Annotated in this window: 54 protein-coding genes (1 of these 54 only partly in view); 12 read left to right on the top strand and 42 right to left on the bottom strand. The window is 47.4% G+C overall.

Features of this window, described 5'->3' with window-relative positions:
* Window positions 1-215: TonB family protein (locus tag P8H32_RS07340; RefSeq protein ID WP_301088986.1), on the top strand; the 215-nt coding region annotated here is incomplete at its 5' end.
* A 375-nt stretch (window positions 216-590) separates the two neighbouring features.
* Here P8H32_RS07340 and P8H32_RS07335 read toward each other — a convergent pair.
* The 3 genes from P8H32_RS07335 to P8H32_RS07325 form a co-directional block, all read right to left on the bottom strand.
* A complete protein-coding gene (locus P8H32_RS07335) occupies window positions 591-1,208 on the bottom strand; it encodes a hypothetical protein (RefSeq protein WP_297292793.1) in 618 nt (205 codons plus the stop codon).
* Complete coding sequence (locus tag P8H32_RS07330; protein WP_297292792.1) at window positions 1,208-1,573, bottom strand: response regulator; 366 nt, start codon at window positions 1,571-1,573, stop codon at window positions 1,208-1,210. Before P8H32_RS07330 ends, P8H32_RS07335 begins: the two co-directional genes overlap by 1 nt.
* Window positions 1,574-1,707: 134 nt before the next feature.
* Window positions 1,708-2,409 carry a cyclic nucleotide-binding domain-containing protein gene (locus P8H32_RS07325; RefSeq protein ID WP_297292791.1) on the bottom strand — a complete coding sequence of 234 codons (702 nt, stop codon included), beginning with the start codon at window positions 2,407-2,409 and terminating at the stop codon, window positions 1,708-1,710.
* Between the two features lie 328 nt (window positions 2,410-2,737).
* Here P8H32_RS07325 and P8H32_RS07320 point away from each other — a divergent pair, with 328 nt between their 5' ends.
* A complete protein-coding gene (locus P8H32_RS07320) occupies window positions 2,738-4,018 on the top strand; it encodes a TonB family protein (RefSeq protein WP_297292790.1) in 1,281 nt (426 codons plus the stop codon).
* A gap of 7 nt (window positions 4,019-4,025) precedes the next feature.
* On the opposite strand, the gene P8H32_RS07315 is transcribed toward P8H32_RS07320, so the two are convergent.
* The 3 genes from P8H32_RS07315 to P8H32_RS07305 all read right to left on the bottom strand — a co-directional run bounded on the left by P8H32_RS07315 (window position 4,026) and on the right by P8H32_RS07305 (window position 7,120).
* Window positions 4,026-4,589: a hypothetical protein gene (locus P8H32_RS07315; RefSeq protein ID WP_297292789.1), complete on the bottom strand. Its 564-nt coding sequence runs from the start codon at window positions 4,587-4,589 to the stop codon at window positions 4,026-4,028.
* A gap of 266 nt (window positions 4,590-4,855) precedes the next feature.
* Complete coding sequence (locus P8H32_RS07310) at window positions 4,856-5,116, bottom strand: DUF4404 family protein (protein WP_297292788.1); 261 nt, start codon at window positions 5,114-5,116, stop codon at window positions 4,856-4,858.
* A gap of 132 nt (window positions 5,117-5,248) precedes the next feature.
* Window positions 5,249-7,120, bottom strand: coding sequence for an autotransporter domain-containing protein (locus tag P8H32_RS07305; RefSeq protein ID WP_301088983.1), 1,872 nt, complete (start codon window positions 7,118-7,120; stop codon window positions 5,249-5,251).
* A 242-nt stretch (window positions 7,121-7,362) separates the two neighbouring features.
* Between P8H32_RS07305 and P8H32_RS07300 the strand changes: the two genes are divergently transcribed.
* Entirely contained in the window at window positions 7,363-7,701 is a 339-nt protein-coding gene (locus P8H32_RS07300; protein WP_297292786.1) for a hypothetical protein, read from the top strand.
* A gap of 54 nt (window positions 7,702-7,755) precedes the next feature.
* Here P8H32_RS07300 and P8H32_RS07295 read toward each other — a convergent pair whose 3' ends face one another.
* Window positions 7,756-7,983, bottom strand: a complete 228-nt coding sequence (locus tag P8H32_RS07295) for a hypothetical protein (RefSeq protein WP_297292785.1) — start codon at window positions 7,981-7,983, stop codon at window positions 7,756-7,758.
* Between the two features lie 610 nt (window positions 7,984-8,593).
* On the opposite strand from P8H32_RS07295, the gene P8H32_RS07290 reads away from it, so the two are divergent.
* On the top strand, window positions 8,594-10,222 hold the full coding sequence (locus tag P8H32_RS07290; protein ID WP_301088981.1) for a sulfatase-like hydrolase/transferase: 1,629 nt from the start codon (window positions 8,594-8,596) through the stop codon (window positions 10,220-10,222).
* Between the two features lie 94 nt (window positions 10,223-10,316).
* Entirely contained in the window at window positions 10,317-10,988 is a 672-nt protein-coding gene (locus P8H32_RS07285) for a nitroreductase (RefSeq protein WP_297292783.1), read from the top strand.
* A gap of 49 nt (window positions 10,989-11,037) precedes the next feature.
* On the opposite strand, the gene P8H32_RS07280 is transcribed toward P8H32_RS07285, so the two are convergent.
* The 5 genes from P8H32_RS07280 to P8H32_RS07260 form a co-directional block, all read right to left on the bottom strand.
* Window positions 11,038-11,679 (bottom strand): DUF3047 domain-containing protein, encoded by a 642-nt coding sequence (locus tag P8H32_RS07280; protein WP_301088979.1) that lies wholly within the window; start codon window positions 11,677-11,679, stop codon window positions 11,038-11,040.
* Between the two features lie 132 nt (window positions 11,680-11,811).
* Window positions 11,812-12,585, bottom strand: a complete 774-nt coding sequence (locus P8H32_RS07275) for a class I SAM-dependent methyltransferase (protein WP_297292781.1) — start codon at window positions 12,583-12,585, stop codon at window positions 11,812-11,814.
* A gap of 7 nt (window positions 12,586-12,592) precedes the next feature.
* Window positions 12,593-13,516 carry a hypothetical protein gene (locus tag P8H32_RS07270; protein WP_297292780.1) on the bottom strand — a complete coding sequence of 308 codons (924 nt, stop codon included), beginning with the start codon at window positions 13,514-13,516 and terminating at the stop codon, window positions 12,593-12,595.
* A gap of 42 nt (window positions 13,517-13,558) precedes the next feature.
* Complete coding sequence (locus P8H32_RS07265) at window positions 13,559-14,824, bottom strand: hypothetical protein (RefSeq protein WP_297292779.1); 1,266 nt, start codon at window positions 14,822-14,824, stop codon at window positions 13,559-13,561.
* Between the two features lie 38 nt (window positions 14,825-14,862).
* Window positions 14,863-15,126, bottom strand: coding sequence for a PilZ domain-containing protein (locus tag P8H32_RS07260; protein WP_297292778.1), 264 nt, complete (start codon window positions 15,124-15,126; stop codon window positions 14,863-14,865).
* A 229-nt stretch (window positions 15,127-15,355) separates the two neighbouring features.
* Between P8H32_RS07260 and P8H32_RS07255 the strand changes: the two genes are divergently transcribed.
* Entirely contained in the window at window positions 15,356-15,691 is a 336-nt protein-coding gene (locus P8H32_RS07255; protein WP_297292777.1) for a DUF6164 family protein, read from the top strand.
* 21 nt (window positions 15,692-15,712) lie between these two features.
* Here P8H32_RS07255 and P8H32_RS07250 read toward each other — a convergent pair whose 3' ends face one another.
* The 13 genes from P8H32_RS07250 to P8H32_RS07190 all read right to left on the bottom strand — a co-directional run bounded on the left by P8H32_RS07250 (window position 15,713) and on the right by P8H32_RS07190 (window position 29,038).
* Window positions 15,713-16,312, bottom strand: a complete 600-nt coding sequence (locus tag P8H32_RS07250) for a Yip1 family protein (RefSeq protein ID WP_301088976.1) — start codon at window positions 16,310-16,312, stop codon at window positions 15,713-15,715.
* Window positions 16,313-16,371: 59 nt separating this feature from the next.
* Window positions 16,372-17,082, bottom strand: a complete 711-nt coding sequence (locus tag P8H32_RS07245; RefSeq protein ID WP_301088974.1) for a sulfite exporter TauE/SafE family protein — start codon at window positions 17,080-17,082, stop codon at window positions 16,372-16,374.
* Window positions 17,075-17,278 carry a cbb3-type cytochrome oxidase assembly protein CcoS gene (gene ccoS, locus P8H32_RS07240; RefSeq protein WP_301088971.1) on the bottom strand — a complete coding sequence of 68 codons (204 nt, stop codon included), beginning with the start codon at window positions 17,276-17,278 and terminating at the stop codon, window positions 17,075-17,077. The genes P8H32_RS07245 and ccoS overlap by 8 nt, the downstream gene beginning before the upstream one ends.
* The gene (locus P8H32_RS07235; protein ID WP_297292773.1) at window positions 17,271-19,769 is read right to left on the bottom strand and encodes a heavy metal translocating P-type ATPase; all 2,499 of its coding nucleotides are present in this window, start codon (window positions 19,767-19,769) and stop codon (window positions 17,271-17,273) included. The genes ccoS and P8H32_RS07235 overlap by 8 nt, the downstream gene beginning before the upstream one ends.
* Entirely contained in the window at window positions 19,769-20,305 is a 537-nt protein-coding gene (locus P8H32_RS07230) for a FixH family protein (protein WP_297292772.1), read from the bottom strand. Before P8H32_RS07230 ends, P8H32_RS07235 begins: the two co-directional genes overlap by 1 nt.
* Window positions 20,306-20,307: 2 nt before the next feature.
* Window positions 20,308-21,807 carry a cytochrome c oxidase accessory protein CcoG gene (gene ccoG / locus P8H32_RS07225; protein WP_297292771.1) on the bottom strand — a complete coding sequence of 500 codons (1,500 nt, stop codon included), beginning with the start codon at window positions 21,805-21,807 and terminating at the stop codon, window positions 20,308-20,310.
* A gap of 25 nt (window positions 21,808-21,832) precedes the next feature.
* The gene (gene ccoP / locus P8H32_RS07220; RefSeq protein WP_297292770.1) at window positions 21,833-22,729 is read right to left on the bottom strand and encodes a cytochrome-c oxidase, cbb3-type subunit III; all 897 of its coding nucleotides are present in this window, start codon (window positions 22,727-22,729) and stop codon (window positions 21,833-21,835) included.
* Window positions 22,730-22,785: 56 nt separating this feature from the next.
* Window positions 22,786-22,926: a cbb3-type cytochrome c oxidase subunit 3 gene (locus P8H32_RS07215; RefSeq protein ID WP_297292769.1), complete on the bottom strand. Its 141-nt coding sequence runs from the start codon at window positions 22,924-22,926 to the stop codon at window positions 22,786-22,788.
* Between the two features lie 10 nt (window positions 22,927-22,936).
* A complete protein-coding gene (gene ccoO, locus P8H32_RS07210) occupies window positions 22,937-23,548 on the bottom strand; it encodes a cytochrome-c oxidase, cbb3-type subunit II (RefSeq protein WP_297292768.1) in 612 nt (203 codons plus the stop codon).
* Window positions 23,549-23,562: 14 nt separating this feature from the next.
* The gene (gene ccoN, locus P8H32_RS07205) at window positions 23,563-25,005 is read right to left on the bottom strand and encodes a cytochrome-c oxidase, cbb3-type subunit I (protein WP_301088968.1); all 1,443 of its coding nucleotides are present in this window, start codon (window positions 25,003-25,005) and stop codon (window positions 23,563-23,565) included.
* Between the two features lie 279 nt (window positions 25,006-25,284).
* On the bottom strand, window positions 25,285-26,046 hold the full coding sequence (gene fnr / locus P8H32_RS07200) for a fumarate/nitrate reduction transcriptional regulator Fnr (protein WP_301088966.1): 762 nt from the start codon (window positions 26,044-26,046) through the stop codon (window positions 25,285-25,287).
* Between the two features lie 49 nt (window positions 26,047-26,095).
* Window positions 26,096-27,562 carry an oxygen-independent coproporphyrinogen III oxidase gene (gene hemN, locus P8H32_RS07195; RefSeq protein ID WP_301088964.1) on the bottom strand — a complete coding sequence of 489 codons (1,467 nt, stop codon included), beginning with the start codon at window positions 27,560-27,562 and terminating at the stop codon, window positions 26,096-26,098.
* A gap of 123 nt (window positions 27,563-27,685) precedes the next feature.
* The gene (locus P8H32_RS07190; RefSeq protein ID WP_297292764.1) at window positions 27,686-29,038 is read right to left on the bottom strand and encodes a DEAD/DEAH box helicase; all 1,353 of its coding nucleotides are present in this window, start codon (window positions 29,036-29,038) and stop codon (window positions 27,686-27,688) included.
* Window positions 29,039-29,421: 383 nt separating this feature from the next.
* On the opposite strand from P8H32_RS07190, the gene P8H32_RS07185 reads away from it, so the two are divergent.
* Window positions 29,422-29,874: a c-type cytochrome gene (locus tag P8H32_RS07185; protein ID WP_297292762.1), complete on the top strand. Its 453-nt coding sequence runs from the start codon at window positions 29,422-29,424 to the stop codon at window positions 29,872-29,874.
* Between the two features lie 27 nt (window positions 29,875-29,901).
* Here the strand turns inward: P8H32_RS07185 and P8H32_RS07180 are convergent, their stop codons facing one another.
* The 3 genes from P8H32_RS07180 to P8H32_RS07170 form a co-directional block, all read right to left on the bottom strand.
* Complete coding sequence (locus tag P8H32_RS07180) at window positions 29,902-30,528, bottom strand: HPP family protein (RefSeq protein WP_301088962.1); 627 nt, start codon at window positions 30,526-30,528, stop codon at window positions 29,902-29,904.
* Between the two features lie 113 nt (window positions 30,529-30,641).
* A complete protein-coding gene (locus P8H32_RS07175; RefSeq protein ID WP_301088960.1) occupies window positions 30,642-31,061 on the bottom strand; it encodes a globin in 420 nt (139 codons plus the stop codon).
* Window positions 31,062-31,265: 204 nt separating this feature from the next.
* Window positions 31,266-32,441, bottom strand: a complete 1,176-nt coding sequence (locus P8H32_RS07170) for an alanine--glyoxylate aminotransferase family protein (protein ID WP_301088958.1) — start codon at window positions 32,439-32,441, stop codon at window positions 31,266-31,268.
* 242 nt (window positions 32,442-32,683) lie between these two features.
* Between P8H32_RS07170 and P8H32_RS07165 the strand changes: the two genes are divergently transcribed.
* Entirely contained in the window at window positions 32,684-34,894 is a 2,211-nt protein-coding gene (locus tag P8H32_RS07165; RefSeq protein ID WP_301088956.1) for a DUF1631 domain-containing protein, read from the top strand.
* A gap of 96 nt (window positions 34,895-34,990) precedes the next feature.
* On the top strand, window positions 34,991-35,929 hold the full coding sequence (locus P8H32_RS07160) for a cation diffusion facilitator family transporter (RefSeq protein ID WP_297292757.1): 939 nt from the start codon (window positions 34,991-34,993) through the stop codon (window positions 35,927-35,929).
* 136 nt (window positions 35,930-36,065) lie between these two features.
* On the opposite strand, the gene P8H32_RS07155 is transcribed toward P8H32_RS07160, so the two are convergent.
* Window positions 36,066-36,581: a DUF3806 domain-containing protein gene (locus P8H32_RS07155; RefSeq protein ID WP_301088953.1), complete on the bottom strand. Its 516-nt coding sequence runs from the start codon at window positions 36,579-36,581 to the stop codon at window positions 36,066-36,068.
* A 195-nt stretch (window positions 36,582-36,776) separates the two neighbouring features.
* On the opposite strand from P8H32_RS07155, the gene dapA reads away from it, so the two are divergent.
* The 3 genes from dapA to P8H32_RS07140 are packed head-to-tail and all read left to right on the top strand — an operon-like array spanning window position 36,777 to window position 39,507.
* Window positions 36,777-37,655, top strand: coding sequence for a 4-hydroxy-tetrahydrodipicolinate synthase (dapA, locus tag P8H32_RS07150; protein ID WP_301088951.1), 879 nt, complete (start codon window positions 36,777-36,779; stop codon window positions 37,653-37,655).
* Window positions 37,652-38,740, top strand: coding sequence for an outer membrane protein assembly factor BamC (gene bamC / locus P8H32_RS07145; protein WP_301088950.1), 1,089 nt, complete (start codon window positions 37,652-37,654; stop codon window positions 38,738-38,740). Before dapA ends, bamC begins: the two co-directional genes overlap by 4 nt.
* Before the next feature lie 5 nt (window positions 38,741-38,745).
* A complete protein-coding gene (locus P8H32_RS07140; protein ID WP_297292753.1) occupies window positions 38,746-39,507 on the top strand; it encodes an MBL fold metallo-hydrolase in 762 nt (253 codons plus the stop codon).
* 149 nt (window positions 39,508-39,656) lie between these two features.
* On the opposite strand, the gene P8H32_RS07135 is transcribed toward P8H32_RS07140, so the two are convergent.
* The 13 genes from P8H32_RS07135 to ftsW all read right to left on the bottom strand — a co-directional run.
* Window positions 39,657-40,760 (bottom strand): phosphoribosylaminoimidazolesuccinocarboxamide synthase, encoded by a 1,104-nt coding sequence (locus P8H32_RS07135; protein WP_301088948.1) that lies wholly within the window; start codon window positions 40,758-40,760, stop codon window positions 39,657-39,659.
* Window positions 40,761-40,835: 75 nt separating this feature from the next.
* Complete coding sequence (gene mutT, locus P8H32_RS07130; RefSeq protein WP_297290982.1) at window positions 40,836-41,258, bottom strand: 8-oxo-dGTP diphosphatase MutT; 423 nt, start codon at window positions 41,256-41,258, stop codon at window positions 40,836-40,838.
* Complete coding sequence (gene argJ / locus P8H32_RS07125; RefSeq protein ID WP_301088946.1) at window positions 41,258-42,478, bottom strand: bifunctional glutamate N-acetyltransferase/amino-acid acetyltransferase ArgJ; 1,221 nt, start codon at window positions 42,476-42,478, stop codon at window positions 41,258-41,260. The genes mutT and argJ overlap by 1 nt, the downstream gene beginning before the upstream one ends.
* Window positions 42,479-42,503: 25 nt before the next feature.
* Entirely contained in the window at window positions 42,504-45,224 is a 2,721-nt protein-coding gene (secA, locus tag P8H32_RS07120) for a preprotein translocase subunit SecA (RefSeq protein WP_297290980.1), read from the bottom strand.
* A gap of 150 nt (window positions 45,225-45,374) precedes the next feature.
* Window positions 45,375-46,301, bottom strand: coding sequence for a M23 family metallopeptidase (locus P8H32_RS07115; RefSeq protein WP_297290979.1), 927 nt, complete (start codon window positions 46,299-46,301; stop codon window positions 45,375-45,377).
* 162 nt (window positions 46,302-46,463) lie between these two features.
* Window positions 46,464-47,375, bottom strand: coding sequence for a UDP-3-O-acyl-N-acetylglucosamine deacetylase (lpxC, locus tag P8H32_RS07110; protein WP_297290978.1), 912 nt, complete (start codon window positions 47,373-47,375; stop codon window positions 46,464-46,466).
* A 236-nt stretch (window positions 47,376-47,611) separates the two neighbouring features.
* Window positions 47,612-48,763 carry a cell division protein FtsZ gene (ftsZ, locus tag P8H32_RS07105; protein ID WP_297290977.1) on the bottom strand — a complete coding sequence of 384 codons (1,152 nt, stop codon included), beginning with the start codon at window positions 48,761-48,763 and terminating at the stop codon, window positions 47,612-47,614.
* 92 nt (window positions 48,764-48,855) lie between these two features.
* On the bottom strand, window positions 48,856-50,091 hold the full coding sequence (gene ftsA, locus P8H32_RS07100; RefSeq protein WP_297290976.1) for a cell division protein FtsA: 1,236 nt from the start codon (window positions 50,089-50,091) through the stop codon (window positions 48,856-48,858).
* A gap of 37 nt (window positions 50,092-50,128) precedes the next feature.
* Window positions 50,129-50,962: a cell division protein FtsQ/DivIB gene (locus P8H32_RS07095; RefSeq protein WP_297290975.1), complete on the bottom strand. Its 834-nt coding sequence runs from the start codon at window positions 50,960-50,962 to the stop codon at window positions 50,129-50,131.
* A gap of 6 nt (window positions 50,963-50,968) precedes the next feature.
* Window positions 50,969-51,901, bottom strand: a complete 933-nt coding sequence (locus tag P8H32_RS07090) for a D-alanine--D-alanine ligase (RefSeq protein WP_301088924.1) — start codon at window positions 51,899-51,901, stop codon at window positions 50,969-50,971.
* Complete coding sequence (gene murC / locus P8H32_RS07085) at window positions 51,898-53,337, bottom strand: UDP-N-acetylmuramate--L-alanine ligase (RefSeq protein WP_297290973.1); 1,440 nt, start codon at window positions 53,335-53,337, stop codon at window positions 51,898-51,900. The genes P8H32_RS07090 and murC overlap by 4 nt, the downstream gene beginning before the upstream one ends.
* Window positions 53,330-54,418 (bottom strand): undecaprenyldiphospho-muramoylpentapeptide beta-N-acetylglucosaminyltransferase, encoded by a 1,089-nt coding sequence (gene murG / locus P8H32_RS07080; protein ID WP_297290972.1) that lies wholly within the window; start codon window positions 54,416-54,418, stop codon window positions 53,330-53,332. The genes murC and murG overlap by 8 nt, the downstream gene beginning before the upstream one ends.
* On the bottom strand, window positions 54,411-55,523 hold the 3' portion of the coding sequence (ftsW, locus tag P8H32_RS07075) for a putative lipid II flippase FtsW (protein WP_297290971.1). It continues 159 nt past the right edge of the window; 1,113 of the gene's 1,272 nt are visible here — the last part of the coding sequence; the start codon falls outside the window, past its right edge; it ends in the stop codon at window positions 54,411-54,413. Before ftsW ends, murG begins: the two co-directional genes overlap by 8 nt.

The following is a 55,523-nucleotide window of genomic DNA, read 5'->3' as shown; positions in this document are numbered from 1 at the left end:
GGATGGTGGTTTCAATACTGCCCAATGGCGATGTCTATCAGGTAAAAATCCTCCAATCCTCTGGCCACAAAATTCTTGACCAGGCAGCCCTGAAAATCGTGCACTTAGCCGCCCCCTATGACCCTTTCCCCCAAGCCATGCGACGCAATGTCGATGTACTGGAAATCATCCGCACCTGGCGCTTCCACAAAGACAAGCTTTCCTCCAGCACTTAACTCCCTCTACTATGAACCAACGTCATTTCTGCGCAGATGCTGGGTCTTTAATAGTTGTGTGATGTGTGATTTATCATGTGGGGTAGAGGGTGGTTGAACGGTCCCGCTGAGGAGCCGGGGGTAGGGTTGCGAAATGGTCTTGCGGCCCTCCGGGCTGCCCTCAATCGGCTTTGAGCCTTAAAACGCTTCGCTGTCTCAAAACACTCAATCGGCGCTAGCCCTGACTATTTCGCAACCCTACCCCCGACTCCTCAGCTACCTTCACGCTTTCTCTGTAGTTTCACTCTGTAGTTTCAGTTAGACCCTGGCTTCTTTCAAGGCTAAACCTTTTAACCTCTAACCCTTAGAGATGTGAGCCAAGGTATTGGGTGGGGATCAGGCTAATAACTCATCAAGGCGCTGGGCCATTGCCTCAATAGCCTGATCGGGGAACAGCAATAATAAATCGCCATTAAATGCACGGCCTTCAAGGTGGTAATTAATCTCTACCACCAGAATATTTTTCCAGCTGGAAACGACAGACTCGCAGACCACCTTGAGTGATTCATGCCTGACTAATTTAGGCGCTTCAGATTGAAAGCCCAAACCCCAATGCTCTGATAAAGCATCCAAACAGGTTTGCGCCATATTACAACAGGTTTCAGTAATAAGAGCATCGGTATTGGCCAGTTCAGGCATTAGCTCTTTTAAATCACTCAGGCTGTCTTCAGATAACATCACCAGGGCCAAACCCGATAACTCACTGCCATCTTGCCGGGATGTAAATAATTGACTGGCAGCATATATGCCTGCGGACGAACTAAAACTCTTTAGGGATTGCGACAGTTGCTCGGCCTTGATGATATTAATGGCCGGAATAGGCAAGGTAACAAATACCCCTAACTTGCGCGCCAGGGTATCGCCAACCTGACCTACAGCAACATTACAAATTTCCTGCAAACAATCTCGTTGATCTTCCGAGTATTGAAGGCTATCGCTCGAGGCAGCTGACATTAAAATAAACCAAACTGTTGCAGCACCGCCAGAAGCTTTTCACTATTGATTGGCTTACGAATAAATTCCAAAGCCCCCAACCTGGTCACCCTGTCCCGGGCCTCTGGCTGTATATCTGCCGAAATAACAATCACCATACATTTAAGACCTTCAGCCTTAATGGTTTCCAACACACCATAACCATCCATTTCCGGCATAGTCAGGTCCAGGAAGACCATCTCACCTCTACCCTCGCGAATAGCTTCAACGCCCTCTACACCATTAGTGGCAAAGGTAATATCCACATCCCACGCAGGAGGCAGTGAACGTACCACCTGCTTGCGAGCCATATTAGAGTCATCACATATCAATAGCGGTATGCTCATGAAGATCCTCTATCCATTTGATTTAATACCGGTTGCCCAATGTCAGTTAATAACAGTTCGCATCCTTCTTCCCCAGAATTACAGTATAGACCGGTGCTGGAATTTACCTAGCCAGAATGGTGATTTTTAACAACTTAACTATGAGCCGGGCTGACGACAATAACATCCTGCATGGCCACCCCCTCGCTATTCCAACTATTCAGTACAGAAGCTAAATACTGTGCCTGGCTAAACAAGGATTGCAACTCTGCTTCCACGCCTTTTTCACCGGTGTAAGTGGGTACTTGCATCAGTTCGGCTACCAGCGGATGCTTAGGGTAATCCATACGATTCATTTCCAACCGCCAGCGAATGCTATGCACCATAGTACGGTAAAACACGATCTTGGTTTGGAGGTCAATCACGCCGTAGTTGGTAAGGTCACCAAAAGGCTTAAAGTCAGTGGCAAATAACAGGCACTTTTTGTTTTTCTTGTTCTTCCTATTGTTGCTACCGCTGCCCTGTTCCGCTGCCACTGTGGCTTTGCGCTCATGATTACAGAGTAAAGCAAGGTCACCAAATAACTCACCCGGGGTAATACTATTCAACGGCCCTGTCTGTTCTGCTTCATCCAGATAGACCGAGAGACGGCCTTTGATCAAAAAATACAGCCAGGAGCCACGATCGCCTCGGCGCATAATTGTCTCGCCTGCCTCAAGCTCCACTAAACAGGAGTATCTTAGTAAAACAGCAAGCTGCTCCTGCCCTCGGGCCTGCAACTCTTTGAAAAAGGGGATATTGCCCAATAAAGCACTGATCTCATTGTTCTGGTATGCAGATAATTCCTTGATTTTCATTAGCTAATTTTGCCTGTACTGCGTAATCAGACGCTTTAAAAAGCGATGCCTAAAACTGTATCTAAAACTATACCTAAAAATAAGGTATAGCTTTTTTCCTGAGAAAAGCGATATGGATTAGCAGAAGTGTTAATCAGGCCCGATATTATTTCGCCAAGTGATTAAGAATAATACAAATATGGCCGATAGCAGACCTAACGATTAGCTTTACTTTCAACAATCCTGAACTACATTGAAATGATATTTCAATGGAATAAAACTGCTGTCTCATCAACAAATTGCAGCCGCAAACAGGATGAATAACACCACCTAAAAACGCATCAAATATATGACAAAAATTTTTGCACAGCTAGCAACTGCTTTTTTAAGACCCTTTTATAAAGCTGCTTTTTTATCCCTGGTATGCGTCTTGATACCCTTATCAGCACCCTTATCAGCACAGGCACAAGACGTTGCTTTTGAAGAGCTCCCGCTCAACGGTCTGGCGGCTTATGTACAGCTGCGTAAAGAGTATTATATCGGTGGCCTGTATCTGGAAAGCATGAGCCAGGACGCGCAATCAACCTTTAATTTCTCCGGTAGAAAACGCATGCAAATGCGCATTACCATTGATAAGTGGTCGCCGCGCCGTTTTGCCCAACAGTGGAACCAGTTAATCCTGATTAATAATGACCAGGAATCTCTTGAGGAATTTTCCGATCAAATTTTGGCCTTTATCGATATGCCAAAAGATAACTTGATTGCTGGTGATGTGATTACTATCGACCTGGACCCGGAGCGCGGTACCACGGTTTATCTGGATGGCACCAAAGTCTTTACTGAGCGCAACAATGCCTTCTTTGATATTTTGTTAAATACCTGGATTGGCCAAAGACCCCCTTCATCAGACTTTAAAAACCATATCCTGACCCTGCCTACTGACCGGGAAGGTACTGACCTACTGACGCGCTATGAAAACCATAGCACGGACAAATCCCGGGAGAAAAAAGTCGCCAGCTGGATTAAACCCAGCAAGAGTAAAACCAAAGCAACAGCTGCAGCTGCCACCACCGTTGCTATGGCGCCACCAAGCTCAGATACTACTGTCACTGCCAAACGGTCAAAGCAGACCGCCCCCGCGGTCGATATCGCCAAGCCTGAGGCCATTGTCCAGCCTGCTGTTGCTGCCCCTGCACCCACCATAGAATTCAGCAAACCCGAATTAACCAGTACCGCTGCTGCCAAACCTAAAGCACCTCCATCGGCCCCCAGCAAAGAAGAGGTCACAGCCAAACCAGCCTCTACCAAACCCGCGGTATCAGAAGAACAAGCCACACAGGCCAGGTTGATGAAGGTATATCGCTCTAATCTGCTAAAGCTGACTTATCTTAATACCCAATACCCCAAGCGCGCCATGGACTTTAAGCAAGAAGGTCTTGTGGTGGTGAAAATAACGGTAAACAGGGACGGCAAGCTGATAGACGTGACTGAGGCGACCAAATCCAAACATAAACTGCTGAATAATGCCGCCCGCAAGGCTGTAAAGAAAACCGCACCTTATCCGGAAGTGCCCAAAAATCTCAAAGGTGAAACGATTGAAGTTAGCATGCCCTTTAACTTCAAGCTGTAGTAAAGCCCTACTGAATAGCCGGTAACTTCTGTGAAATCACCTGCTGAATACCACTACGCTCCAGAGCTGAGCGGCTACCTAACTTATCTAAACGGATACTGTGTAAATGCAAAGCCGGTACTTTGCTTTCAATTTCCCGCAGGTCACCCTTCATCAAAATCGGCAAGAAGGGCTTATCCGCTGGACGACGTTTGTTGATAGCTCTCAAGCCCGCCTGCAGGGGCACAGCACGATATTTCTTCTTACCGTCGCTCTTAAAGGGGATGGTTAAGTGTAAACCCTGCCTGCCAATCAACTCACCGGGCACAATCGTTAAACCGGTCATTTGAATCGCATCTTCAGGCACACTCTGGAAGGTATCGTGATAGGCATAAGGGTCAGGTAAAATAACCATCTTTCTACCCTCGTCTTCAGGGAAAAAGATATTGTAGTTACTGTAGAGTTGCTCAACGGAACCGGAATAAACACAGAGCTTATTCTCGAAACGCTTTACAAATTCTGTTGCCATCTGGCGGTGCTGGAACTCGTCCATATCCCAGATCAAATCGTTGTTGGCCTGCTCAGTACTCATTAGCTATTCCTCATTAGCGCTTTCCGCTAAATCATTGCCGTAAAAGCCCTTATAGTATTTTCTGGGAGTAAGTATATTAGAGAGAGGAATCCTTAACAGATATACAGTTAACACTTTTGAAGCGACAAATTGATGACATATTAGATAAGTGTAATCACTGTTTTTCCAAGTCACTGAAATTATTAATTATTCATACTGATAGCTAAATTATGGTTACTTAAGAGACTTAGACTGTTTTTATCTAAGCCTTCAATAGGCGTAATAAGCTACACCCCCATGCTGGTCAGAGTCACCATAATATTATTTAAGATGCCCGCCACTGTTGGGTGGTCACGCTCAAAGCCGGACACCATCTCATCAACCTGCTCCACCAGGCTGTGGGGCTCATTCATCAATGGTGCTGTTAATTGCTGCTCGATATCAACGATCAGGTTATTTAACTGCTGCTTGTCAGCATCCGGTGCCTGCATGCCGTCTATCGCTTGATTCAGCTGGTCTAAATACTCGCGTAATTGCTGTTGGTCCATAGCGTCCTCCTCAGTCACCTTTTTTAAGCATAGCAGTTGAGCCCATTTTCCATAGCGACCAGATCAATTAATCGCACGGTAAAAAAAAGGCCCTGCTAGTAAGCAGAGCCATTAAACGACCTGAATAGCAAATTACATAGGCATAGAATAGCTAAAAATCAGCTGCTCATAACCATCACCTCGATCACTATAATTCACACTAAGGTTAAGGCTGGCCTCATCAAATACAGTGATTGAACCACCTACCGCAGCCGTGATGTAGGAATCATCCTGGGCTTGGAAGCCAGGCAGCGAATAGGCGCCAAAGTTAAGGTTGGTATTGGTGATAGAAATGGTTTGATCTTCATTTTCCTGCTCTTGGGCACCGAATATTTCACCAAACACGCGGATATTATCGGTTAACTGGCCAGCAGCCACCGCACCATAACGCCAGACCATACTTTTACGACGTTGCTCACCCCAGGAGTAATTAGAAATTTCACCACCCGATTCGCTATAGCTATCCACTGTGGTATTGATGTACTGCACACCCAAAGCCGGAGCTAAATGCCAAGTATCCGACGACAATATGTCGTAGCCCACCAGACTATCAATGGTCCAGGCATGGCCATCAGTATCACCTTCTGCGGTAATAGTGTTGCTACCTAATTGGATATTCCTTTTAAGGCCATCATAGCTTAAGACCGATAGCGCAGCGGTGGTATCAATAAACAGATTTCCTTTGCGGTAACCTACCAAGGCACTTAAACCCCATGAGTCAGACTCAAGGTCAGCACCTGATACATCCAATTCTTGTTGACCAAAGGTTAACGCAGCACCATAAATCAGCGTTTCGCTAGCAACAAAGGTTCTACCCACAGTAATGGCTGTATTCTCAGCTTCGGGTTGTATACCGTTTTCATAGTCATCCGAAGCCATATCCCCTGCTACAAATAAACGGCCCTCAGGCTTAGACCAGCGAGAACGGCGCAACTCATCAGAAGTCACGGTTGTTTGTGTTCGTGCAGCAGTTAATGCCAGTTCAGGTAATAGGCCAATAGTTTGCGGGGCCTGAATAATATCATTGAGGTAATCACCAAAGATTTCACTGGCATGTTCTGTAGGATGTAAAGCATCGTTAAATATCAGGGCCCTTGGGTCGGGGGCTGAGCCATCAATGCCATAGACCGGGTGCTCAACACAATCAGCCCCTACATCGTCATAACACATCGATAATTGATCCAACGGTGGCACACCACCTGGCAACAAGCCGTTAGCAAAGCCGTAAGCATCGGGATTGGCAAAGATATAATCAACAAAGCCTTCGATATCGACAGGGATAATATTAACGCCTGATAAGCCAAGAGCCGACTTAATAGCCACTGCGCCATTGTAGCCTGCAGTCAAGTCTGTACCACCGGCAATCGCCCCAGCGCTACCACCCAATTCCGCAGCCTGTAGCCCTGGGGTTTTCCCTAGGTCAGGCACATTAGCTACCATCACATACTGGGCACCAGCGTTACCCAAGGCACCAATGGCCGCAATAAAATTATCAGCCCTGGCACTTACCGACCCCGGGATATCCAACCCGGCATCAGGGCCAGTTAGCAAAAGGTCCTGAAGGTCATTACCACCACCATCGATCAAAATTAACGTGCCACTTGGTACTACCCCGCCAACATTAGTTAAGTAAGCATTGGCTGTACCAGCGGGTGTAGCAATACCGGTACCCGCAACTGACTGCAAAATATTAGCCGTTCGAAAGCCTCCCACACCATAATTGGTGCCACCTTCAATCGCTGGGGTTAACGTCAAACCCAGTCCCGCCGCCAAAAAATCAGGTGCTATAGGAGCAAACACCCCCGGGCTGGTTTGGTTAGTAAAACGAGATCCATTACCGAAGTTTCCGGTATCCATCAAACTGTCACCAAAAACAACCAATTCAGTAAAATTCGACTGGGCACTTACAGACATCGACAAGGACGCCAAAGCCGCAATAGACAAAGCCACACTTTTCTTAAACATTTCCCCCTCCTGAGCTATCGCTCGATTATTATATTTTCTTCTCCAGGTTTTACGGTAAACCAAACTTTGTACATAAAATGATCTACCTGCTTTTAGCGTAGTTGAAAATCAAGTAAGCAACAACCAACACTATCGCTTATCAGTGACAAATCCTGTCATTTGGGATATAAACTTTTATCAGGCAATATTTAACGTAATGCTTAATAACCCTGCTTAATCAATTAAGGAATAAGGCAAGCTGAATGTGCTCAGCAGAAAACAACAAAGGTAGCTATGCCAAGGTCAGTGAAAAAAGCCTGAGACAGCAAATAGATGTAGTTGCGGAATTTCATGCCTATAAAATCCACCCACAGCGCATTGCCTATCGCACCGGTATCGAGATGGATTTAGTCACGGAACTGATTAGTGGTGACTGCCACCAGCGTCTGTTCAAGAGTTTGGTGGCCCGCCACCGCAAGTCACGCCGTGATCAGCGATTACAAAAGGCCTTCCGCAAAAAAGGCATCGCCCAGGCTGAGCTGCAAGATAAGATTGAACAAGAGTATGAGGCCTCAATCAGAATGAAGGCCGAAATGACTTAGAGCATAAAAAAGGCGCCCACCAGGAGCGCCTTTAATATCAACAATAACCGCTAATTACTCAGCAGCATCACCCTCTTCGGCAGCCGTTTCTTCAGCGGGGGCTTCTTCAACTTCTGGCTCTGGTGCAGGGGCTGGTGCAGTCACTTTGATTAGCTCTTCAGCTAACAGGATTTTTACTTTGTCGTCGCCATTAACAGGCTTTTTATCACTACCCACTACTGCATAACGGCCATCGCGACGTTGTGAAATAGTGTACTCGGAGGTTTTTTTAACTACTTTCATGATTTTTCCTTTCTACATTAAATTGAAACACATTGCATATTGAGCCCTTTTCAGAGCCGCGCAATAAGACCATAAGTGCGCCTAAAGCGCAACAAGATGATGACCAGGAAGGTTTATGACAGGCAATAAAAAAGGGCGGGCACAAGGCCCGCCCCAAAAATGCACGTAGATAAATCTTACGTGCTCTCCCTCGAGATTCTGCGACAAGGCCATACGTCTGGCACATGGCTGTCGACTTAATACTTACGACTACAACGCCTGCTACAGCTTCTACTACAACGAATATTTTGACCGGCTACAACGTGAAACTCTGCTCTGCACAGAGGACGCAATCACCAAAAGAAATGTATGTAGCGCACCACTAATCAACTTAATCAACCCGATCACTTAGTGCACTTCTAAAAAGTTGGTCTACCTTAGTATAGAAGAGTTTTAGAAACTGCCAAGTAAATAAGAAAAAAGAATATAAGGTTTTAGTTATAGGAAAGGGTCACAGAGAAAATTGCCAGATATTACAATTAAATTGCCACATATAACAACTGGTAACCCCCCTCTTCCAGTAAACTTCCCCATACTTTTTACCCTACCTGGAAGCTATTGAATAAAAATAATGAAGAAAGTAATCATTGGCCTGTTTAGCCTAAGCGTAGTTGGCGGTTATCTGTTTTCACAGTATTGGTATTACCTGCCGGGGATTGTCTCTGAATTTATTAGCCCTATTGGAGAAAACCAGCCAGTGTCCTGGGAGCAAGCACCCGGCAAGTCACCGTCAGAAGGTGACGACGTTGATAAGCTTCCCAATATCGTACTGATTGTTGTTGATGATCTTGGCTTCAATGATATTACCTACTATGGCGGTGGTATAGGCGATGGCAGCGTACCGACACCACAGATTGATTCGATTGCGAAGCAGGGGATTCAATTCACCAACGGTTACAGCGGCAACGCAACCTGTGCTCCCTCTCGTGCAGCATTACTCACCGGCCGTTATCCCACCCGAGCCGGATTTGAATTTACACCTGCCTCGGCACCGTTTATGAAGCTGACGGCCGGTGACGCCTTTATAGAAGAAAATCTGGAGAACTATCCATCCTACAACTCTCTGGGCTTGCCAGGCAGTGAGCTGACCTTAGCTGAAGCACTCAAAGAAAAAAATTATCACTCTATAGCGCTAGGGAAATGGCATCTTGGCTCTGATGAAGGTATGACACCGAATGATCAGGGGTTTGATGAGTTTCTGGGTTTCCACGCGGGTGCAGCATTGTTTATGGAGCAGGATGATCCAAATGTCGTTAACTCAAAGCAGGACTTTGATCCGATTGACAAGTTTCTTTGGCCAAATCTTAGTTACGCTGTGAGATTTAATAAAAGTGATCGATTTAAACCTGACTCACACCTAACAGATTACATTAGTCGCGAGGCGACCAGGGCGATTGCAGCAAATCGTGATAGACCATTTTTTATGTATCTGGCTTACAACGCGCCGCATACACCACTGCAGTCTGAAAAGCACGACTATGACGCCTTAAACCATATTGAAGACCATACTGAGCGGACTTATGCCGGGATGATACGCGGCCTCGACCGCGGCATTGGTCAGGTGTTAGCCTCGCTTGAGGAGAATGGCCTCTCGGACAATACGGTGGTTATTTTTACATCCGACAATGGCGGAGCTGGCTACGTCGGTCTTCCCGATCTAAATAAACCTTACCGGGGTTGGAAAATGACCTTTTTTGAGGGCGGGATTCATACACCGTATTTTATCAAGTGGCCAAAAAAGATAGCAGCTGGCAGCCAATATGACTCGCCGGTGGCACATATTGATATTTTTTCAACAGTGCTTGCCGCAGCCGGCATTGCGCTACCTGATGATCGCATCATCGACGGTAAGGACATTCTTAAAGTGGCGCTTGACCCGCAACAGCCGTCATTAGACAGGCCGCTCTTCTGGAGGAGTGGGGGTTATAAAAGCGTGCTACAAGATGGCTGGAAACTGCAACTACTTGAACAAAGCGGTAAAACCTGGCTTTTTAATCTGAATGAGGATCCAACCGAACAGCGAGATCTTTCTGTATTAAATCCTGAGAAACTAAACCAGCTTCGCAAGGTGCTCTATTCAATCGATGATCAAATGATCGAATCTCTATGGCCCCCGTTAGTGGAAGGTGCAAATGTAATCGATTATACGATAGACAAAATTCCTGATGGGGAATACGAAACGGTAATCTGGGAAAATTGAAGATGGTAACGAATTAACTCTAATAAACCAGATAACTTATAAGTTATGATAAAAACACTACCACAATCAAAAACCGCTATTTTAAGGATGATTCATGAATTTCACCCAATTTTCCCAGTCGCGAAAAAGTACTCGCGGCTTCCAGGATAAACCTGTCCCAAAAGAGCTCGTTGATGAGATTATCAATACCGCTAAGTGGGCGCCAACTTCCTACAACACCCAAACCTGGCATATCCATGCCGTAGCTGGTGAAGTGTTGGACAAAATTCGTGAAGGCAATACCAACAACACCCTGGCAGGAAAGCCCCATGTCCGGGATTTTCCCTACAAGGAAGACTACGAGGGAGGGCATCGGAAAAATCAAGTTGATGTCGCTATTCAGCTATTCGAGGCAATGGGTATTGAGCGCGACGACAAAGAAAAGCGCATGGATTGGATGCTAAGGGGTTTTCGCCAATTTGATGCCCCAGTCTCACTGGTTCTCACCTATGATAAGTATCTCGAGCCGGCAGCGATTACTCAGTTTGGCCTGGGGTCACTGGCTTACGGTATTGTTCTTGCCGCTTGGGAGCGAGGCATAGGTTGCGTCATTAATGGTCAAGGTATTATGCAGTCTGATGTTGTCCGCGAACATGCCAAAATTCCCGATGACCAGAATATTATGATCTGTATTGCAATGGGTTACCCCGATGAAAGTTTCGCCGCCAACCACGTGCGTTCAACACGCGCTGAAAATGATAGCTTTGTGAAATACCATGGTTTTTAGCTTGATTTGATGTGACTCGTTGGCGGTAGCAGCCTGATACTACAACGACCTACTGGCTAAAAAAAATATCACCAAAATAGGCGGTGGCGCTGCCACCGCTATTATCTGTATCGGACATAATGGCCACCCCGTGAGCCGCCTCGATTCGTTCACCGAAAACCCGGTAAAAATCATCCGCCACATTAACTCGCTCAGTATGCCACTGACCCAAGCCATCTCTCCCCGCCCTCACCGGAATCATTGCCGCCTTGGTAGTAAAAGGATTGGCCCAAAACGGTTCACTCTCTTTATTGTTTGACCAAACATAATTCAGCGCCTTGGTCTGCCAGGGGAAAAAGCCTTGTTTGACCACCACATAAACCCGGGCAGGAAAGTCATCTCCATCTTTGATGCGCTGATCAGGGATCGACAAGGTGTTCTCAACCCGCCACTGCCAGCTTAAAAAAGGCGTTAGCAACAGGTTGATATCCATCTCTCGATACAGGGCCGATGCATTTCTGGCACTCTTTGCCCTGAGCACCGGCCGGTTATCCAGAGTCACGACTTGATACTCCGTTCTGCCGACAAAGCCTTTTTGTTTAAAGGCTTTAATACCCTGGCCATCAACCGCGAAATTCGCCACCCACAACCGCTCCTCAGCAGCCAGGGTGAGCGGGCATATCAAGAGCAATAAACAGAGTATTTGAGCCATTATTTCATCTCTCTGATATTCTTATTCAGCAGGTACTGCCGGGCATCTACCCCCCCCACCCCGTCATTCCCGCCCCCGACTAAAACCTCGAGGGCAAGCTACGGTGGGAACCCAGTAAGTTTTGTCTTCAAGCTATTTGCCATAAGCCCTTAAGCTATAGATATCGAAGCGTATGGCTTTTCCTTCAACAGAAAAATTAGGCTTTATGCCCGCAAGGTACTCTGCTTTTTTAGGGCGTTTTACTATAACACGGTGCCTTGCTGTTACCAGCGCCTGGTCCAGCAAGCTGGCGCTATCCGGGTCGGCACCCACCACATGATGAAAGGCCTGCATCTCTTTTTTTACCAGCGCGGATTTTTTCGAGGCGGGAAACATAGGGTCAATCACAATAGCATCCGGCGCTGTTGCTTCAGTCAGTGTTTGCATATAAGTGATGGCGTCCATTGTTTCCAGTTTCATCCGCGCCATAATGGCCAACAACTCGCTGTCATCGGAATAACGAGCACGCTCCAGCCCATCATTTAATACCGCAGCTACAATGGGTGAACGTTCACAAAGCGTCACGGGATAACCCCAACTGGCCAGCACAAAACTATCTCGGCCCAAACCTGCCGTTGCGTCCAATACGCTTGGGCGATTCTTTTTATCACCGGCTACCGCTTTTACAATTAATTCACCGCCACCTTGCTGGCGACGATGGGCCGACCCGCCACCGGCAAAGTCAACAACCACCGGACCGGCAGCCTTTCGCCCGGTTTGGGCAATCGCCAAACCTTTTTCGGTATAACGTAATACATAGGGGAAATGTTCAGCGGTAGTCTTATCGACCAGAGGCAATTGCAGTTGGTCAGCAAGCTGTCGGGAATATTCCGCACCGCCCTGAACCGCTAACTCTCCAATAGACACGGGCTGACTAAGGCCTTAATGAAGCGCCGCTTAATAGCGACAAATCATTTTCAGCAATTAATGTTTCCAAATGGCGGCAGTTATTTTCCAGCGCTTCCATATATAAATTGCGGCCACCAAAGTGCGGGGCTACATAATGATACAAACCCTTAAAATGGCCATCCAACCTTTGGGTAATGGTACTTTTAATAAAGCTTGGGGTTTTTAACAACAGGTCTTCAGCGGAAGCATAAACCACCTGTTCAGTACCATCGTCTAATTGCTGACGGGTCATACCGCCTAGCTGGAATTCCGGATATAAATGGTCGCGGCATTTTTCCAAATAGGCAGGGTCTGCCATCTGCGCAATCACATCAGCGGTGCCGGCCATGCTACCAACAACGCGCTGCTTGTCATTGTCCAATTCAATTTGATCCGGGCTAAACTCATAGCCGGTAAAGTGCACCAGCTTGCCGGTTAGCTCCACAATATCCCCGCGATTGACGCTGGGCAAATACTCCGCCATAAACTGCGCACTGCGGCTAACATGAACCTTGGTATATTCTGCGCCGTGCTGAATACCTGTTTCGCCTTTGCGGCGGATATAACCTGAGTCATGAAATAAAACGACAATCAAACCGATAAGAGCAAGCTCTGGCCCCAACTGATCAACTTCGGGCTGACTGGCATCATAGCCATCAATAAGCCTGGCCATGGCCAGGCTTACGTCCAATACATGTTGGATATCGTGGTAACCGGTATCACAGGCAAAAAAGCCTTCAAGCTCACCGCGATACAAGGCAGCAAAATCTTTATATAGGCGTTCAATTAAACTGAAGTCAAAACCGGGATAACGGCGTTGGAATATAGCCAACACAGCATTACTGACCATCGCGGGGTCAGTTACATCAATTGAACCGCTAACATCCATCGTTAGACGAGATTGAGGCATACCGTTAGGTTCCTGATTTAGCTATTTATTGATTGGCCATGGTTAGTCTTCAAATACAGCAATAGAAGCACTCGGTTTAGAACGCAAACCCTGGAAGGCTTTCTTTCTTTGCTGTCTGCTTCCATCCGCCTTGCGACGGGCATGTTTACCAGGTAATTCACTGTCGTGTAATCCGAGCATAACGGGCCTGTTAGCGGTGCGAATATTGATTCTTAGATTATAGACGTTGCGCGTGCGGCCATGTTTATCTGTAATCCGAAAACGCCGCACCGTCTGGCCACCGCAAGCCCCGGATTCACCGGATAAAAAGCAGTGAATACTCTCAATGGTTTCATCCGACAGGCTTACCCCTTTTAATCCCGCCATTTGCTTAACGGCTCGCTCAACAAAGCGCTGGCTATCAGCCGCTATCAAATAAGCTTCTTCGCGGCTGGAGGTGGGCACCACGGTATCAAAATCACCGATAAATATCTGGCCGGAGCCCGCTAAATCGAGCATTCTGGCCAACTCAATCGTGACATCACCCACAATAAAACAATTCATTCCCGGATTTAGCCCTTCCACCTGAAAGAACTCAAAATGGCTACCAATATGAAAACCAGTGCGAATTTTTGGCACCACCTGCCCACTGCTGGCACCGGCTGCCGCCAATTGCGCCAGCGCATTGTCCGCAACCACCAAAATCATAAACTCGAATAATTCCAGATTGGCACGAGGAGTATCGTGCTGGTGCCAAACATAGTAACCATCACCGGTGGTAGTACGGGAAAAGTTAATATCAATATTTTGCTCAAGCAATTTACTATGGGCGGAGTTTAATGAATAGGACAAGCTATTAAGCTGGCTGGTTTGCTCGAAAGAAGAGACCAAAGAAAAATCGACGATATCAAACAGTAGTACCGCGCGGCTTTTTACATAGTTAATGCTATAGCGCTGGATCAAGCCATCCACCGCTGCGATATTTTCAGGTGTTGCCGATAGCGGCGAAGGCAGTTTCACCCTAACTGGTTCAAGTCTTAAACGGCTAACCGCGCCATCAAAATCTTCAGCGGATAATAAACGAGTGCCGGAAATAAGCTCGCGAATAAAGCTGCCATTAAGTGCATCTAATCGATCAACGGGAGCACAATCACCAAGGCTTGCGGAAAAGCGTCCCAGAAAATAATGCGGTGCGGGCAGTACCAGAATCCCCTGCGAGTCCAAACACCAGCAAAGCAAAATATTCTGACCAAGGTTCCAATGCTGTTTTAGCAGCTTATCGAGGTGATTCAAACCCTGTTCGGATTGGTTATTATTATCATCAAGCATGTTTTAACTTACATTTTTTATCGTCAGTACTACGCATCTTAAACAAACATCAAGCCCATACCGCCAGACTGGTGGTGAACAACCTGCATATCAATAGGGTCTTGATTAATAATTCCGGTATGGCGTTTGATCCGCGCTTTAACCACGGTACCCACTGGCGGAGCGATGTGGCTACCCAACATAACGAACACACCGCCGTCGGATAAATCCCTGGCTTTTAGCTCGATCATACCAAAGCTGGGGTGGCTTATTTCTATCTGCGTCCGGCTACTATCACGCATATATCGGCGTTGCTCGTGCATCAGAAAACCTGTATTTTTTGGGGTGGTTTTGAAGTGCTTACGATACCTTGATTAGTGGGGAATCGCTAGGGGAAGTGGTGATTTTGGCAAAGGCCACAACCCCAAAAAAAAGGGCCGTCATTCCGGGAATGGCGGTATTTGTGGCGTTCTTTTTCTGTTCTTTAGATATAAAGGGTTTATCATAGCGCTAACAACCTCCGACCCTGAAACCAGACCCTGAAACCAAACTATGTCAATACTGCTTTTTAAACTTAACGGCGTTAGCGATGAAGAAGCTCAAGAAGTAAGGGAGTTATTAGACGAGCACCATATTGGCTACTATGAAACCGATGCTGGACGCTGGGGAATTTCAGTGGCAGCACTATGGCTGAGGGATAAAGAACAACTCGAGCGAAGTAAAGAACTACTGGCGCAGTACCAGCAGCAAAGACAATTACAGGATCGGGAGCCACCACTGCCCTTCAGCGCACGTTTTAAACAAGCCCCGCTGCAACACCTGCTGATTGTCATAGCGATAGCAGCCATTGCTTATATCTCTATCGTGCCCTTTTTGACCATTAAATAAATAACCAATGACGATGCTTGATTAATCCGTAAAGCTAGGTGCCGCACCCATATCCCACATAATCACCGTACCGCCCATAATGGCCATTAAAATCACCAGGCAAAAAGCAATCACTGCACTGGAAAATAAAAAGCCCCGCTCCTGTGGAATACCCATCACAACCGGAATACCGAGATACAATAAATACACCGCATAACTAACCGCCGACACACCAATTAATAAGGCTACCCAGAAGACAGGTACAAAACCAATCGCACCGGCAATAAATAAGGGTGTGGCAGAAAAACCGGCAACAGCAATGCCTTTGACTGTGCTGGAATCCGTACCATAGGTATGAGACATCCAGTGAATCATATAACCGATCACACAAACCGAAGCCACCATAGTGAAATAAAACAGACCAACAATCACCGCCGCGCTATCAGCAGTCATTCTAATGGTGTCGCCATCACCCACGCTCCAGCCGATTTTAGTCGTGCCGTAAAACCATGCATAGGCAGGAATAGCCGCCAAAATAGCGGTATAAAAAAAGGCAGAAAAGAAGGAAAACTGATCCTTCTCGGCAATACGTTGCCATTGTGTTTTTGGCCTGAATAACAGGCCCAGCATATTTGCAATCATGTTGTTCTCCTCAACCTTCTCTATTATTTATCTTTCAAGCATTTATACCAGTAAAACTACTACATATCATGATGTTGGTGATGGGTATGCTCACTATGATCGATATGACCATTGTGATAAAAAGGCGTAGCCAACGTCACTACCCCCATCACTGCAATCAACAAACCGGCTACACTGCGAAAACGCGGTTGGCGTAAACGCTGCAACAGTTTCTCGCCGGCATAACCCATCGACAACATCGCCGGTAAAGTACCCGCACCAAAAGCCAACATCAGCAAAGCCGACTGCTGCCACTGCGCCGAAGCCAGGGCCCAACTTAAGGTGGAATACACCAAACCACAGGGCAATAACCCCCACAGCGTGCCTAACATAAAAGCTTGCCGATGATTGCTAACCGGTACTAATTTACCCGTCAGCGGCTGTATAGCGCGCCACAGTATCGCACCTATCTGCTCAAGCCGGGTCAGCCCCATCCACCACTGGCTGACATATAAGCCCATGGCAATCATCAATAAACCCGCCCCGGTTCTTAATACTACCGCTGACTGAGGTATAGCGGCCAATAGCGCCTCACCCAATAACCCGGCTACTGCACCAATCACCGTGTAAGTCAGTAAACGCCCGGCGTTATAACTGAAAATACGGTGGCGATTAGCCCCCTCTTTTGGTGCGGCACCTAACACTGAACTTAAGCCACCACACATCCCCAAACAGTGACTGCTACCCAACAAACCAATAATAAAAGCACTGCCTAGTGTTAACTCAATCATCAGCAACCTTTTCGTCAGTCACTGTACTACTGTTGACCTGCGGGTCGATTTGATCAGCGTCATCATCAAATAAAATACTGTGTGCCGATGCTTCTAAATCATCATACTGTTTGTTATTGACCGCCCAAAAGAAAGCCGCCACAGCCAGCATCGTAAACACTATGGCAATCGGTACTAAAATATAAATACTATCCATTGGCAGCCACCCCTTCAAAGACAGGCGGTAGCGTATTATCGCTGACCGGCTGCAAAGCTTTGCGCTGCACTCGCAGGGCATTAATCACCACCACCAAAGAACTTAGCGACATACCAATAGCGGCCAAATAGGGTGGAATCATTGCCATGGCTGCAAGCGGTATAGCTAATACATTATAGGACAAAGCCCACGCCAAATTTTGCTGAATAATTTTTCGGGTTTTAGCCGCCACATTAAATAATTGCATAACCCCCATTAAACGGCCCGACAGTAAAATACTATCGGCATGGGTTTTGGCCAGGTTGGAGGCGTTGGTCATGGCAACGGAAACATCCGCGGCCGCCAGCACAGGCACATCATTAATACCATCGCCTAACATTAATACTTTGGCGCCATTAGCTTGCAGTTGCTGAATATAATGGAGTTTTTGCTCAGGGGTGGCACCAGCTGTGCAATGGTCAATCGATAAAGTGTCACTGAGTTGCTGAGCCGCCCCGGAAGCATCGCCAGTTAATAAGTGGACCTGTAGCTGCTGGCTTTGTAAACCGGCAATTAAAGCGCTGGCATCTTCGCGTAAACTATCCTGCAATCTAAACCAACACACTGGGCCTTTAGTAGAACTTAATAACAACCACTGGCCTTGTTCCGCATCGGAGGGCAAGCTTGCAGCAGCATCGCCATACAATAACGCGGCAAAATCACCGCTACCCAAGCGATAGGTTTCGCCATTAATCACCCCTTGCAAACCTGCACTGTGTGTCACTTCAATATCATTAACTGGCAGGATTTCTTTAGGCTGGCCAACAAAAGCTTTGGCGATTGGATGTTCGGAATAACATTCCAGGGCCGCGGCAATATCCAGACATTGTTGGCGGCTCAAGTTAGCCTGTATTAATACCGTACTAATGGCCAGCTCACCCTTGGTTAAAGTGCCGGTTTTATCGCAAACCACATCGGTAATAGTCGTCATTTTTTCCCAGACATAAGGCTGGGTAACCAGCAAACCCAAATCCCTCAAACGATTGGTGGCCGCCGTTAATACGGCAGGGGTAGCCAGTGATAAGGCGCAGGGACAACTAACCACCAGCACAGAAAGCATAATCCAGAAAGCCTGGTCACTGGCGGCAATAAAATGCCAATAACTGTAAGTGGCAACGGCCAGCAATAACACAGAGACCACAAAGTAGCTGGCCAGTTTATCCGCCATACGGGCAATAACAGGTTTGGTGGATTGTGCGGTTTGCAATAATTGATTAATAGACTGTAATTTTAAATCCGCACCAACCGCTTCCACTAACAGGGTCATTACGCCGCTACCATTGCAGGTACCAGCCACCAAATCATCACCGACCGCTTTGCTTTGCAGGCTAAACTCACCAGTCATTTGAGATTCATCGACACTGCTAGAACCTTCAAGCACTGAACCATCGGCGGGAATGATCTGGCCGGGCTTAATCAATAATGTATCACCAACGCTCACTTTAAATAACGGCAAAGATTCTGCCTTGCCTGCAGTATTAACTTTTAACACGGTACTGGGTAGCAGGCTGTTTAAATCCGTGGTTAAGCGCCCACCAAAATGCCGTGCACGCATTTCCAAATAGCGGCCAGTTAATAATAAAAAGGTAAACATCGTCACCGAGTCATAATAAACATCACCGCCACCCAACCATGTTGCTTTAACACTGGCTAAATAGGCAAGGCCAATAGCCAGTGCAACCGGTAAATCCATACCGGGTGATTTCATTTTAATGCCACGCCATGCGCCAATAAAAAAGGGCTGGGCAGCATAGAACACCACAGGAGTGGCTACTAAAAAACTCACCCAGCGCATAAAATCGCGGTATTCAAGGGCCATACTTTGTAAAGCACCGGCATATAAGGCAATGGCAAACATACCCACTTGCATCATGCCGATACCGGCAACTCCTAAACGCCGCAGCGCTTGATGGTTTTCTCGCTGGCGTAGTTCCTGTAACTGGTTTTGGCTATAGGGCTCAGCTTGATAACCCAGTGTGGCGATGGACCGGCAGATTTCACTGAGGGGTAAATCCTGCAAACGCCAATGCAGCACCGCTTTTTGTTCGGTCAGGCTAACTGAGACTTTTTCAATAGCGGGTAACTTTAGTAAATAGTGTTCCAGCAACCATACACAAGCCGCGCAATGCATACCGCCTATCAATAACTGTACTTGTGCAATATCGGGAGATTGTTGGGAATGGCTGATATAACGCTGCTGAAAGGCCTGGTCATCAAAAGCTGCAAACACCGCTTCATCCCATAGGGCATCTGGCGCTTGTTGGTTGGCTTCATGAAATTGATAAAAAGAGCTTAAGCCATTGTCGACAATCGTGATAGCAACCGCTTTACAGGCAGGACAACAGAAATGGGCTTGCTTACCATTAAGCTCAGCGCAAAATTGATCACCGGTGGTTACGGTCAAACCACAGTGAAAACAATTTTCGGGACTGGCTTGCTGGTTTATTGGCATTAGCCCTCCGCGCCGCTGGTTAATTTCAGTTGATATCTGTCGCTATTGGCTGCGTCCAAAATCACTTCTGATTTTAAACGCCATGCCACCGGCTGCTGCGATGATAATTCCAGATACCAACGACCACTAACGGATGACTTTAGTTGACCGCCATAAGCCTTGGTAGGTGTTGCTTGCAAACTCATTGAGATGTCTTGCTGTTGGCTGGTGGGATGTATCCATTCCAGCACCAGGTCTTTGGGTGGTACAGAAAATTCACCGGATAATTGCACCCTGACCTCACCGGTTAGTGCATCAATTTCAATAGTGGCAGTCGCTGCCAAATCAGTAGCGGCGCTATCTTCTGCCAGAGTTTGGTTAATACCTAAACCTTTTTTATAGTAATCATCGGCCACTAAACTATCGGCATTGTTAAAAGCGATGATGACTGTGACGACTCCCGCCACCACAACCGATGCCGGCAATAGAAAAATAAACCACGGCCAAAACTGTTTGTACCATGGCTCTTCGGTGGTCTGTGTATGATGGCTATTCATCGTTATATCCTGGGCCCGATAAAACGGCTTTCCGCTATGGCCTGGTAACCCTTCTCATCGATAGCCTGCACTTTAAATTCAATGGTGTTATTCACTTGCTGTAAGTCGGCGGGGTCTATTCTCAGGCGAATCGGCAACTCAGTGACTTCGCCGGGAATAACAAGCACTTCGTTTTTACCAATAATTTTAGCGCCCTCAAGGCCACTAAAGTTCAGCTTATATTGATGAGGTTGTTGGTCCATGTTAATAATTTTGAGGGTGTAGATATTTTCGATATAGCCCTCCGTTGTTTGCACATACAGACGGTCCCTTTCGCGTATAACATCCAACTTCAGGGGCACGCGCACAATAATCGAGGTGAAAAAGATAGCCACCATAATTACCACGGCAATGCCATAGGCGATAAGCCTTGGGCGCAAGAAATTGGTGGGCTGGCCATTCAGTGAATTTTCTGTGGTATAGCGAATCAGGCCTTTTTCATAACCCATTTGTTCCATCACTGAGTTACAGCCATCAATACACAGAGCGCAGTTAATACATTCGTATTGCAGGCCATCGCGAATATCAATACCGGTGGGGCAAACCTGTACACAGATCTGGCAATCAACACAGTCACCCAAACCTTTTTCGCTGGCATCCACACCTTTTTTGCGCGGCCCTCTGGATTCACCGCGGTGGTAGTCATAGGAAACGATTAACGTATCCTGGTCAAACATCACCGATTGAAAACGGGCGTAAGGGCACATATACATGCATACCTGCTCTCTTAACCAGCCGGCATTAATATAAGTGGCCAGGGTAAAAAAGATAATCCATGAGGCTTCCCAAATACCCAGGCCCCACCAATCCAGATTAAAACCCAAATTCTGTAAGGCGTTAAAATCGATACTGGCCAGATTAACCACCAACTCCCTGGCCGGTGAAAAGTAGGCAACAAAGGTAAAGCCCGTTAGCAATGCAAAACCACCCCACAGAGCATGCTTGGAAAATTTGCGAGCAAACTTTTCCAAGGACCAGGGAGCGTTATCCCATTTTATGCGCTGGTTTCGGCTGCCTTCACACCATTGTTCAACCCACATAAAAATAGCGGTCCACACCGTTTGTGGGCAGGTATAACCACACCAGACCCGCCCCGCCCAGGCGGTAACGGCAAATAGCATAAAGGCGGCAATAATCATCATCCAAGCCAGCAGGGGAAAATCCTGTGGCCAAAAGGTCAGGTTAAAAATATGAAATTGACGGCTGGGCAAATCAAATAATACCGCTTGCCGCCCATCCCAATTTAACCAGGGCAATAGAAAATAACCCAGCAATAAGGGCCAACCGGTATAGACTCGAATGCGCTGATAAAAGCCTTCTATGCGGCGGGTATATATCTTTTCACGCTTTTGATAAAGGTCTATCTCGCCCACGCCGGCAGGGTGAAACTCTTCTGTAATGTTTTCTACAGCAATGGTTTCCACAACAATGGCTTCGGCAGGCTTATCGACGCTTTTATTCAAATGCTACAACCTCTGGGGTAAAGATTTATTCCTGTGCTTGAGTGGTCTCTGACAGGCTATAGATATAGGCTGTTAACAGGTGAATTTTATCTTCCGACAAAATATTTTTATGGCTGGGCATTTGACCATTGCGGCCACTGCGCACGGTTCTCTGGACCAAACCTGGCGAACCGCCATACAACCAAATATTATTGGTCAGGTCCGGGGCACCAAAGGCAATATTGCCAGTGCCTTCTGCGCCGTGACAGCCAGCACAAAACATGGCAAATTTTTCCTTGCCCGCTTCAGCAGAGGCGCTATCAACATCACGACCACTTAAGCTCAATACATAGTTACTCACATTAATCACACCCGCATCACCCAGAGGCGTACCCCAGGCTGGCATCAGGCCAGAGCGGCCTTGAACAATCGATGTTTTAATTTGCTCAGGTGTACCACCGAAGAGCCATTCGCCATCAGTCAGGTTAGGGAAACCATAGCTGCCCCGAGCATCGCCACCATGACACTGGGCGCAATTATTGGCAAACATACGCTGCCCCATTTTTAAAGCTTTAGCATCTTGTGCAAGCTGCGCAACGGGCATATCGCGGTACTGGGCAAAGATGGCGCCATATTTTTGCTCGGCTTGTTCAATCTGTTTTTCCCATTGATTTACTTGTGTCCAGTTCAGCACTCCTTTGAAATTACCCATACCCGGGTAAGCAATCAGGTAGCCAATACCGTAAACAATGCTGATCACAAATAAATAAAACCACCAGGCAGGTAATGGATTATCGTATTCTTCGATGCCATCGTAAATGTGACCTGTTGTCGCATCCGGGCCGGTATTTTTTGTTTTTCGGTTGGAAAATAATATCCACACGATACCAATTAACATAATGGTAGTGAGAACAATTATCCATAAACTCCAGAAGCTGCTCATTTAATGCCTCGCTCTTTCATTGTATTCAATGTGTTTTAAATCGGGTTTACGCCGATTTAATCATCGTCGGCAAAAGGCAGGTTGGCTGCCTCATCAAAGTCCGGTTTACGTTTTTTACTGTAGGCCCAGATGGACACACCGATAAATGCAATCATGACAAAGACGGTGGCAAGACCTCTAAGGGTATTAATATCCATCTGGTCTCTCCTATCGCTTATGCTTCAACAAGATGCCTAACTGCTGCAAATAGGCAACCAGTGCATCGATTTCTTTTTTACCGGCTACGGCTTGCTGGGCCCCAGCAATATCTTCATCGGTATAGGGCACACCTAAAGTGCGCAGCGTTGCCATCTTGTCGCCGGTGTTTTCGCCAGTCAGTGTATTTTCAAATAACCAGGGGTAGGCGGGCATATTGGACTCGGGCACCACACTGCGTGGGTCCATTAAATGTGCGCGATGCCAGTCATCACTGTAACGCTTACCGACTCGTGCCAAATCAGGCCCGGTGCGTTTCGAACCCCACAGAAACGGATGATCATAAACAAACTCACCCGCTACAGAGTAATGACCGTAACGTTCAGTTTCGGAACGCAGCGGCCGGATCATTTGTGAGTGACAGTTATTGCAGCCTTCGCGAATATAAATATCCCGCCCTTCCAGTTGCTGTGCTGTCAATGGCTGTAAACCTTCTATTGGCTCTGTGGTTTCTTTGAGAAAAAACAACGGAACGATTTCAACCAGGCCACCAAAGCTGATAGCAACAATGGTTAATACCAACATGGCGCCTATATTTTTTTCGACAAAATCATGATTCATCAATAAATCCCCTACCCTTAAGCTACTTGTGCTTCGGCGCTAGCCACATTGTCTTCGCCACTTTCGTTACTGGTGATGCGTGATGTTTGCCACATGTTGTAGGCCATCACCAACATACCGGCAAAGAACATACCGCCACCGATCAGGCGAACCAGATAACCCGGGTAACTGGCCTCTACAGATTCAACAAAACTGTAAGTTAATGTGCCGTCAGTGTTGTAAGCACGCCACATTAAGCCCTGCAAAATACCGTTAACCCACATAGAGCTGATATAGAGCACGGTACCAATGGTAGACATCCAGAAATGCACATTAATCAGGCTGGTGCTGTACATTTTTTGTTTGCCAAACATAATCGGCAACAAGTGGTACATGGCACCAATAGATACCATAGCTACCCAACCCAAGGCACCGGAGTGAACATGACCAATGGTCCAATCGGTATAGTGGGATAAGGAGTTAACCGTTTTAATGGCCATCATTGGGCCTTCAAAGGTAGACATGCCATAGAAAGACAAAGAGACCACAAGAAAACGTAAAATAGGATCGGTACGCAATTTATGCCAGGCACCGGATAAGGTCATCATTCCGTTGATCATACCGCCCCAGCTCGGCGCCAATAAGATCAATGACATCACCATACCCAAGCTCTGCGCCCAATCAGGTAAGGCGGTGTAATGCAGATGGTGTGGCCCCGCCCAAATATAGATGGAGATCAATGCCCAGAAATGCACAATGGATAAACGATAGGAATAAACCGGACGCTCCGCTTGCTTGGGGACAAAGTAATACATTATCCCCAGGAAACCCGCTGTTAAGAAAAAGCCTACCGCGTTATGGGCATACCACCACTGTATCATCGCATCAGTAGTGCCGGCATAGGCAGAATAAGATTTGGTAAAGCTGACTGGGAGTGCAGCACTGTTGACCACATGTAGCACAGCTACGGTAAGAATAAAGGCTGCGAAAAACCAATTGGCCACATAAATATGACTGCTCTTACGCTTGGTGATGGTGCCGAAAAAGAGAGCGGCATAAGCAACCCAGACAATGGTAATCAATATATCGATGGGCCATTCCATCTCGGCGTATTCTTTAGAGGTGGTATAACCCAGCGGTAACGAGATCGCCGATAGCAATATCACTAACTGCCACCCCCAAAACACAAAGGCCGCCAGTGAATCTGATATCAGCCGTGCCTGGCAGGTTCGCTGCACCACATAAAGGGAACTGGCAAATAATGCGCTACCGCCAAAAGCAAAGATAACCGCATTGGTATGCAGAGGACGTATTCGACTGAAGGTGAGCCAGGGTGTTTCAAAGTTTAGCGCCGGCCATACTAGTTGTGCCGCAATTAAAACTCCGACTCCCATGCCGACAATACCCCAAATCACCGTCATCACGGCAAACTGTCGAACGACTTTATAATTGTAAACAGGATGTTCCAAGGGGTGATTCATAGTGAAACCCATTTTGATATAGACATGTGAGAAAAAGTGATTTTAATGCCAGCCAGAGCTACAACTGTGACTTAGATCAAGTCTAATCGTTTCGTAGTCCATTGAATACATGAATTGGATTCTTTTAATGAATACCGCTCATCACTGAGTTACTAGAGACGCTATTGCGGTGAACATTTTCTCGTCATTCCCGCGAAGGCGGAAATGACGGTCTCTTGTGGGAATAACAATGGAATTAGCTTTGAAAGTGAAAAGGAAAGATTGTTTTATATGAAGAAATTAAAAATCTATTTTTATATTGGCGATATCTTTCAACCCCTCAAGATCTAGCAAAGTCACTTCCTTACTTTCAACAGCAATTAAACCCTGCTTATTAAAACGACTGATCACTCGGCTAACGGTCTCTACCGTTAAACCCAGGAAGTTGCCAATATCGGTGCGCGACATGGGCAGACGAAAGCTGGTCTTGGATAATTTGCGCCTGGCGTTGCGGGCAGAAATACTTATCAGTAAGGCAGCTACACGCTCCTCTGCACTGTTTTTACTCAGCATGGTAATCAACTGCTGGTCCATGGTAATTTCCTGACTCATCAACTGGAAAAAATGCCGCTGCATACTGGGCACCTGTCTACTTAACTCTTCCAAACGATTAAAGGGGATTTCACAAACAGCTGAGGTTTCAAGCGCCTTGGCTGAGCAGGCATACTGGTCTTTGCTAATACCATCTATACCAATAATTTCACCGGGAAAATAAAAACCTGTCACCTGTTCCTGACCATCATTGGTTATGCGATAAGCCTTGATAACACCGGAACGCACTGCGTAAACTGAACTAAAGTTATCACTCTCCCGATACAGGTGCTCACCTTTTTGAATGGGGCGGCCGCGCTGTACAATTTCGTCCAGCTTAACAATATCTTCACCCTCAAGGGCCAGTGGCAAGCAAATAGAACCCAGACGGCAATTACCACAGGATATCGCATTATTATGCGGGCAGCTTTTCTGTTCTGCCGAACTGCTTTGACTACTTGAGATAACCATTGGCATGTGTCTCCTGATTTTTTTGTACTGCCTCGGCTAAAGCAAACGGTTATAAGGTGTTGGAAAACCTAATGGATTCACTTTGTTCGCGGCCACTGCTATTGTCATTGGCTCGTCGCAGGTATTTATCAAATACCATGCAGATATTTCTCAGCATCAATTGACCCAGCTCACTAACCGTCAGTTTATCACCATGCCAACAGAGAAGACCATCGCTTTGCAACGGTTTTAATGCCAATAATTCCTGACCAAAATACTCGGAAAAAATAATCCCAAACTGTTTTTCTACCGTCTGGGTATCCAACTGTAAATCACAAATAATCCGGTTAATAACCGCCCGCCGGATTTGGTCATCTTCACTCAGTTTAAAGCCTTTGGCGATAGGTAAAATACCGGCGTCAAGACGCTGGTAATAATCATCCAATGCTCGCTCGTTTTGGGCATAACTACTTTGCATAGCACTAATAGATGATACCCCAAGCCCTACCAGGTCTGGTGCCATACAAGTAGAGTAGCCTTGAAAGTTGCGCTGTAATTTCCCTTCGTGGCGGGCAAGGGCCAAATCGTCTTTCGGCTTTACAAAATGGTCCATACCAATATGCACATATCCGGCCGCTAAAAGCTTTTCTGTAATCAGCGATAGCATCTCCAGCTTTTCAACGGCTGACGGTAAGTCCAAACGATCAATCGCCCGCTGGCTTTTAAAACGCTTGGGCAGATGCGCATAGCTGTAAAAGGCAATCCTGTCCGGGGACAGTGCAATGGTTTTATCCAGCGTTACACTTAAGGTCTCCAGGGTCTGCATGGGCAGGCCATAAATCAGGTCATAGCTGATGGATTTAAACTGGTATAGCCTTGCAGTTTCAGTCAGTATTTTAATCATACCGTAGCGCTGCCGGCGATTGATGGCTTGCTGCACCTGCTCGTCAAAGTCCTGCACACCCAGACTAAGGCGATTAAAACCCAAACCCTTTAATAGCGCCAAACTGTCTTTGGTCACAGTGCGAGGGTCTATTTCTATGCTGTATTCACGGCGCTCGGAGTCAGTTAATTTGTAGTGGCTGGCTAATACATGCATTAATTCAGTGAGCTCAGCACCATCAAAAAACGTGGGGGTACCGCCACCCAAATGCAACTGCATAACGGTACGATGCTTATCGACCATGGGTGATTGCAATTCAATTTCCTGGGTCAGGTAATCGAGGTAGGTTCTGGCGGCACTGGGGTCTGAGGTCACCACTTTATTACAGGCACAGTAGTAGCAAATATTCTGGCAAAACGGGATATGAACATAGAGGGATAATGGCGCAATGGTCTGCTGCAAGTTATCCCGCGCTTCCTGCCGGTAGACCTCGAGGTCGTAGTCGCCTGCAAATTGCACCGCGGTTGGATATGAGGTGTAACGGGGGCCCGGTACATCATATTTGGCAATCAGCTGCTGATCCCACATCGGCAGTGATGGGCGAGTAGCAACCCTGTGCTTATCTTTGGCAATGGAAGCCGGGGGTAAATCCATAATATCTGTCCTGACCAGACGGTTCTTCTAGCGCCATACTAAAGATTTGGCGACAGAACACGTTGACCTACATCAGGAAAACCCTAAATCAGGGGAAAAGCCCTTATAAACAGCAGATTACAGCTAGCGGTTAGTATTAACCGGCTTGCGTCTCCTGCGCTTATTAGCGGGTTTGGCACTGCCAGCAGCGGGCTTGTTTTTCTGGCCGGAGGCTTTGCGCTGGTCTTTTTTATGCCCCTGGGCATTTTCGCCGGAGCGCTGGCCATCGCGGTGGCCGGCTTTGGGTTTTTTCGGCTTCTTGGGCTTGCGGGGTTTAGTGTTGAGCCGTGACTCTGGCAGGGCATGCACTGGATCAAAGCCCTCGGCGAACTTCCGTGGTAGTAACTCACCAATCAACCGTTCTATATCAGACAACTGCTTAAACTCATCAGCACATACCAGTGATACCGCCTGCCCTGTAGCCCCTGCCCTGCCGGTACGGCCAATTCTATGGACATAGTCCTCGGGCACATTGGGTAAATCAAAATTGACAACATTAGGCAGCTGATCAATATCCAGACCTCGGGCCGCTATATCCGTAGCCACTAAGACTTGCACCTCACCACTTTTAAATTCCGCCAAAGCGCGAGTGCGAGCGCCCTGACTTTTATTACCATGGATGGCCGCAGCGCTAAGGCCGGCTGCATCCAATTGCTTAGCCAGTTTATTAGCACCGTGCTTGGTTCTGGAAAACACCAGTACCTGTGGCCATTGTTTTTCTTTGATCAATTGAATTAACAGGGGGGATTTTTTATTTTTATCAACGGAATAAATCCAGTGCTCTACCGACTGAACGGTACTGTTAGCCGGGCTAACTGAAACTTCTACGGGGTTATTCACCAAGCCTTTGGCCAGCTCACGAATCTCTTTGGAGAAGGTAGCCGAGAATAATAAGTTCTGGCGCTGTTTGGGTAATAAGGCGAGAATCTTTTTGATATCGCGAATAAAGCCCATATCCAGCATACGGTCAGCTTCATCTAATACCAGCACTTCCAAATGATCAAAACGAACGGCTTTTTGGTTATATAAATCCAATAGGCGACCGGGCGTGGCTACTAAAATATCCACCCCTTTGCGCAGCTTCATCATTTGCGGATTAATTTTTACTCCACCAAACACCACTGCAGAACGCAGCGGTAAATGAGCACCATAAGTAGCCACACTATCACCAACCTGCGCCGCCAACTCTCGGGTTGGGGTTAACACTAACGCCCGAGCCTGGTTGGAACCGGCACTACGACCACCACTTAAACGCTGCAAAATAGGCAAGGTAAAACCGGCTGTTTTACCGGTACCCGTCTGCGCCGCCGCCATGACATCGCTACCCGCTACCACCGCAGGAATAGCCTGCGCCTGTATCGGTGAAGGTTCTGTATAACCCTGTGCTTCAATGGCTTTTAGGATGGGGGCAGATAAGCCCAGTGAGTCAAAACTCATAGCATATGCTCTTGAATAACGGGGAGATAGCGCTTTGGGGCTATAATTTGGGGCTATAAAGTGAGCCACCTTGCGCGGGGCGTGAAGCTTACAGGAAGTTGGGGGTAACTACTATACAAACCTGCCCGGCCTTGATGCAAATCATCGCCTGTTTTAATGACGACTTTAGCTCACAGCTAGAACGCGATGGCCTATTTACAGCGCACACATTCATGTGTAGCAGAACTGTTTAAAGCTTATCGATTAAATACATCTCCTTTGACCATAATCAATGCAAGCTGCCACCACTGTTCTACCATACTAAAGGACCCCCAAAGCAACGTAGTTAAACCGATAACCCTGCAACCCCTTTGAATTATGTTAATAACTATGCGAGGCACGTTATGTTAATACGTTATTTAGCCATACTTTTAACCAGCCTGATGTTACTAAGCGCCTGCAACAAAGGCCCCAATTCCCCCAAAGGTTTTAGCCTGCCACAAGGTGATGCCGAACGTGGTAAAACCGTTTTTATGACTACCGGCTGTTTGTCTTGCCACGCGATTGAAGGGATCGAAAGTGATGTTCCTATTGAGCTGGAAAAGCCGGTAACTATAGGTGGTAAAGTCACCCGCTATAAAACTTATGGCGAGCTGGTGACCTCGGTTATTAATCCATCCCATAGAATCGCAAAGGGCTATATTCCCAAGCAGGTTCAGGATAATGGAGTGTCTAAAATGCGGAACTATAATGATTCGCTGACGGTTAGTCAGTTAATCGATTTGGTAACGTTTTTGGAAACGCATTATGAGGTGGTGCCCTATCAGCCTACTTCTTACGGCGTGTATTATCCTTAATAAAACAGTGGGAAGTTGCTTGTCATCCTAAGCCCATAGCTCTAAAGGTGCCCGATTAACCAATGTACGTAAAATATCCGAACGGGATACCACACCTAAAACACGGCTGTCATCACTATCCCCGTCCCCTGTAATCGGCACGGCACCGATGGCATGGCGACACATCACCTCCGCGATTAAACGTACTTCTGTAGTTGAAGCTGCGCTAATAACTTTTCTGGTCATCACTTCTTCAATCCGGTGTGAGCCTACATTGCGTTGCTGGTTGGCGGCAAAACGTAATAGGTCCCGATCGGAAACAATGCCCAGTAATTGTTGTTTGTCGTCGACCAATGGTAGATGGTGAAAATGGTGTTTGGAAAATAATGCCCAAACGGATTCGATGGTTTGGTTGATGGATGCAGCAACCACCGGCGAGGTCATTATTTGATGGGCATAAATAACTGGGGAAAGTTCACGCTCCGGTTCCAGGGACTGCTGCTGGTAAGGGTTCTCCTGCGCGGTTTTGGCGGTAACAGTTTTTAGCGGGTCGCGGTTATCTTCGCTGACGGCTTTAACGCCAGTACTGGCGGAGACTTGCGGCACACCCCGCGCTTTTAATAATTGCGCGGTAGGTGTTTTGATGCGGGCACCCTGCTCAATAATATAAAACATGGTGATATTTCCTTTGCCTGGTTAATTAGTTATTCAACCAGTTTAACCCCTCCTCGCGATTTTCAAAATAGGCCATGCTCTTTTAGCTCGCTCATTATCATTCCCTTGCTTTACTATGACTCATATCGAGACATCATAAACTCAATGGCTGGTTGCATAAACCGACGCCAAGCCTGCTCAACTTCATTATTAAATTGTGGGTCAAATTCACTGACCGCTTTAATCATGCTGTCCAACCACAGGATATAAAACTCTGGTTTTATATCCAACTGTTTATGGTTATGACGAATGGCTATGCGCTCTAAATAATCCGAGGCCTCGGTGTTTTGATCGGAGGCTAGCATCGCCATATAAAAAGAGGTTTTAAGAGCCCTGGTTTGGGTTTTAAAATTAGTATCGGAAAAACGGGCCGCCACCTCTGGGGATGAAGCTGAAAATATTTGATAAAAGCGCCCTAGAAATTGCGAAGTGGAACCGCAACGATCAAGACTATCGTGAAATTGTTCTATGGTTGCTTCATCGAGACGATCCATAGCGCTCACTCTTGTAGTGGTTTTACTTCACTATAAGAGCAGCAGGAAATTTCGCCTTGATTTGAAACAAACTACACCGTCATTCCCGCGAAGGCGGGGATCCAGACTGCATGCTTATGCTGTTATTTCCGCTAAAGCGGAAATCTACAGCACTGGATTCCCGCCTGCGCGGGAATGACGGGGGGATTGTTATGACGGAGGGGATTATTGATAGGTAGCCAACGCCGCATCAACCGCAACACCGCTATTAATTTTTGCTCCTTGGGCTGACAGTACATTGTCTAAAGCCGACAAACACAGCACCACATTTTTCTTGTTGCAAGCATGTCCCATTAAACCAATACGCCAGGCCTTACCCGCCAATGCACCTAAACCTGCGCCGATTTCCAAGCTGTATTCTGATAATAAAGCGGCACGTACAGCTGCATCATCGGCACCTTCAGGCAGGTTAACCAGGTTAAGCTGTGGCAAGCGGTGTTCTTTATCCACCACCATGGACAAACCCATGGCTTCCAAACCGGCAACCAGTGCATTGTGATGAGTTTGGTGACGCTGCCAGGAATTTTCCAGGCCTTCTTCTTTTAGCGTTAATAGTGATTCATGCAGGGCATACATTGCGTTAACGGGGGCGGTATGGTGGTAGGCGCGCTTGGTATTGCCGCCCCAATAACCCATAACCAGCTGCATATCTAAAAACCAGCTCTGTACTTTATGCTGACGGTTTTGAATAGCTTCTACCGCGCGGGGGCCAAAGCTTACTGGTGAAATACCAGGTACGCAGGATAAACATTTTTGCGTACCGGAATACACGGCATCGGCACCCCATCCGTCGATATCAACATTGATACCGCCAACGGAGGTAACAGTATCCATAATACTTAAGGCGTTATTGTCGGTGGCCAGCTGGCACAGGGCTTGAGCGTCGCTTTGTACGCCGGTTGAGGTTTCGGCGTGAACAAAGGCTAACACTTTTGCTGCGGGGTTTTCTGCAAAGGCGGTTTTAACTTTGTCGATATCAATGGGCTTGCCCCACTCGTCTTCAACCATAACGGCGGTGCCGCCGCAGCGTTCTACATTTTCTTTCATGCGGCCGCCAAAGACACCGTTTTGGCAAACAATCACGGTATCGCCAGGGGAAACCAGGTTAACAAAGCAGGCTTCCATACCGGCAGAGCCGGGTGCGGAAACCGGCAGGGTTAATTCGTTAGAGGTTTGGAACGCATAGTGCAACAGGCTTTTAATTTCATCCATCAGGCCCACAAACTCAGGGTCCAGGTGACCAATGGTTGGGCGGCCCAGAGCTTCGAGTACCCGAGGGCTAACATCGGAAGGGCCGGGGCCCATTAGGGTGCGTTCTGTAGGGTGAAAACTGCTGGTCATGGTCAGGCTCCATAATCGATAACAAACTAAAAATAACTGGGGGCGAACACTACCAGCTTTACACCTCAAAATCCCGTCCATTTAGGGCTAGTCCGGAGTTTTCCCTGTAAATGCCGGTGAATGTGGACTTTCCATCCTAAAATCATGAAACTAGACTACATTTGTACTAACTAAAGGGGACTTTAATAAACCCTGAGAACCTGCTCTGGAAAACTCTAACGGAACCCTGAATGGAACCCTGAATGGAATTACTGAGCAACTGCCGAGACCACGCCCATAAATTCTATGGTGATTTGCTCTTAGCGGCAGAGAAAACTATCAACGATGTCCTGTTTGAGCAGGCCGAAAGGTGCACCAATAACAAAGAGCAACAGCGTTACTTTGAAGCAATGCAGCAGCTAAAAGAGCGCAGCGGTGCCATGCATACGGCTTTCCGGCATGAGCTGGGGAAAAGCTTCCAAGCCTTTATTAGCGGCCACGAAGAAGAACAAACCGTTGAGGAAGAAATTGATATTGGCAAGCTATCACTGGTGCAGCGGGACGAGCTGGAAGATGAACTCGCTATCTCGATTATCGTCTCTAAAGCCAATAGCCGTAATTCAGAAACTCTCTGGAAGTTAAATAAACGGATGGCCGCTACCCGCGGTGGTAAAAGTGTCACCGATGAATCCAACCCTTTTGGCCCTCACCGTATTTGTGAAGCTTTGCAGGTGGGTGTTGGCGAGCTGTTGTTGGATAACAAAGTCCGAATTATTTTTTATAAGCAGTTGGGCAAAATTTTTGTTATCAGCTTTGCAAAAGAGCTGGATGCCTTAAATGGGATCTTGGTAGAAAAAGGCATTTTGCCCAACCTGCGGTTTAGTGTGATAAAAAGTCAGCAGGCCGAACCCTCAGCACCAGTAGCCAGTGCTGAAGAAGGCGATAGCGAGCAGAGACCAGACGATACTGAAGGGCTGGTAGAATCCCAGGGCAGCATTACCCATCAGCAAGATTTATACAATTCTATTCGCGCCCTGCAATCCGCTGTGGGCAACCGCAGTCAAACGGCCGGGGGTGTTAGCTTTGGCAAAGTGCAGACCAACGGTCGTGACGGTGAAGATTCGTTCTCGTCCATGGATTACGCACTGGCATTGAGTGCCATCCAGCAATCCAAAGCCTTTTTATCAGCAGCGGCTTTAAACCGCCCCCTGAAGGCTGAAAAAGTCGAAGAGAATTTCATTGACCAGCTATCCAAACAAGGTGATAAAAATTCTCGGCATAAAATGACCCGGGGCGATGCCGACACGGTTGATTTAGTGGGAATGATCTTCCGTTATATGCTGGACGACACCAATTTACATGACGCGGTAAAATTAATGCTTAGTCATTTACACACGCCGTATTTGAAGCTGGCCCTGATGGATAAAACCTTTTTGGACAACTATCAACATAGTGCCAGGGTTCTACTTAACACTATGGCCGAGGTGGGTGGCAAATGGGTGAAAAAAGACAATGAGCGCAATGTATTACCCAAAATAAAAACCGTTGTAGAAAATATTCTAACAAGCTTTGTGGATGACCCGACGATTTTTGATCGTTTGCTGGAAGACTTCTCCCGTTTTAAAGAGAATATTGAAAAGCGTTCGCGCATGGTTGAAAAGCGCAACACAGAATCTCAACAGGGCTTGGAAAAACTTGAACTATCGCGACAGCAGGCAGCGAATGAAATTGAAACGCGACTGGATGACGATGAAATACTCGAGGGCGCTGTGGATTTATTAAGGCAACCCTGGACGGACTTTTTAGCCTTTAATTTACTGCGCCACGGGCAGGATAGTCTGACCTGGGAGTCTGCGCTTAAAGTGGTTGACGGGGTTATCTGGAGTATAAAACCCTCCGCCGCTACTGATAATAAAGACGATTTCAAACGTCACCAAAGTGATTTGGAAGTCTCGGTTGCTGAAGGTTTAACCACTATTGGTTATGACCCAGAAGCTTCAAAGGGATTATTAAACTCACTCAAAGAAGCCCAGGAACTAGCCTATCATCACTCGGTGATAGATGCGGTTAATAAACCAGCCCCTGCCGAAGCAGCTGGCGCAACAGCTGCCCCGCAAACACCAAAGGAAAAAACCGGAAAAGTCGAAACTAAAAAGGCACTCAAAACAGCACCGCCTGTGTTGAGCCCTGAAGAACAAACCGTGGTTGAGAAGTTAAAAGACATTGCCTTCGGTACCTGGTTTGAATTCGACCGCGAAAAAACCAGCCAGCAATTAAAGTTAGCCTGGTTTAGCCGTGTTTCCAGCCACTATATGTTTGTTGACCATAGCGGTGTTAAGCAGGCGGTGGAAACGCAATATGATTTGGCCAAAGGGATGTGTGCCGGTAATATTCGTATTGCCGAACCCACTAAAAAATCATTTATGGAAAGAGCTTTAGAAGCGGTGTTCGATAAATTAAAGTTAACGGCGTAAAATGTCATTCCCGCGCAGGTGGGAACCCAATACTTTAGATTCCCGCAGCCTACCCTCGAGTGATTGGGTCGGGGGCGGGAATAACGGAATACATCAATGATCAGCTCTCCCGACAAAGCTCTTATCAAGAGCATCGATAAAAACAAAAAAGAACAGCTGCTAAAACTGGCCACCAATGCATCCGTGGTAGTGGCACTTATTTTGGTGGTGATCAAAGCCATCGCCTGGGCCAAAACCGGCTCTGTCGCTATGCTCGGCTCATTACTGGATTCAGTACTCGATGCTGCAGCCGCCTTTATCAATATGTATTTTATTCGCAGCGCGATGCAGCCGGCTGATGCCGAGCACCGCTTTGGTCACGGCAAAGCCGAACCGATTGGCGGTATGTTTCAGGCGATGATTATTGGTGGTTCGGCGGTATTTCTGATGGCCGAGTCAGTACGCCGCCTGATTAACCCTGAGTTTCCCGTTAATACTGAATTGGGCATCAGTATTATGCTGGTGTCCTCCGCTATGGTGGCTGTGCTGGTACTGATTCAGCGCTATGTGGTTAAACGCACCGGCTCGGTGATAGTTGCCGGTGATGCCCTGCACGGCTTTGGGGATATTGCGATTAACCTTGGGGTAATCTTAGCGCTGGTATTGTCCGGACTATTAAACTCACCCTTGATCGACCCTGTTATTGCTATTGTGCTGGCCTGCGTTTTAATTCGTGGAGCCTGGAGTATTGGCAAAAACGCCATTGAGCAACTAATGGATACCGAATTTTCTGAGGAAGAAAGGGAGCATATCCGCACTCTCGCCAAACAACATGCCAGAGTCAATGATATTCACGACCTGCGCACTCGCCGTGCTGGCCTTTCGGCTTTTATTCAATTTCATTTGGAGATGGATGGGGAAATGAACCTGAATCAGGCCCACGCTATTGCTGATGAAATCGAACAACTTATTCAGCAGGAGTTCCCGAATACCGAGGTTTTGATCCATCAGGACCCCCAGGGTATAGAAGAGGTGGACCCGTTTTTACGCAGCTAAAAAAACCTCATCCCGCCCGCCCCCTACCGTCATTCCCGCAAAGGCGGGAATCCAGCCTGCCTGCTCATGCTGTTTTTTCCGCTTAAGCGGAAATCTACAGCACTGGATTCCCGCCTTCGCGGGAATGACAGGTGTGTTAAAACGGAGGTTTGTTGCGGATATCGATAATGGCTTGCTCCAGCTCTTGATAAACCTCCGCCACATTCACCCGTATACCGACCTCAGCCTTTCTGGAGATTTGTGTCACCGGGAAAATAAATTCCCGTTCAAAACCCCGGACCTGTAACGCCCTGGAACGACCATATTTATCGATGTAGATAATCCAGCTCAGGCCTTTTTGAGATTTCAGGATCTGGCCTAGTACTAAGCCCATGGCCTGTAACTGCCGGACATCCTTTGAGGTGACAATACCGTCATCCAGCAGACGCTGCATCAGGGCAATATCATTATCTTTCTGGCCATTAAGCTGGCGGCCAAAATGACGCCGCACCAGGTCATCAATACTCTGCCGCTGGGCCTCCATATTTTGTTGGGTGATGGGAGACACCGCCTCCGTTCGCCATTGCTGGGCCGTAGCCTGGAGAGAACCCATCATCAACACAATGGCCATAAACATTATGGCTAGCCGATAAAATTTTGCTGCATTTAACATAGAAGATTCCGCCATCAATCATCATAAACATGGGATTCTGACAGAGCATCAGACCACAAAAAAACAGTGTAATTCATCAACATCGGTAAACAAGCGATAATTCGCTAAATATAACGCTAAAAACTGCCTTTCTTGCTTGAGCTTGCCCATGGCCACCAGTACCATAACGCCTCACCTTAGTTGATGGAGATATAGATGATTACGGGCAGTATGGTTGCTCTGGTAACCCCCATGACCCCCAGTGGCGATATCGACTGGCCAGGGCTAAAAACACTGGTGGATTTTCATCTACAAGAAGGCACCCATGCCATTGTTGCGGTCGGCACTACCGGCGAATCGGCAACCCTGAGCGTTAGCGAGCATTGCATGGTAATTAAGCACGTGGTTGACCAGGTGAATGGCACTATTCCGGTGATTGCCGGTACCGGTGCCAACAGTGCCAACGAAGCGATTGAGCTGACCGAGGCCGCCCGTGTTGCCGGTGTTGATGCCTGTCTGCTGGTCACCCCCTATTACAACAAGCCCACACAAGAAGGTCTGTACCAGTTCCATAAGCTGATCGCACAGAGCGTGGCTATTCCCCAAATCCTATATAATGTACCGGGCCGTACCGCCTGCGATATGGCCAATAGTACCGTTGATCGCCTGGCCAGTATCGACAATATTATCGGCATCAAAGATGCCACCGGTGATGTGGAGCGCGGCAAGGAACTGATTGCCATGACCTGTGACCGCATTGCCATATACTCCGGTGATGACCCTACAGCCATAGACCTGATACTGGCCGGCGGCAAAGGCAATATTTCTGTAACCGCCAATGTTGCACCCAAACTCATGGCACAGATGTGCGAAGCAGCCCTGGCGGGAGACGCTGATTCCGCGAAACAGCTCAATAATCAATTGATGCCTCTGCATGAAAACCTGTTTTTAGAGTCCAACCCTATTCCGGTTAAATGGGCACTGCATAAAATGGGGATGATTACTGACGGTATCCGCTTGCCGTTAACGGTTTTTTCAGAATCCAGCCAGCCAACCTTAACTCAGGCTATGCAACAGTCAGGAATTATTGAATGAAGCTCCACTCTCTATTAAACCCCATGCTGCTTAACCCCGTGTTAAAACTGTCTGCCGCCGCCTGCCTGCTTACCCAACTGTCAGCATGTGGTTGGTTATTTGGCGATGACGGCACCTTCCGTGACCGCAGCAATGACTACCGCCAGGCCACCGTTGAGCCACCACTGGAATTACCGGAGGGTATTGATAGCGAATCTATTGATGATAGCTATGCTATTCCGCCGATCAGTGATCGCACCACACTGGGTGAAGAGTTTGTAGTTCCAACGCCTGAGCCTTTATCTGAAGATATTAACCGCGACAGTGTGCGTATTAATACACTGGGGGATGACCGCTGGATTTTAGTCGATGGCGCACCCGGTGAAGTATGGCCGCGCTTACGTGGTTTTTTAAGCTTAAACCAATTAGCCGTGCAACGTGCCGATGCGGTTAGCGGTATTATCGAAACTGCATGGCTGCAACCTACCGGTGAAGAGGCTTTACGGGAACGTTACCGCCTGCGGATTGACCAGGGTGTACAACGTGGCACCAGTGAAGTTTATGTACTGCAAGCCGATATTCGCTCTGGTGATGAAAACTGGCCGCAACAATCTAATAATGCTGAGCGCGAAGATATTATGACCCAGGGGCTAGCCCAATATCTGGCGGATAGCTCTGCCGCTGCCGCGGTTTCCATGCTGGCACAACAGGCGATTGACTCTTCCGGCAAAATCACCCTGGAAGAAGATGCCAATGGGACAGTGTATATCAACCTGACCCTGCCCTTTTCACGGGCCTGGGCTTCGGTGGGCAAAGCGCTGCAAAAATCCGGTTACCAGATTGATGATTTGAACCGCACCGCGCAGGTTTACTATGTTAGTTATGTAGAGATTGCCGAAGAGGAAGAAGACGGCATGTTCTCCTGGATGTATAACTGGGCAACCTCCAATGACGAAGATGAACGTTCCGAAGGTATCCCCTACCTGATTCGCTTAAAAGACAATAGCGGCACCGTCGCTATTACTATTGAACGCCCCGATAATACAGAGATGAGTAAAAGCGATACTGAGCGATTGCTAAAACTGATCAAACGCAATATCAGTTAAGCTGAATGAGCTTTTCTTTTGCTTCCCTGGGTAGCGGCAGCCGCGGCAATGCTACCCTGATTCGCTCCAATAATGCCTTATTGCTAGTGGATAATGGTTTTACCATTAAAGAAACTGAGCGCCGACTGGCGATTCTTGGCCACTCTCCGGAAGATATTACCGCCATCCTAGTCACACACGAACACAGCGACCATATTAAAGGCGTTGGCCCTTTTGCCCGTAAATACGATCTACCGGTTTACCTGACCCACGGCACCGGCCAATACGATGGCTTAAAGAAAGTGACTAAGATGCATCAAGTGAATATCCATCGCGCCTTTACGGTGGAGGATATTGATATCACGCCCGTGGCTGTGCCTCATGATGCCAGGGAACCCTGCCAGTTTGTTTTTCGCCATCATGATAAAACCATGGGGCTACTCACCGACCTTGGCAGTATTACTCCCCATGTTACCGAGCAATACCAACACTGTGATGCCCTGATGCTGGAATGTAATCACTGCCCGCAGATGTTAGCTATGGGACCTTATCCGCCCTCACTTAAGCATCGTGTTGCTGGACACTGGGGACACTTAAGTAACTATCAGGCGGCTAATCTTTTAGAGCAAATTGAAAGAGAGCGCTTACAGCACTTGGTGATTTCGCATATTAGCGAGAAGAATAATACAGAGGAATTGGCCAGAGCTGCGGTCACGCCATGGTATGCACATGACTCGCTAATCCTGGCCAAACAGGATGAAGCGATAGATTGGCTGGCTATTAACTAAACAGCCCCCCCAAAAAAAACGTCATTCCCGCGAAAGCGGGAATCCAGTACTGTAGATTTCCGCTTTAGCGGAAATAACAGCATAAACATGCAGGCTGGATCCCCGCCTTCGCGGGGATGACAAAGAGTTGAACGCGGGATGACAAAGAGTTAAGCAATCAAACCATAGTCATCACGAAGAGTCGCAATAATTTCTTCTTTAGGGTTATCCGACAAGACAATTTTCTCACCAGTAATCTTCTCAGCAATACCTGTATAAGTCTCAGATACTGACATCAAAATTGATTCAGGCAAGGCATTGTCTTTGGCTAAAGCATTGCGCTCATCCATACGATTTTTATTTAATAAAATATCGGGATCAGGGAAATGACTTAACAATTGCTGACGGAAGCCTTCTTTAGAATTCTCAACAATCTTGCCATCACGGTAAGCGGCACCATCCCAAATTCTTGATGAATCAGGCGTACCCACTTCATCCATATAGATCAGTTTTTCTTTACCGCTTTTATCGGTGACATAACCAAATTCAAATTTGGTATCAACAAAAATCTGGTCCAGTTTTTCCAAAGCATCACTGATCACATCGAAGCCTTCAGATAATAATTTTTCGTAGTTGTCGATATCTTCCAGGCTGCGGAAATTAAAGGCTTCTGAATTATTGCTAATATCATCACGGGTGATATTCACATCATCCACTTCTGGCACGCCGGGAATACCGGTAAGAATACCTTTGGTAGAAGGGGTAATTAATAACTCCGGTAATTTTTGATCTTTCTCTAAGTCATCGGCAATCGCAATACCACAAAACTCACGCTCACCTTTGGCATAAGAGCGCCACATGGAGCCGGTAATATATTGGCGAGCAATCGCTTCGATCATGACGGGTTTGGCTTTTTGTACAATCCAGACTAACGGATGGGGAATATCTAAGATATGGCTATCGGCCAAACCTTGTTCGCGGAACAACTTAAACCAATGGTTAGAAATAGCATTCAGTGCAGCACCTTTACCCGGCACACCATTCATACCGCCTTCACCATGCCAGATACACTCGAAGGCAGAAATACGGTCACTGATTACCATCACTGCCAGCTCGGAATCGATAGCAACATCGTAGCCTTTTTCTTCAATCAGGCGACGGCTGTCTTCTGCGGTTAACCAATAAACGGAACGAACTTTACCGCTGTGAACAGCTTGTTCTGTGCGAATAGGAAGATCGTTATTGACTGCCAATACTTTCGTAGCAAGACTCATGGTAAATGCCCTGTTTTAAATCAATTGTGTTTGAGAAGGGCGGAGATTCTACCAGAAATTGCCAGGGATTCCAGCTTAGCGGACCGACTCTAAACCCACCTGAACCGCATGGATAATAGGCTTATTGGCTTCAGGGAAAGCATAATCGGGTAGCTCCGAGGTATTTACCCATTTAATGGGTTGCCCTTCCTTACCCTCTGGCTGGCCAGTAAAGCTATCCACCCACCAGACATCCAGCAGTACAGATTTATCCGGGTAATCATGGCGGATTTCAATCAGTGGGCGGCAGCTAATGGACTCCAGACCCAACTCCTCATAAAGCTCGCGAGATAAAGCGGTTTCCACTTGCTCTCCCTGCTCTACTTTGCCACCGGGAAATTCCCACAATCCCCCTTGATGGCTATCCTCAGGGCGCAGGGCAATCAGGATATTCTGGCGGCTATCTAAAATCACACCAACAGCCACATGCACAAGCTTAGGATGAGTGTTAGAGGGCATCAGGTTCGATATTCGGCATTAATGCGAACATAATCATGAGAAAGGTCAGAGGTCCAGACCGTTGCGGTTTTATCACCTCGATCCAGATCGATAGCAATCACTATCTCTTCCGGCTCCATCGCAGCACTGCCCTGCTCTTCGGTATAACTGGCAGCGCGACAACCGTTTTCTGCGATCAGCACATCATTTAAATGCACCGAAACACGGTCAACATCCATCGTATCAATACCGGCGCGCCCAATGGCAGCTAACAAGCGCCCCCAGTTTGGGTCACTGGCAAATAAGGCGGTTTTTACCAGGGGAGATTCAGCCACGGTGTAAGCGACCTTTAAACACTCTTCTTCACTTTGGCCACCGCTTACAGCAACGGTGACAAATTTATTAGCACCCTCACCATCCCTGACCAAGCCCTGTGCCAGTTCAATAAAAACGGTGGTAATGGCATCTTGAAGTGCCTGGTAAAACGGATGTTGCTGGTCACTGATACGCTCAGCCGATGCTTGCCCTGTGGCCACCAACATACAGGCATCGTTAGTGGAGGTATCGCCATCAACGGTAATGCGATTAAAAGACTGGTTAACGGCCTGGTTAATCATTAGTTGTAACAGGGATTGGTCAATGGCCGCGTCGGTAGCAACATAAGCCAACATAGTCGCCATATTAGGTTTGATCATACCGGCACCTTTGGCAATGCCGGTAATGGTGACAGTTTCACCCAATAAATCGATTTGCACAGAGGCCGCTTTGGGACGAGTATCCGTGGTCATAATGCCACTGGCCGCCTGTTCCCAGCCATCACTATCCAAGGCTGTTTGTGCTGCCGGTAGCGCAGCAATAATTTTATCAATCGGTAAGGGCTCACCGATAACACCGGTGGAAAAAGGCAGTACTTGATCGCCACTAACACTAGCCTGTGCAGCGACAGCCTCACAAGTGGCTTGGCTATCCTGCAAGCCCTGCTCGCCGGTGCCTGCATTGGCATTGCCGGTATTAACAATAAAATAACGGGGAGTAGCAGCGGTTAAATGTTTCTTAGCTTGTTGAACTGGCGCAGCACAAAAGGCATTGCGAGTAAAAACACCGGCGACACTGGCACCTTCAGCAATTTCCATCAACACCAGGTCCTGGCGCCCCTGAGTTTTAATACCCGCTGAGGTGGTGCCTAAACGAAAACCGTTAACAGGATACAACGGTGGTAACTTGCCTTCGCCGACTGCCATAAATACTCTCTATAGGTTTAAAAATTCACGACAATTTGCCGCAGCACTGCTTATACTTTTTACCTGAGCCACAAGTGCAAGGGTCATTACGACCGACTTTTGCGCCCTGGCGCACAAAGGGTGCTTGTTCTTCTGCAGTAGCCTGCTGTTCTTGCTCTGGCATTGCCGAAGCATTCGCATGCTGGAATTCCATTTGTTTTCTCGCCTGTTCTTCACGGCGCTGGCGTTCCAGTTCTTCCAATTCATCTTCGCGCTGAATGCGGACATTGGCCAGGAAACGCACCACATCATGTTTCAGACTACTCAGCATAGACTCGAATAAACTGAAGGCTTCCCGCTTATATTCTTGCTTGGGGTTTTTCTGGGCATAGGCACGCAGATGAATACCCTGGCGCAAATGATCCATAGTCGCCAAGTGCTCTTTCCATAGGTTATCTAACACCTGCAACATAATATGTTTTTCAAGCTTGCGAATTTCAGGGCCAATCTCTTTAACTTTTTCTTCATAGGCTTCGGTGATAACTGCCAGGATTTTTTCACGCAGTGGTTCTTCATGCAGATTATCATCTTCATCCAACCACTTCTGGATGGGCATGGTAGCGGCAAATTCATTCTCAAGACGCTGTTCCAAACCACTCACATCCCACTGTTCTTCCAAACTCTGCGGTGGAATATGTTCATCAACCACTTCATTCACCACATCGGCGCGAATGGCCTCAATGGTTTCAGTAATCTCTTCTTCCTCAAGCAGGTACTTGCGCTGGTTATAAACAATCTGGCGCTGGTCGTTAGCCACATCATCATATTCCAATAGCTGCTTGCGAATATCGAAGTTACGGCCTTCTACTTTGCGCTGGGCTTTTTCAATGGAGTTGGTCACCATACGGTGTTCAATCGCTTCACCCTTTTCCATACCCAGGGCTTTCATAAAGTTACGTACGCGGTCCGAGGCAAAGATACGCATTAAATTATCTTCCATAGAAAGATAAAAACGCGACATACCAGCATCACCCTGACGGCCGGCACGACCACGGAGCTGGTTATCAATACGACGGGATTCGTGACGTTCGGTACCAATAATATGTAAACCGCCCGCTTCCAGCACAGCGTCATGGCGTTTTTGCCAATCGGCTCTTAGTGCTTCAATCTGGCTATCACTGGGGTTATCCAATGCGGCAATTTCTACTTCAACATTACCACCCAGTACGATATCGGTACCACGGCCCGCCATATTAGTCGCGATAGTGACAATACCCGGCTTACCGGCCTGGGCAATAATTTCTGCTTCTTGCTGGTGGAACTTGGCGTTCAGCACTTTGTGGGCAATTTTTGATTTTTCAAAACGACGGGACAATTCTTCCGAGGTTTCGATGGATGCAGTACCTACCAGAACAGGGGCGCCTTGGGCAGTAATTTCATTAACATCGTTAACAATGGCATCGTATTTTTCATCTTTAGATAAATACACCAGGTCATTTAAATCTTTACGTAACTGCGTCACATTGGTTGGGATAACCAATACTTCCAAGCCGTAAATTTGGTGAAATTCGAAAGCTTCAGTATCCGCTGTACCGGTCATGCCCGACAATTTATTAAATAAACGGAAATAATTCTGGAAGGTGGTGGATGCCAGGGTTTGGCTTTCCGCCTGAATGGCTACACCTTCTTTGGCTTCAATGGCCTGATGCAAACCTTCAGACAAACGACGACCGGGCATAGTACGGCCGGTATGCTCATCAATTAACACCACCTGACTGTTTTGAATAATATATTCAACATCGCGGTTAAACAGTTTATGGGCGCGCAAGCCGGAATAAACATGCTGCAACATTGACAGGTTGCTAACGGAGTAGAGGCTATCACCTTCTTCCAGCATACCCGCTTCGGTCAGCAACTCTTCAACATAAAGATGGCCGGTTTCGGTGAGGTCAATCTGGCGGGCTTTTTCATCCAGCGTATAGTGGCCTTCAACAAATTCCTGTCCTTCCTCTTCTTCTATTTGCAGAGTTAGATTAGGGATCAATGTATTAATTTTGCGATAGAGCTCGGAGCTGTCTTCGGCAGGGCCAGAAATAATCAGCGGCGTACGGGCTTCATCGATCAGGATGGAATCCACCTCATCAACAATGGCAAAATTCAGGCTGCGCTGAAAACGGTCTTCTCTGGTAAAGGCCATATTGTCGCGCAGGTAATCAAAACCAAATTCGTTATTGGTGCCATAAGTAATATCACAAAGGTAAGCGGCACGCTTTGATTCAGTGTCCTGCCCTGATTTAACTACGCCAACAGACAGGCCCATAAATTCATAGAGGGGGCGCATCCAGTTAGCATCGCGCTCCGCCAGGTAGTCATTGACGGTAACCACAAAGGCGCCTTTGCCGGTTAGGGCATTTAGATACACCGGCAGGGTTGCCACCAGGGTTTTACCTTCACCGGTACGCATCTCGGCGATGCGGCCCTGATGCAGACACAAGCCACCAATCATCTGCACATCAAAGTGGCGCATCCCCAGAGCTCTTTGGCCCGCCTCACGGACACAGGCAAAGGCTTCTGGCAACAGCTGGTCCAGGCTTTCTCCCTGTTCCAGGCGACTTTTGAATTCAGGGGTTTTGGCTTTTAGGGCCTCGTCACTCAGGGCGCTAATCGCCTCTTCAAAGGCATTGATCTGCTGGACGGTTTTGCCCATGCGCTTAAGGACTCGGTCATTTTTGCTACCGAAGATTTTCCTGGCGATATTTCCAATCATAATAGTGGCTGCGATGTAAGTGTTATTGTTAAGGGGCGCTCTATAGCACTAAAGTCGAGCTATTAAAGTCGGGCTATTAAGTCTGGATATGTGCCGACCAACAACAGCGCGCTAGTTTAATCTAATTGGGGCAAATAAGGCAGGGTATATTCAGCGACTGGCGCGATGAATATAGGTAGCTGGGTCAACGGGGCGACCATGCTTATAGACTTCAAAATGGACATGGGGGCCGGTGGAACGACCACTACTACCCATCAGGGAGATGGTTTGGCCTTTTTTCACGATGTCACCCACTTCAACCTTGTTTTCCATGTTGTGGGCGTAGCGGGTCATAAACCCATTACCGTGGACAATTTCTACTAAACGGCCATAGCCGTAGCGGTCTCCGGACCAGGTAACAACACCGGAACCAACAGCTACAATCTCTGAGCCCAGCTTACCGGCAAAGTCGACGCCTTCATGCATCGCTTTGCGACCAGTGAAAGGGTCGGCACGGAGGCCAAAATTGGAGGACATCCAGCCTTTTTTGATGGGGCGACCCGCCAGGAAAACCTCATCTTCAATCTTGCGGTTGGCCATTAAGGTTTCAAGGATTTCAAGCTGCTGCTCGCGGTCATCAATACGCTGGACAAGATTATCAATCGCATCAACAAAATCAGGGCTCTGGTAAACTTTACCTAAATCAGCGCCCTGGGGGCCACCTACAGCAGGCAGCTGGCTAAAATCAAACTCGCCTTTGTCGAGTTTGGCGACGCTGGTTATGCGCTGGCCCAGAGCATCCAAACGGACGATACGGGCCTGCATCTCGGCCATACGCAGAGTTAAAGCTTGAAGATGTTGCTCAACTTTGCGCTTGGTTTCGGCAAGAGCCAATTGTTCTTTGTTATTTCTCTCTTTGATGGCTAACAGAGCCTGCTGGTCCAGCACTTCTTCGCTGGTGGCTACGCTATGACCGATTAAGCTGCCCACACCCAGGGGAATACCTAATAGGCACAAGGAGACAATCGTACGGGTCCACCGGCCTAGTGAGATGGAGCTTGACTGGCCGTGTTTGTCACTAACAATAATGACTTTCATAGAGTAAGGGGGCTTCAGCTGGGTTTATTAAGTGCCATTTGGGCACTTTTGAGAAAAAATTTTCGTAAATATCGCATATAAATCAGGCTATTACCAACTTTGCGCAGCAGATTTTGGTGAAGCAGCTCGAAATTTGAACAGAAAGTTTTGGCAAAAACAGACTTATGCGACAGACACCGGGGCCATATAGGAGATGGGAGCGGTGTCTTTATCTTCAAAAGTCACTACTTCCCAGGCATCAGTTTCAGCAATTAAGGCTCGCAAAGAAGCATTATTGAGGGCATGACCGGATTTATGGGCCTTAAACTCACCAATCAAACTGTTGCCTAACAGGTAGAGGTCGCCAATGGCGTCCAATACCTTGTGCTTAACAAATTCGTCCTCGTAACGCAGGCCGTCTTCATTAAGGATACGGTACTCATCCACAACAATCGCATTGTGGACACTGCCACCCTGGGCCAGGCCCTTGGAGCGCAGGTATTCAAATTCATGCATAAAGCCGAAGGTACGGGCGCGGCTGACTTCTTTTACGAAGGAGGTGCTGGAAAAATCCAGCGCAGCCTCGCCAGTACGATCGCGAAAGACCGGGTGATCAAAATCAATGGTAAACGACACTTTGAAGCCATCAAAAGGGAGGAAGCTGGCGACTTTATCGTCGTGTTTCACCGTTACCGGTCGTTTAATGCGGATAAACTGCTTGGCCTTGGCCTGCTCTTCAATACCAGCGGACTGGATTAAGAACACGAAAGGGCCTGCACTGCCATCCATAATAGGGACTTCTGCGGCACTTAACTCTACATAGGCGTTATCAATTCCCAAACCCGCCATCGCTGACAATAAATGCTCAACGGTGGACACTCTTACATCACCTTTCATTAAGGTGGTTGATAGAGTGGTATCGCCTACATTTTCCGCACGGGCGGCAATTTCAACGACAGGGTCCAGATCAGTACGACGGAACACAATACCGGTATCAACAGGAGCAGGTAAAAGGGTCAAATAGACCTTTTCACCGGAGTGTAAACCCACGCCCGTGGCACGAATGGCGTTGCGTAATGTGCGTTGTCTAATCATGGCTTTTCTTCATGGTTATTGATGGGCTTTCGCCCGTATCACGCCCTAAAACCGCTGATTTTACTCAAGGAGTTACCAGAGGGTTAGTAGAGCCCGGCTATTTATCGCTGACTCAACACAGCTATAGCCTAAGAAGCGAGGCGCGAATACTACCAGAGAACCGGTATAACGCCAAACTCTTAGCTTAGCTACGTTGGAGCTAAAATTGCCTTCTGCAACCTATTATTTAAGCAATCCTAGTCCGCTTGTCTGCGCAAAAAGGCAGGAATATCAAGATATTCCATATCCTTTTCACCTACAGGTGTGGCTGCCTCAGGGGCTGCGGCCTGTGGGTTATTACGCATAACCGTTGGACGGTCCAGTGTGCGGTAATCCGGGTTAGTCGCATCAGCTGGCTTGCTCTCCACTACTTTCAGTGGAGTTTCGGCCATTTCGCCACCCAAACCGGTCGCTACAACCGTTACGCGCAGTTCCTCTGACATGTCAGGGTCGATAACAGTTCCCACAACAACAGTGGCATTATCTGATGCAAACTCTTCAACGGTGTCACCCACCTCTGAGAACTCGCCTAGCGACAAATCAAGACCGGCGGTAATATTCACAAGAATACCGCGTGCGCCCTGCAGGTTAATATCATCCAGCAATGGACTGCGGATGGCAGCTTCGGCCGCTTCACGGGCACGGTTCTCACCGCGAGCATAACCGGTACCCATCATCGCCATACCCATCTCAGACATCACCGTACGCACATCCGCGAAATCCACGTTGATCATACCCGGGCGGATAATTAAATCTGCGATACCCTGCACAGCACCCAACAAAACATCATTGGCGGTTTTAAAGGCATCCAGCAGACTGGCGCTCTTACCTAACACATCCAATAACTTCTCATTAGGAATAGTGATTAAAGAATCAACATGCTGTTGCAATTCCTTCATCCCGGCTTCGGCGATGACGCTGCGCTTTTTGCCTTCAAAAGAAAATGGGCGTGTTACCACCGCCACAGTCAGAATACCTAAATCTTTAGCCACTTCAGCAACAACCGGTGCAGCACCTGTACCTGTACCACCGCCCATACCGGCAGTGATAAAGACCATATCAGCGCCTTGCAATGCTTCGGAAATACGCTCGCGGTCTTCCAATGCAGCCTGGCGGCCCACTTCAGGATTGGCACCAGCACCCAAACCTTTAGTGATATTACTACCTAGCTGCAATACAGTGGTGGTTTCAACATCGATCAACGCTTGGGCGTCCGTATTAGCGCAAACAAAGTCTACGCCTTCTACGTTATTGGCAATCATGTGCTTAACGGCATTACCGCCACCGCCTCCCACACCGACAACCTTTATGACCGCATTTTGTGGAACGTTATCAACTAGCTCGAACATAGGTTTTCTCCCTTTTTTAGTTTTTCTACTGTTGCCGACAAAGTCGACGCCAGTAGTCTTACATTTAAAGTTACTTAATTTAAAAACAGTGGTTAAAAGTTATTTTGAAACCAGTCTTTAGCACGGCTAAATACGCCGGCTGTTTGTTGTGTCCTCGACGCTTTTATTTCACCGCCGTTTTGTTGTTTTAAACCGTATTGCAATAAACCTACTCCAGTGGAATAAATTGGATTGCGAACAATATCTTTTAAGCCTTCAACATCTTGCGGTGTGCCGATTCTGACTGGCGTATGGAAAATCTCCTCCGCCAATTCGACCACCCCTTCCATTTTTGAAGTACCGCCGGTCAGCACAATGCCCGCCGCGATCATATCTTCGTAACCACTGCGGCGAAGTTCAGCTTGAACTAAAGTAAATAACTCGTCATAGCGGGGCTCAACCACTTCAGCCAATGCCTGCCGTGACAAATCTCTGGGGGGACGCTCACCCACACTGGGCACTTTGATAGTTTCTTCTGCGCCAGCTAACTGAGTCAGTGCACAGGCATATTTTATTTTGATTTCTTCAGCGTTTTGCGTTGGCGTTCTTAGAGCCATAGCAATATCGTTAGTGACCTGGTCACCGGCGATTGGGATAACGCCGGTATGGCGAATAGCACCCTCAGTAAAGATGGCAATATCGGTAGTACCACCACCAATATCCACCAGGCATACACCCAACTCACGCTCATCATCAGTCAGCACGGCATAGCTTGAAGCCAGCTGCTCTAAAATAATATCTTCAACTTCAAGACCACAACGGCGAATACATTTTTCAATATTCTGGGAAGCATTAACCGCACAAGTGACCAAATGTACTTTGGCCTCTAAACGTACGCCCGACATACCCAGCGGCTCCTTAATACCTTCCTGGGTGTCGATCACATATTCCTGCGGCAAAATATGCAGCACCTTTTGATCAGCGGGAATCGCCACCGCTTGTGCGGCATCAATCACTCGCTCCAAATCCAACTGATACACTTCGCGATCCCGGATAGCGACAATACCGTGGGAATTTAAACTGCGAATATGATTACCCGCGATACCGGCATAGACAGAGTGAATTTGGCAGCCGGCCATTAATTCCGCTTCTTCTATAGCGCGCTGGATGGACTGAACCGTGGATTCGATATTTACCACCACGCCTTTCTTTAAGCCTCGAGATGGGTGGGAACCTATACCCACAATTTCCAAGATACCCTCTTCAGTAATCGCACCAACGATGGCCACGACCTTTGAAGTACCAATATCAAGACCGACAATCATTTTATTGTCTATTGTGCCGCCCATTAGCTAACACTCCCCTTTTGCTTTTTCATTATTAACATCAAACACGCTCTGCATTTTTGGTGCGCCACTCGACGGCAAAGCCATTGTTATAGCGCATATCTATATTGGCGATATTACTGAAGTTTTCTGATAAGCCCTGTTCATAAGCCACCAGTAAACGCCGCATTTTTTCCATCACTTCACCCCTACCAAGGGTGATATTGATATCGCCGGCTAATCGGGCTGACCAATTGCCCCGGTCGTCCAGCTCCAGGGCCACCAAACTCAAACCGCGATTAATTAAAGCTTCATTCAGCTCACTAAAATGATTCATCACCTTGTCTGAGCTGTTGTTCGAGCTATTGTTCGAGCTATTGTCCAAGCTATTGCCCGGACCATTTAGCTTTGGCAAACCTTCTATCGCTGCCACTTTTTCCAGTGGTTGAAATAACTCACCACGGGAATTCAAAAAACCATTATCTCCCCAGTAGGCAATCGGTGTTTGCTCCACCACGGTAATCACAATCTCATCGGGCCAGCGTCGCGAAACAGAGACATCCAGCACCCAGGGCTGCAGTTCCAGCTTTTCGCTAAGCCCTGCCAAATCTAACGCAATAAAACCGCCGCCTAAAAAAGGTTTTACCTCTGCTTCAATAGCTCGCTTATCCACATAAATAAATTCACCATTCACCGCCACGCGAGTAACAGGCTGTGATAGCAACATCACAATACCCTGATAAATACCGACCAGTACCGCAACGGCCACCAAAGCAAAAACCAGTTGATTAAACTTTCTCCAGTCAACCGTACGAGAAGGCTTGGGCTGGTGGCTGCTGGCGCCCCTTGCCTTAGTCTTTCTCTTGCTGTTCTGTTTTGCTTTAAAAAACGCCATCGTGTTTTACTTGTTTAAACTCAAAGTTAAAATTTCGGTCACTAACTGCTCAAAACTGATACCCGCTGCCTTGGCCGCCATCGGTACTAAACTATGGCCGGTCATTCCGGGCACTGTATTCACCTCTAATAGATAGAAGTTGCCCTGCTCATCCTGCATCACATCAACACGTCCCCAGCCTTCACAACCAACACTGGTAAAAGCGGCAAGCGCCAATTCCTGTAACTGCTGCTCAAGTTTTTTATCCAAACCGCAGGGGCAGATATAACGGGTATCATCAGCAATATATTTGGCATCGTAGTCATAGAAACCATGGTCCGTTTCCAAACGAATGGCAGGCAATGCCCGACCACCTAAAATTGCTACGGTAAACTCAGCGCCCTGTACCCACTGCTCGACCATTACCGAATCGTCATATGCCTTCGCGGCAATATAAGCGGCCGATAATTCTTCTGCAGTCGTTGCTATGGTCATACCAATACTTGAGCCTTCACAGGAAGGCTTAACAATCACTTTGCCAAACTGTTGAATAATCTCAGCCAGGTCGCTGTCATCATTAAGCTCAGCAAACTGGGGGGTGGGTAAATCCATACCCTGCCAAAGATATTTGCAACGCACTTTATCCATCGCCAGAGCAGAGGCAGTCACACCACTGCCGGTATAACTAATATCAAGATTTTCCAGCGCGCCCTGTATCGTGCCATCTTCACCATCACCACCATGTAACGCGATAAAAGCGTGACGGTGATTATTGGCCACACGTTCTAACCAATCGTTATCTTTGCTATCAATAGGCTCAACCGGAATATTTTGCCCACGCAATGCCGCTAAAACAGCTTCACCACTTTGCAGAGAAACGTCACGCTCAGCAGAGCGCCCGCCAAACAAAACCGCTACTGGTGTTTGTAATTGACTATTTAAGTCGATCACATTACTCATTGATCTTTACCTAATTTACCGGCGGCTAACTCCGCCGCAATTGCACCTACATTACCTGCACCCTGAGTAAGAACCACATCACCCGGCTGCATAATATTTTTTAATACCTCAGCCACACTAGCCCGATCTTCTACAAAGACGGGATCAACTTGGCCGCGACTACGGATACTGCCGCTTAAACTGCGACCATCAGCACCGGCAATCACGTCTTCACCGGCGGAGTACACTTCCAATAACATCAGGCTATCTACCGTTGATAGAACCCGCACAAAATCTTCGTATAAATCTTTAGTACGGGTATAACGATGTGGTTGATAGACCATTAATAAACGGCGGTCGGGCCAGGCCTGACGTGCGGCGGAAATGGTGGCCTCAACTTCAGTGGGGTGATGACCATAGTCGTCTACCAATAAAGCACTACCGCCTTCTATCTCATACTCGCCATGAACCTGGAAACGACGACCAACGCCCTGGAATTTTTCCAGACCTTTTTGAATAGCCGCATCGTCAACACCCTCATCGGTGGCTACCGCAATAGCTGCGGTAGCATTTAGGACATTATGATCACCGGGCATATTAATGGTCACATCAATGGCATTTAAATCACCGGGGCGAGATACCGTAAAGGACGTCGATAGACTCTGTTTCTGCACATTGCTAATTGAGAAATCTGCATCATCGCTAAAGCCATAGGTTAAAATTGAACGGCCTACCATGGGCAACAAATCTCTGACCACATCGTCATCGATGCACATAATCGCTATGCCATAAAACGGCAGGTTATGTAAAAATTCGATAAAGGTTTTCTTCAGCTGGTTAAAGTCGCCGCCATAGGTAGCCATATGGTCTGCTTCGATATTCGTCACCACTGACACCATTGGCTGCAAATGCAAAAAGGAGGCATCACTTTCATCAGCTTCAGCGACTAAAATTCGGCTTTCACCTAAACGAGCGTTGGAGCCTGCGCTATTGAGCAAGCCTCCGATAACAAAAGTAGGATCAAGTTTCGCTTCGGCGAATACCGATGCAATCAAACTGGTTGTAGTCGTTTTACCGTGGGTACCAGCTACTGCAATACCGTGGCGATAACGCATTAACTCAGCCAGCATTTCTGCACGGGGAACAATCGGTATACGACATGCCATCGCCTCGGTGACTTCAGGGTTATCACCCTGTACAGCCGTAGAAGTCACCACAACATCAACACCGGCAATATTCTGCTCAGCATGGCCAATAAAAATAGTGACACCCATACTCTTGAGGCGCTCAGTATTTTTTGAAGCTTGAATATCTGAGCCCGAAATTTGGTAGCCGGTATTTAGCAATACTTCTGCAATACCACACATACCAGCACCACCAATGCCTACAAAATGTATTTTCTTAATACGGCGCATTTCCGGAATTACGAAACTGTTGGCTGGCACGTTATCAACCATTGGCCACCTCCAAACAGATATTGGCAACTTGCTCAGCTGCATCCACTTTGGCTAATTCTCTGGCGGCATTAGACATAGCTAACAATCTTTCGCTATCACCATTTAAAGACATCAATAAACTCGCCAAATCACCAGCGGTTAAAGTCGACTGTTTCATTAAAATTCCTGCATTATTATCAGCCAACCAACGAGCATTTGCGGTTTGGTGATCATCAATAGCGTGCGGCAGTGGCACCAAAATTGAGGCAACACCGGCGGCGGCCAACTCGGCCACGGTTAGAGCACCAGCCCGGCATAACACAACATCTGCCCACTGGTAAGCGGCGGCCATATCTTCAATAAAGGCTTCAGCTTTAACTTCAATATTCTTATCTTGATAAGCGGCTATAACACCGTTGCAATGTGCCTGACCGGTTTGATGCCAAACCTGTGGACGCTGTTCTGCGGTCATACCCTGCAAAGCTGCCAACAACAATTCATTAATGGGCTTGGCTCCTAAACTTCCGCCCAGCACTAATAAACGCAAGGCACCTGAGTTACCAACTCCACGTTGTTCTGGAGCCGGTAGTCGAGCGATCTCACTCCTAACCGGGTTGCCAATATGTTGTGCTTTAGCACCACCCAAATTAATGGGGTAGCCCAGCAATACTTTGGTGGCGATTTTTGCCAGTGTTTTATTAGTGGTACCCGCTACAGCATTTTGTTCGTGGATCACTAGTGGACGCCCCGTTAACCAAGCCGCTAAACCACCGGGGCCTGACGCAAAACCACCCATACCTAATACACAGATAGGCTTAAGCTTAATAAGCACTTTAATCGCCGCCGCTACAGCGCCAACTAACTGCGATAAGGATTTAATAATGCTGATAATATTTTTGCCGCGCAGGCCTGACACATTGATAAAGTGAATGGGAATATCCGCATTAGGCACCAGCCGAGCTTCTATCCCTTTGCTAGTACCCAGCCACTCCACATTAATACCTTTTTCACGCAGACATTGCGCCGCAGCCAAAGCCGGGAATACATGGCCGCCGGTGCCACCAGCCATAATCAATACAGAGCGAGGTAATGATTCAGTCATCACTGCCTCCCTGCCGGTTTTTCTTTTTAGTTCTGCGTTTTTTAGATGTTAATTTCTTTGCACCGCCAGCCAGCGAAAGCGCTGCTTCATTATTGATGCGAAAAACCATCGCTAACAGTGCGCAGCATACAATCAGGCTACTGCCGCCATAACTTAAAAAGGGCAAGGTCAAACCCTTGGTGGGCAATAAACCGGTATTTACGCCAATATTGATAAATACCTGGCCACTCATCATTAGGGCAATACCGTAAGCGACAAAAGCGCTAAAGGTTTGTTGCTGTTTTTCTGCCTTACGTCCAATTTGAAGAATTCTTGTCACCAGGCCACAGAACAAAGCGATTAACAGGATGGCACCGACAAAACCAAATTCTTCGGCATAGATGGCAAACACAAAATCGGTATGAGACTCCGGTAAATAAAACAGTTTTTGAATGCTGTTACCCAAGCCAACGCCCCACCATTCACCGCGGCCAAAAGCAATTAATGACTGGGTTAGCTGATAGCCGGTATTAAACTGATCAGCCCAGGGATCGGTATACGCGGTTAAACGCTTCATCCGGTAGGGCTCAGAGATCACCAATATCACCAAAGCGGCTAAGGCGGCCAAAATCACCAGACTAAATTGCCATAGACGCACGCCGGCAAGAAAAATCATACCAAAGGCCGTACCCAGGGTAACAACCGTGGCACCAAAGTCAGGCTCTAACATCAACAATATGGTGACTAAAAATAAAACACCCATCGGTTTAATAAAACCTTTCCACTCTTCCCGAACTTCATCCTGTCGGCGAACTAAATAACCTGCCAAATAAAGAATGACGCAAACTTTAGCAATTTCTGAACACTGTAAAGTTAATGGGCCCAGAGCCAACCAGCGGCGGCTACCGTTCACTTCTCTGCCTATTCCCGGGATCAATACCACGATTAACAAAGCAAAACCTGCCAACAGCCAAAACCAACCGGTACTTTGCCAAAAAGACATGGGGATGCGATAAACCACTAAGCCGGCAACCACACCGATACTTAAATGAAACAAATAGCGGTAGCTATGGAAAAAGGGATTGCCATAACGCTCTGCCGCAAACTCGATAGAGGCAGAACTCAT

This window comes from Oceanicoccus sp., from assembly GCF_029238675.1.
Taxonomy (GTDB): domain Bacteria; phylum Pseudomonadota; class Gammaproteobacteria; order Pseudomonadales; family Dasaniaceae; genus Oceanicoccus.
This window is presented reverse-complemented; position numbering and strand designations above follow the sequence as displayed.

Excerpts from the sequence above, each read along its gene's own strand:
- P8H32_RS07135 (WP_301088948.1), bottom strand. The coding sequence starts at position 40,760 with ATGAGTCTTGCTACGAAAGTATTGGCAGTCAATAACGATCTTCCTATT.
- P8H32_RS07095 (WP_297290975.1), bottom strand. The coding sequence starts at position 50,962 with ATGGCGTTTTTTAAAGCAAAACAGAACAGCAAGAGAAAGACTAAGGCA.
- P8H32_RS07270 (WP_297292780.1), bottom strand. The coding sequence starts at position 13,516 with ATGCCTCAATCTCGTCTAACGATGGATGTTAGCGGTTCAATTGATGTA.
- P8H32_RS07315 (WP_297292789.1), bottom strand. The coding sequence starts at position 4,589 with ATGAGTACTGAGCAGGCCAACAACGATTTGATCTGGGATATGGACGAG.
- argJ (WP_301088946.1), bottom strand. The coding sequence starts at position 42,478 with ATGGCAGTCGGCGAAGGCAAGTTACCACCGTTGTATCCTGTTAACGGT.
- P8H32_RS07215 (WP_297292769.1), bottom strand. The coding sequence starts at position 22,926 with ATGGATATTAATACCCTTAGAGGTCTTGCCACCGTCTTTGTCATGATT.
- P8H32_RS07245 (WP_301088974.1), bottom strand. The coding sequence starts at position 17,082 with ATGATTGAGTTAACACTAGGCAGTGCTTTTATTATTGGTTTGTTGGGT.
- P8H32_RS07185 (WP_297292762.1), top strand. The coding sequence starts at position 29,422 with ATGTTAATACGTTATTTAGCCATACTTTTAACCAGCCTGATGTTACTA.
- P8H32_RS07325 (WP_297292791.1), bottom strand. The coding sequence starts at position 2,409 with ATGAAAATCAAGGAATTATCTGCATACCAGAACAATGAGATCAGTGCT.
- P8H32_RS07285 (WP_297292783.1), top strand. The coding sequence starts at position 10,317 with ATGAATTTCACCCAATTTTCCCAGTCGCGAAAAAGTACTCGCGGCTTC.
- P8H32_RS07115 (WP_297290979.1), bottom strand. The coding sequence starts at position 46,301 with ATGAAAGTCATTATTGTTAGTGACAAACACGGCCAGTCAAGCTCCATC.
- P8H32_RS07260 (WP_297292778.1), bottom strand. The coding sequence starts at position 15,126 with ATGCACGAGCAACGCCGATATATGCGTGATAGTAGCCGGACGCAGATA.
- P8H32_RS07335 (WP_297292793.1), bottom strand. The coding sequence starts at position 1,208 with ATGTCAGCTGCCTCGAGCGATAGCCTTCAATACTCGGAAGATCAACGA.
- murC (WP_297290973.1), bottom strand. The coding sequence starts at position 53,337 with ATGGTTGATAACGTGCCAGCCAACAGTTTCGTAATTCCGGAAATGCGC.
- ftsA (WP_297290976.1), bottom strand. The coding sequence starts at position 50,091 with ATGGGCGGCACAATAGACAATAAAATGATTGTCGGTCTTGATATTGGT.
- P8H32_RS07330 (WP_297292792.1), bottom strand. The coding sequence starts at position 1,573 with ATGAGCATACCGCTATTGATATGTGATGACTCTAATATGGCTCGCAAG.
- hemN (WP_301088964.1), bottom strand. The coding sequence starts at position 27,562 with ATGGATTTACCCCCGGCTTCCATTGCCAAAGATAAGCACAGGGTTGCT.
- lpxC (WP_297290978.1), bottom strand. The coding sequence starts at position 47,375 with ATGATTAGACAACGCACATTACGCAACGCCATTCGTGCCACGGGCGTG.
- P8H32_RS07235 (WP_297292773.1), bottom strand. The coding sequence starts at position 19,769 with ATGCCAATAAACCAGCAAGCCAGTCCCGAAAATTGTTTTCACTGTGGT.
- P8H32_RS07140 (WP_297292753.1), top strand. The coding sequence starts at position 38,746 with ATGAGCTTTTCTTTTGCTTCCCTGGGTAGCGGCAGCCGCGGCAATGCT.
- P8H32_RS07320 (WP_297292790.1), top strand. The coding sequence starts at position 2,738 with ATGACAAAAATTTTTGCACAGCTAGCAACTGCTTTTTTAAGACCCTTT.
- P8H32_RS07310 (WP_297292788.1), bottom strand. The coding sequence starts at position 5,116 with ATGGACCAACAGCAATTACGCGAGTATTTAGACCAGCTGAATCAAGCG.
- ccoP (WP_297292770.1), bottom strand. The coding sequence starts at position 22,729 with ATGAGCAGCTTCTGGAGTTTATGGATAATTGTTCTCACTACCATTATG.
- P8H32_RS07090 (WP_301088924.1), bottom strand. The coding sequence starts at position 51,901 with ATGAGTAATGTGATCGACTTAAATAGTCAATTACAAACACCAGTAGCG.
- ccoN (WP_301088968.1), bottom strand. The coding sequence starts at position 25,005 with ATGAATCACCCCTTGGAACATCCTGTTTACAATTATAAAGTCGTTCGA.
- P8H32_RS07180 (WP_301088962.1), bottom strand. The coding sequence starts at position 30,528 with ATGTTTTATATTATTGAGCAGGGTGCCCGCATCAAAACACCTACCGCG.
- P8H32_RS07300 (WP_297292786.1), top strand. The coding sequence starts at position 7,363 with ATGTGCTCAGCAGAAAACAACAAAGGTAGCTATGCCAAGGTCAGTGAA.
- P8H32_RS07265 (WP_297292779.1), bottom strand. The coding sequence starts at position 14,824 with ATGCTTGATGATAATAATAACCAATCCGAACAGGGTTTGAATCACCTC.
- P8H32_RS07255 (WP_297292777.1), top strand. The coding sequence starts at position 15,356 with ATGTCAATACTGCTTTTTAAACTTAACGGCGTTAGCGATGAAGAAGCT.
- P8H32_RS07170 (WP_301088958.1), bottom strand. The coding sequence starts at position 32,441 with ATGACCAGCAGTTTTCACCCTACAGAACGCACCCTAATGGGCCCCGGC.
- P8H32_RS07230 (WP_297292772.1), bottom strand. The coding sequence starts at position 20,305 with ATGAATAGCCATCATACACAGACCACCGAAGAGCCATGGTACAAACAG.
- mutT (WP_297290982.1), bottom strand. The coding sequence starts at position 41,258 with ATGCCCTCTAACACTCATCCTAAGCTTGTGCATGTGGCTGTTGGTGTG.
- P8H32_RS07175 (WP_301088960.1), bottom strand. The coding sequence starts at position 31,061 with ATGGATCGTCTCGATGAAGCAACCATAGAACAATTTCACGATAGTCTT.
- P8H32_RS07190 (WP_297292764.1), bottom strand. The coding sequence starts at position 29,038 with ATGAGTTTTGACTCACTGGGCTTATCTGCCCCCATCCTAAAAGCCATT.
- secA (WP_297290980.1), bottom strand. The coding sequence starts at position 45,224 with ATGATTGGAAATATCGCCAGGAAAATCTTCGGTAGCAAAAATGACCGA.
- P8H32_RS07295 (WP_297292785.1), bottom strand. The coding sequence starts at position 7,983 with ATGAAAGTAGTTAAAAAAACCTCCGAGTACACTATTTCACAACGTCGC.
- murG (WP_297290972.1), bottom strand. The coding sequence starts at position 54,418 with ATGACTGAATCATTACCTCGCTCTGTATTGATTATGGCTGGTGGCACC.
- P8H32_RS07305 (WP_301088983.1), bottom strand. The coding sequence starts at position 7,120 with ATGTTTAAGAAAAGTGTGGCTTTGTCTATTGCGGCTTTGGCGTCCTTG.
- dapA (WP_301088951.1), top strand. The coding sequence starts at position 36,777 with ATGATTACGGGCAGTATGGTTGCTCTGGTAACCCCCATGACCCCCAGT.
- ftsZ (WP_297290977.1), bottom strand. The coding sequence starts at position 48,763 with ATGTTCGAGCTAGTTGATAACGTTCCACAAAATGCGGTCATAAAGGTT.
- P8H32_RS07165 (WP_301088956.1), top strand. The coding sequence starts at position 32,684 with ATGGAATTACTGAGCAACTGCCGAGACCACGCCCATAAATTCTATGGT.
- P8H32_RS07280 (WP_301088979.1), bottom strand. The coding sequence starts at position 11,679 with ATGGCTCAAATACTCTGTTTATTGCTCTTGATATGCCCGCTCACCCTG.
- P8H32_RS07160 (WP_297292757.1), top strand. The coding sequence starts at position 34,991 with ATGATCAGCTCTCCCGACAAAGCTCTTATCAAGAGCATCGATAAAAAC.
- bamC (WP_301088950.1), top strand. The coding sequence starts at position 37,652 with ATGAAGCTCCACTCTCTATTAAACCCCATGCTGCTTAACCCCGTGTTA.
- P8H32_RS07155 (WP_301088953.1), bottom strand. The coding sequence starts at position 36,581 with ATGTTAAATGCAGCAAAATTTTATCGGCTAGCCATAATGTTTATGGCC.
- ccoS (WP_301088971.1), bottom strand. The coding sequence starts at position 17,278 with ATGGATAGTATTTATATTTTAGTACCGATTGCCATAGTGTTTACGATG.
- P8H32_RS07290 (WP_301088981.1), top strand. The coding sequence starts at position 8,594 with ATGAAGAAAGTAATCATTGGCCTGTTTAGCCTAAGCGTAGTTGGCGGT.
- fnr (WP_301088966.1), bottom strand. The coding sequence starts at position 26,046 with ATGGTTATCTCAAGTAGTCAAAGCAGTTCGGCAGAACAGAAAAGCTGC.
- P8H32_RS07250 (WP_301088976.1), bottom strand. The coding sequence starts at position 16,312 with ATGATTGCAAATATGCTGGGCCTGTTATTCAGGCCAAAAACACAATGG.